The sequence below is a fragment of the Tsukamurella paurometabola genome, from assembly GCF_900631615.1.
Lineage (GTDB): Bacteria > Actinomycetota > Actinomycetes > Mycobacteriales > Mycobacteriaceae > Tsukamurella > Tsukamurella paurometabola_A.
This window is the reverse complement of the sequence record NZ_LR131273.1, coordinates 2,905,440-2,961,342: the sequence shown is the minus strand read 5'-3', so window position 1 is coordinate 2,961,342 and position 55,903 is coordinate 2,905,440. Positions and strand designations below refer to the sequence as shown.

The 55,903-nt window shown below is 71.5% G+C and carries 52 protein-coding genes (2 of these 52 only partly in view); 18 read left to right on the top strand and 34 right to left on the bottom strand.

The features are described from left to right. Positions 1–694: the 3' portion of a PQQ-dependent sugar dehydrogenase gene (locus ELY19_RS14795; RefSeq protein ID WP_126196899.1), read on the top strand. 431 nt of this gene lie to the left of the window's left edge; 694 of the gene's 1,125 nt are visible here — the last part of the coding sequence; its start codon lies beyond the left edge, outside the window; the stop codon is at positions 692–694. Here ELY19_RS14795 and gatB read toward each other — a convergent pair whose 3' ends face one another. The 5 genes from gatB to ELY19_RS14770 form a co-directional block, all read right to left on the bottom strand. Then, positions 695–2,206: an Asp-tRNA(Asn)/Glu-tRNA(Gln) amidotransferase subunit GatB gene (gene gatB, locus ELY19_RS14790; RefSeq protein ID WP_126196898.1), complete on the bottom strand. Its 1,512-nt coding sequence runs from the start codon at positions 2,204–2,206 to the stop codon at positions 695–697. A gap of 23 nt (positions 2,207–2,229) precedes the next feature. Next, on the bottom strand, positions 2,230–3,462 hold the full coding sequence (locus ELY19_RS14785) for a DUF4878 domain-containing protein (protein WP_126196897.1): 1,233 nt from the start codon (positions 3,460–3,462) through the stop codon (positions 2,230–2,232). A gap of 65 nt (positions 3,463–3,527) precedes the next feature. Further along, positions 3,528–4,559 carry an ATP-dependent 6-phosphofructokinase gene (locus ELY19_RS14780; protein WP_126198854.1) on the bottom strand — a complete coding sequence of 344 codons (1,032 nt, stop codon included), beginning with the start codon at positions 4,557–4,559 and terminating at the stop codon, positions 3,528–3,530. Between the two features lie 59 nt (positions 4,560–4,618). Then, on the bottom strand, positions 4,619–5,275 hold the full coding sequence (locus ELY19_RS14775) for a response regulator (RefSeq protein ID WP_126196896.1): 657 nt from the start codon (positions 5,273–5,275) through the stop codon (positions 4,619–4,621). A 9-nt stretch (positions 5,276–5,284) separates the two neighbouring features. Then, positions 5,285–6,559: a sensor histidine kinase gene (locus tag ELY19_RS14770; protein ID WP_126196895.1), complete on the bottom strand. Its 1,275-nt coding sequence runs from the start codon at positions 6,557–6,559 to the stop codon at positions 5,285–5,287. Between the two features lie 112 nt (positions 6,560–6,671). Between ELY19_RS14770 and ELY19_RS14765 the strand changes: the two genes are divergently transcribed. From ELY19_RS14765 to ELY19_RS14750, 4 genes are all read left to right on the top strand, one after another. After that, positions 6,672–7,235, top strand: a complete 564-nt coding sequence (locus tag ELY19_RS14765; protein ID WP_126196894.1) for a hypothetical protein — start codon at positions 6,672–6,674, stop codon at positions 7,233–7,235. Beyond that, a complete protein-coding gene (locus tag ELY19_RS14760; RefSeq protein ID WP_126196893.1) occupies positions 7,232–8,428 on the top strand; it encodes an alpha/beta-hydrolase family protein in 1,197 nt (398 codons plus the stop codon). The genes ELY19_RS14765 and ELY19_RS14760 overlap by 4 nt, the downstream gene beginning before the upstream one ends. Before the next feature lie 40 nt (positions 8,429–8,468). Then, entirely contained in the window at positions 8,469–8,942 is a 474-nt protein-coding gene (locus ELY19_RS14755; protein WP_227966844.1) for an RrF2 family transcriptional regulator, read from the top strand. 77 nt (positions 8,943–9,019) lie between these two features. Continuing rightward, positions 9,020–9,451: a carboxymuconolactone decarboxylase family protein gene (locus ELY19_RS14750; RefSeq protein WP_126196891.1), complete on the top strand. Its 432-nt coding sequence runs from the start codon at positions 9,020–9,022 to the stop codon at positions 9,449–9,451. Positions 9,452–9,477: 26 nt separating this feature from the next. Here ELY19_RS14750 and gatA read toward each other — a convergent pair whose 3' ends face one another. Genes gatA through ELY19_RS14735 form a run of 3 tightly spaced genes read right to left on the bottom strand, consistent with a single transcriptional unit; the run spans position 9,478 to position 12,189 of the window. Then, a complete protein-coding gene (gatA, locus tag ELY19_RS14745; protein ID WP_126196890.1) occupies positions 9,478–10,968 on the bottom strand; it encodes an Asp-tRNA(Asn)/Glu-tRNA(Gln) amidotransferase subunit GatA in 1,491 nt (496 codons plus the stop codon). 2 nt (positions 10,969–10,970) lie between these two features. Beyond that, entirely contained in the window at positions 10,971–11,267 is a 297-nt protein-coding gene (gatC, locus tag ELY19_RS14740; protein WP_126196889.1) for an Asp-tRNA(Asn)/Glu-tRNA(Gln) amidotransferase subunit GatC, read from the bottom strand. A 43-nt stretch (positions 11,268–11,310) separates the two neighbouring features. Further along, positions 11,311–12,189: an alcohol dehydrogenase catalytic domain-containing protein gene (locus tag ELY19_RS14735; protein ID WP_126196888.1), complete on the bottom strand. Its 879-nt coding sequence runs from the start codon at positions 12,187–12,189 to the stop codon at positions 11,311–11,313. Between the two features lie 118 nt (positions 12,190–12,307). Between ELY19_RS14735 and ELY19_RS14730 the strand changes: the two genes are divergently transcribed. Continuing rightward, on the top strand, positions 12,308–12,712 hold the full coding sequence (locus ELY19_RS14730; protein WP_126196887.1) for a winged helix-turn-helix transcriptional regulator: 405 nt from the start codon (positions 12,308–12,310) through the stop codon (positions 12,710–12,712). Positions 12,713–12,778: 66 nt separating this feature from the next. Further along, the gene (locus tag ELY19_RS14725) at positions 12,779–13,999 is read left to right on the top strand and encodes a PucR family transcriptional regulator (RefSeq protein ID WP_126196886.1); all 1,221 of its coding nucleotides are present in this window, start codon (positions 12,779–12,781) and stop codon (positions 13,997–13,999) included. Positions 14,000–14,016: 17 nt separating this feature from the next. Here the strand turns inward: ELY19_RS14725 and ELY19_RS14720 are convergent, their stop codons facing one another. The 12 genes from ELY19_RS14720 to ELY19_RS14665 form a co-directional block, all read right to left on the bottom strand. Beyond that, positions 14,017–15,480: an aldehyde dehydrogenase family protein gene (locus tag ELY19_RS14720; protein WP_126196885.1), complete on the bottom strand. Its 1,464-nt coding sequence runs from the start codon at positions 15,478–15,480 to the stop codon at positions 14,017–14,019. Beyond that, positions 15,477–16,628, bottom strand: coding sequence for a Zn-dependent alcohol dehydrogenase (locus ELY19_RS14715; RefSeq protein ID WP_126196884.1), 1,152 nt, complete (start codon positions 16,626–16,628; stop codon positions 15,477–15,479). The genes ELY19_RS14720 and ELY19_RS14715 overlap by 4 nt, the downstream gene beginning before the upstream one ends. Beyond that, the gene (locus tag ELY19_RS14710) at positions 16,625–19,078 is read right to left on the bottom strand and encodes an AMP-binding protein (protein WP_126196883.1); all 2,454 of its coding nucleotides are present in this window, start codon (positions 19,076–19,078) and stop codon (positions 16,625–16,627) included. The genes ELY19_RS14715 and ELY19_RS14710 overlap by 4 nt, the downstream gene beginning before the upstream one ends. Beyond that, on the bottom strand, positions 19,075–19,836 hold the full coding sequence (locus tag ELY19_RS14705) for a gamma-glutamyl-gamma-aminobutyrate hydrolase family protein (protein ID WP_126196882.1): 762 nt from the start codon (positions 19,834–19,836) through the stop codon (positions 19,075–19,077). Before ELY19_RS14705 ends, ELY19_RS14710 begins: the two co-directional genes overlap by 4 nt. After that, a complete protein-coding gene (locus tag ELY19_RS14700) occupies positions 19,833–21,197 on the bottom strand; it encodes a glutamine synthetase family protein (protein WP_126196881.1) in 1,365 nt (454 codons plus the stop codon). The genes ELY19_RS14705 and ELY19_RS14700 overlap by 4 nt, the downstream gene beginning before the upstream one ends. Continuing rightward, the gene (locus tag ELY19_RS14695; RefSeq protein WP_126196880.1) at positions 21,190–21,825 is read right to left on the bottom strand and encodes a hypothetical protein; all 636 of its coding nucleotides are present in this window, start codon (positions 21,823–21,825) and stop codon (positions 21,190–21,192) included. Before ELY19_RS14695 ends, ELY19_RS14700 begins: the two co-directional genes overlap by 8 nt. Positions 21,826–21,889: 64 nt before the next feature. Beyond that, on the bottom strand, positions 21,890–22,789 hold the full coding sequence (locus tag ELY19_RS14690) for an alpha/beta fold hydrolase (RefSeq protein ID WP_126196879.1): 900 nt from the start codon (positions 22,787–22,789) through the stop codon (positions 21,890–21,892). Beyond that, positions 22,782–24,290, bottom strand: a complete 1,509-nt coding sequence (locus ELY19_RS14685; protein WP_126196878.1) for a flavin-containing monooxygenase — start codon at positions 24,288–24,290, stop codon at positions 22,782–22,784. The genes ELY19_RS14690 and ELY19_RS14685 overlap by 8 nt, the downstream gene beginning before the upstream one ends. A gap of 129 nt (positions 24,291–24,419) precedes the next feature. Next, entirely contained in the window at positions 24,420–24,977 is a 558-nt protein-coding gene (locus tag ELY19_RS14680) for a dihydrofolate reductase family protein (RefSeq protein WP_126196877.1), read from the bottom strand. Then, the gene (locus ELY19_RS14675; protein ID WP_126196876.1) at positions 24,974–25,903 is read right to left on the bottom strand and encodes a helix-turn-helix domain-containing protein; all 930 of its coding nucleotides are present in this window, start codon (positions 25,901–25,903) and stop codon (positions 24,974–24,976) included. Before ELY19_RS14675 ends, ELY19_RS14680 begins: the two co-directional genes overlap by 4 nt. A 48-nt stretch (positions 25,904–25,951) precedes the next feature. Continuing rightward, positions 25,952–27,331 (bottom strand): flavin monoamine oxidase family protein, encoded by a 1,380-nt coding sequence (locus ELY19_RS14670; protein ID WP_126196875.1) that lies wholly within the window; start codon positions 27,329–27,331, stop codon positions 25,952–25,954. Between the two features lie 186 nt (positions 27,332–27,517). Beyond that, complete coding sequence (locus ELY19_RS14665; protein WP_126196874.1) at positions 27,518–28,174, bottom strand: TetR/AcrR family transcriptional regulator; 657 nt, start codon at positions 28,172–28,174, stop codon at positions 27,518–27,520. Positions 28,175–28,394: 220 nt separating this feature from the next. Between ELY19_RS14665 and ELY19_RS14660 the strand changes: the two genes are divergently transcribed. Genes ELY19_RS14660 through ELY19_RS14640 form a run of 5 tightly spaced genes read left to right on the top strand, consistent with a single transcriptional unit; the run spans position 28,395 to position 34,451 of the window. After that, the gene (locus ELY19_RS14660; protein ID WP_126196873.1) at positions 28,395–29,702 is read left to right on the top strand and encodes an NAD(P)/FAD-dependent oxidoreductase; all 1,308 of its coding nucleotides are present in this window, start codon (positions 28,395–28,397) and stop codon (positions 29,700–29,702) included. After that, positions 29,702–30,703 carry an NAD(P)H-dependent flavin oxidoreductase gene (locus ELY19_RS14655; RefSeq protein ID WP_126196872.1) on the top strand — a complete coding sequence of 334 codons (1,002 nt, stop codon included), beginning with the start codon at positions 29,702–29,704 and terminating at the stop codon, positions 30,701–30,703. Before ELY19_RS14660 ends, ELY19_RS14655 begins: the two co-directional genes overlap by 1 nt. 16 nt (positions 30,704–30,719) lie before the next feature. Next, positions 30,720–31,409, top strand: a complete 690-nt coding sequence (locus tag ELY19_RS14650; RefSeq protein WP_126196871.1) for a transporter — start codon at positions 30,720–30,722, stop codon at positions 31,407–31,409. Continuing rightward, complete coding sequence (locus ELY19_RS14645; protein WP_227966843.1) at positions 31,406–33,184, top strand: FAD-dependent oxidoreductase; 1,779 nt, start codon at positions 31,406–31,408, stop codon at positions 33,182–33,184. The genes ELY19_RS14650 and ELY19_RS14645 overlap by 4 nt, the downstream gene beginning before the upstream one ends. Before the next feature lie 34 nt (positions 33,185–33,218). Beyond that, complete coding sequence (locus ELY19_RS14640) at positions 33,219–34,451, top strand: acyl-CoA dehydrogenase family protein (RefSeq protein WP_126196870.1); 1,233 nt, start codon at positions 33,219–33,221, stop codon at positions 34,449–34,451. Positions 34,452–34,481: 30 nt separating this feature from the next. Here the strand turns inward: ELY19_RS14640 and ELY19_RS14635 are convergent, their stop codons facing one another. Next, positions 34,482–35,090 carry an antibiotic biosynthesis monooxygenase gene (locus ELY19_RS14635; RefSeq protein WP_126196869.1) on the bottom strand — a complete coding sequence of 203 codons (609 nt, stop codon included), beginning with the start codon at positions 35,088–35,090 and terminating at the stop codon, positions 34,482–34,484. Between the two features lie 144 nt (positions 35,091–35,234). On the opposite strand from ELY19_RS14635, the gene ELY19_RS14630 reads away from it, so the two are divergent. From ELY19_RS14630 to hutH, 3 genes are all read left to right on the top strand, one after another. Then, positions 35,235–35,888 (top strand): ACT domain-containing protein, encoded by a 654-nt coding sequence (locus ELY19_RS14630; RefSeq protein ID WP_126196868.1) that lies wholly within the window; start codon positions 35,235–35,237, stop codon positions 35,886–35,888. A gap of 114 nt (positions 35,889–36,002) precedes the next feature. Beyond that, positions 36,003–37,379 (top strand): amino acid permease, encoded by a 1,377-nt coding sequence (locus ELY19_RS14625; RefSeq protein ID WP_126196867.1) that lies wholly within the window; start codon positions 36,003–36,005, stop codon positions 37,377–37,379. Then, entirely contained in the window at positions 37,379–38,914 is a 1,536-nt protein-coding gene (gene hutH / locus ELY19_RS14620; protein ID WP_126196866.1) for a histidine ammonia-lyase, read from the top strand. Before ELY19_RS14625 ends, hutH begins: the two co-directional genes overlap by 1 nt. 235 nt (positions 38,915–39,149) lie before the next feature. Here hutH and hutG read toward each other — a convergent pair whose 3' ends face one another. From hutG to hutU, 3 genes are read right to left on the bottom strand one after another with little or no spacing between them, the layout of a single operon-like run. Continuing rightward, positions 39,150–40,082, bottom strand: a complete 933-nt coding sequence (hutG, locus tag ELY19_RS14615; protein ID WP_126196865.1) for a formimidoylglutamase — start codon at positions 40,080–40,082, stop codon at positions 39,150–39,152. Next, the gene (gene hutI / locus ELY19_RS14610; RefSeq protein WP_126196864.1) at positions 40,079–41,257 is read right to left on the bottom strand and encodes an imidazolonepropionase; all 1,179 of its coding nucleotides are present in this window, start codon (positions 41,255–41,257) and stop codon (positions 40,079–40,081) included. Before hutI ends, hutG begins: the two co-directional genes overlap by 4 nt. After that, positions 41,257–42,924: a urocanate hydratase gene (gene hutU, locus ELY19_RS14605; RefSeq protein WP_126196863.1), complete on the bottom strand. Its 1,668-nt coding sequence runs from the start codon at positions 42,922–42,924 to the stop codon at positions 41,257–41,259. The genes hutI and hutU overlap by 1 nt, the downstream gene beginning before the upstream one ends. Positions 42,925–43,079: 155 nt before the next feature. Here hutU and hutC point away from each other — a divergent pair, with 155 nt between their 5' ends. Further along, positions 43,080–43,829, top strand: coding sequence for a histidine utilization transcriptional repressor HutC (hutC, locus tag ELY19_RS14600; protein WP_126196862.1), 750 nt, complete (start codon positions 43,080–43,082; stop codon positions 43,827–43,829). A gap of 6 nt (positions 43,830–43,835) precedes the next feature. Here the strand turns inward: hutC and ELY19_RS14595 are convergent, their stop codons facing one another. The 4 genes from ELY19_RS14595 to ELY19_RS14575 form a co-directional block, all read right to left on the bottom strand. Continuing rightward, positions 43,836–44,612, bottom strand: coding sequence for an IclR family transcriptional regulator (locus ELY19_RS14595; protein ID WP_126196861.1), 777 nt, complete (start codon positions 44,610–44,612; stop codon positions 43,836–43,838). Between the two features lie 10 nt (positions 44,613–44,622). Further along, on the bottom strand, positions 44,623–46,716 hold the full coding sequence (ligA, locus tag ELY19_RS14590) for an NAD-dependent DNA ligase LigA (protein ID WP_126196860.1): 2,094 nt from the start codon (positions 46,714–46,716) through the stop codon (positions 44,623–44,625). A gap of 40 nt (positions 46,717–46,756) precedes the next feature. Continuing rightward, complete coding sequence (locus ELY19_RS23520; protein ID WP_164711607.1) at positions 46,757–47,242, bottom strand: hypothetical protein; 486 nt, start codon at positions 47,240–47,242, stop codon at positions 46,757–46,759. Between the two features lie 75 nt (positions 47,243–47,317). Continuing rightward, the gene (locus ELY19_RS14575; RefSeq protein ID WP_126198852.1) at positions 47,318–48,157 is read right to left on the bottom strand and encodes a TIGR03619 family F420-dependent LLM class oxidoreductase; all 840 of its coding nucleotides are present in this window, start codon (positions 48,155–48,157) and stop codon (positions 47,318–47,320) included. 305 nt (positions 48,158–48,462) lie between these two features. Here ELY19_RS14575 and ELY19_RS14570 point away from each other — a divergent pair, with 305 nt between their 5' ends. Both ELY19_RS14570 and ELY19_RS14565 read left to right on the top strand, forming a co-directional pair. Further along, positions 48,463–50,802 carry a hypothetical protein gene (locus tag ELY19_RS14570; RefSeq protein WP_126196857.1) on the top strand — a complete coding sequence of 780 codons (2,340 nt, stop codon included), beginning with the start codon at positions 48,463–48,465 and terminating at the stop codon, positions 50,800–50,802. A 51-nt stretch (positions 50,803–50,853) separates the two neighbouring features. Continuing rightward, a complete protein-coding gene (locus ELY19_RS14565; RefSeq protein WP_126196856.1) occupies positions 50,854–51,255 on the top strand; it encodes an MmcQ/YjbR family DNA-binding protein in 402 nt (133 codons plus the stop codon). Positions 51,256–51,262: 7 nt separating this feature from the next. Here the strand turns inward: ELY19_RS14565 and abmR are convergent, their stop codons facing one another. The 6 genes from abmR to ELY19_RS14535 form a co-directional block, all read right to left on the bottom strand. Further along, on the bottom strand, positions 51,263–51,784 hold the full coding sequence (gene abmR, locus ELY19_RS14560) for an ATP-binding transcription factor AbmR (RefSeq protein ID WP_126196855.1): 522 nt from the start codon (positions 51,782–51,784) through the stop codon (positions 51,263–51,265). 93 nt (positions 51,785–51,877) lie between these two features. Continuing rightward, on the bottom strand, positions 51,878–52,261 hold the full coding sequence (locus ELY19_RS14555) for a hypothetical protein (protein ID WP_126196854.1): 384 nt from the start codon (positions 52,259–52,261) through the stop codon (positions 51,878–51,880). Positions 52,262–52,287: 26 nt separating this feature from the next. Next, entirely contained in the window at positions 52,288–53,616 is a 1,329-nt protein-coding gene (locus ELY19_RS14550; protein ID WP_126196853.1) for an ammonium transporter, read from the bottom strand. Positions 53,617–53,633: 17 nt separating this feature from the next. Further along, positions 53,634–54,638: a uroporphyrinogen decarboxylase/cobalamine-independent methonine synthase family protein gene (locus ELY19_RS14545; RefSeq protein WP_126196852.1), complete on the bottom strand. Its 1,005-nt coding sequence runs from the start codon at positions 54,636–54,638 to the stop codon at positions 53,634–53,636. Next, on the bottom strand, positions 54,631–55,725 hold the full coding sequence (mnmA, locus tag ELY19_RS14540) for a tRNA 2-thiouridine(34) synthase MnmA (RefSeq protein WP_126196851.1): 1,095 nt from the start codon (positions 55,723–55,725) through the stop codon (positions 54,631–54,633). The genes ELY19_RS14545 and mnmA overlap by 8 nt, the downstream gene beginning before the upstream one ends. Beyond that, positions 55,725–55,903, bottom strand: the 3' end of a protein-coding gene (locus ELY19_RS14535; protein ID WP_126196850.1) for a cysteine desulfurase family protein. 1,027 nt of this gene lie beyond the right edge of the window; the window shows 179 of its 1,206 coding nt (coding positions 1,028–1,206); its start codon lies beyond the right edge, outside the window; the stop codon is at positions 55,725–55,727. The genes mnmA and ELY19_RS14535 overlap by 1 nt, the downstream gene beginning before the upstream one ends.

Here is a 55,903-nt window from a genome sequence, read left to right as displayed (position 1 = left end):
CTACGCCTACGTCAGCACGCCCACGGACAACCGAGTCGTGCGGGTGACACCGGGCGACTCCCCGAAGGTGATCCTCGCCGGAATTCCCAAGGGCGCGGCGGGCAACGCCGGCTCGCTGATGTTCTCCGGCCGTGACCTCATCGTCGCGACCGGCAATGCCGGCGATCCGAACGCGGCCCGCGATCCCGCGTCGCTCGCCGGCAAGGTGCTCGCACTCGAGTCTCCCGGCACCGTCTCACCCGCCCGGCCCAAGATCCTCGCCACCGACGGTGGCGTCCGGCAGTCGCTCTGCGGCGTCCCCGGCGGCGGGCCGATCTTCATCGCCGACCAGGGCATCACGCAGGACCGGCTGCGAGTGCTGACGCCGAACGCGCCCGCATCCGTGGTGTGGAGTTGGCCCGACCGTCCGGGCCTCGCCGGCTGCGCCGTAGTCAAGGGCGGCGTGTTCGTCAGCGAGACACGCGCCGGCAAGATCGAGATGCTCGCCCTCCCGGACGGACCGACCACAGCGAAGGGTGAGCCTGCTCCCGTTCTCGATCGCGCGAAGTACGGCGTTTTCGGTCGACTCGCGATCGGACCGAAGGCCCTGCCTCAGGGCGTGACGACCAACAAACCGACCCCCGTGGCGCCCACCGACGACCGCGTCGTCCTCATCCCGATCCCGAGCACCTCGCCGGAGGGCGGCGACGACTAGTCACTCGCAGGCGGCGAGGACCAGCTCGCGCACGCGGGCGGCGTCGGCCTGACCCCGCGTGGCCTTCATGACGTCGCCGACGATCTTGCCGGCGGCCTGGACCTTGCCGGCCTTGATCTTGTCCACGATGTCGGGGTTGGCGGCGAGCGCCTCGTCGACGGCCTTCTGCAGCGCACCGTCGTCACGGACCACCTCGAGGCCGCGGGCGGCGACGACCTCGTCCGGCTCGCCCTCACCGTCGAGCACGCCGACGATCACCTGCTGCGCCAGCTTGCTGGTGAGCTTCCCCTCGTCGACGAGGGCGATAACGCGGGCCACCTGCGCCGGCGAAATGGCGAGCGCCTCGAGCTCGACCTCGCGAGTGTTGGCCTGCTGCGGCAGGAAGCTGCCCCACCACGACCGGGCCGAGTCGGGGGTGGCCCCGGCGTCGACGGTCGCGATGATCTTGTCGATGGCTCCCAGGTTCACCAGGTCGCGCATGACCTCGTCCGACAGGCCCCAGTCGGCCTGGATCCGGGCGCGCCGCAGCCACGGCAGCTCGCCGATGGTGCCGCGCAGCTCCTCCACCAGCTCCGCCGGGGGCGCGACGGGCGCGAGGTCGGGGTCCGGGAAGTAGCGGTAATCCTCGGCGGTCTCCTTGCGGCGGCCGGCAGTCGTGGTGCCGTCGCCCTCCTGGAAGTGCCGCGTCTCCTGGATGACCTCGCCGCCGGCGTCGAGAACCGCGGCCTGCCGCCGCATCTCGTACCGCACAGCCACCTCGACCGAGCGGAGTGAGTTGACGTTCTTGGTCTCCGTCCGGGTGCCGAACTCGGCCTGACCGACGGGCTTGAGCGAGACGTTGGCGTCGCACCGCATGGAGCCCTGGTCCATCCGCACGTCGGAGACGTCCAGGGAGGCGAGCAGGTCGCGCAGCGCGGTGACGTAGGCGCGGGCGATCTCCGGCGCCCGCTCCCCCGCGCCCTCGATCGGGCGGGAGACGATCTCCACCAGCGGCACGCCGGCGCGGTTGAAGTCGAGCAGGGAGTGCGAGGCGCCGTGGATACGGCCGGTGGCGGAGCCCACGTGGGTGGACTTGCCGGTGTCCTCCTCCATGTGCGCGCGCTCGATGTCGACCCGCCAGGTGGAGCCGTCCTCGAGCGGGACGTCGATGTAGCCGTCATAGGCGATCGGCTCGTCGTACTGGCTGATCTGGTAGTTCTTCGGCTGATCCGGATAGAAGTAGTTCTTCCGGGCGAACACGGAACTGGAGCGGATGGAGCAGTTCAGTGCCAGGCCGATGCGGATGGCCGAGCGCACCGCCTCGTCGTTGACGACGGGCAGTGCGCCCGGCATACCGAGGCACGTGGGGCACACCTGGGTGTTCGGCTCGGCGCCGAACTCGGTGCGGCAGCCACAGAACATCTTGGTCGCCGTACCGAGCTCGACGTGGACCTCCATGCCCATGACGGGCTCGTAGCGGGCGACGACGTCCGCGTACTCGGGAAGATCGATGTCGGCAAGCTCGGCACTCATGCCCCCAGCCTAATGGGCGCCGGTCAGCGCACCGAGACGGCCACCGCGTCGGCGGTCACGGTGATCGTCCCGGTGACGTAGCCCGCGTCCGACCCGGTGACCGGCCGGCCGTCGCGCCCGGTCGCGGTGAACGTCCACGGGCGGTTGTCGCGGAAGGAGACCTGGCCGTCGCGGACGGTGTCACCGAGGTCGATGTCCTGGGCGTTCGGCGCGGTCCACGTGTAGGTGCCGTTCTCGCCGGAGAAATCGGACTGCGGGCAGCCCGACGGGAAGCGGTCCTTCGAGGCGGCGCACGCGGAGTACTTCGCGGCGATCTGCTCGCGCGCGGACGTCTTCGCGGCATCGCTCAACCCGAAGGCGATGGTGAGCGTGCTGCCGACGCTGTACCGCGACAGTCCGTCGACGGGGGCCTGCCCCTTGTCGTCGCGGACGCTGGACTTCTCCTGCTGCGGCACCAGGTTCTTGTTGGTGGAGCCGAGGTCGAGAGCGCCGGGGAACACGTACACGACGCCCGAGGCGGGAAGCGGCTTACCGAGGATCGTGACGTTCTTCTTGTCGGAGTCGTACGCCGAGTACGGCTTGAGCTGTACGGCGGCGGTCTGCAACTTCCACTCGTCTCCCACCTTCTCGAGAGTGAGGTTCTCGTCGTAGGACACGTCGCCGATCGTCACCGTCAGGTGCACCGATCCCATGAACCCGCCGGTCTCGCTGACGATCTTCACGTCCTTGATCGGCGCGATGTCGCGCTGCTTGCGCAGGACGTCGTCCGTGAGGAGCTCGGTCGAGGCGGGCGCTTCCTTGCCGTAGGTGAGGGCTTTCGCGGCGTCGCCGGCCTGCAGCGCGGCGAAATACGCCTTGACGGTCCCGCCGGGGGAACCGGTGTCACCACCTCTGCCCGTGCTCTTGACGATCGCGATCCCGGCGATGAGGACGATCACCAGCACGACGGCGCCGCCGCCGATGAGGGCGGGGAGCAGCCAGGCGGGTCGCAGCTTCTGCGGCGCGCCGGGCCCGGGCGGGAACATCGGCGCGCCCGAGCCCTGCGGTCCGGGCGCGAACCCCTGCGCCGCCGGGAACTGGGGGTACGACGGTGCGCCGCCCTGCTGCGGAGAGGACGGGGCCGCCGGCTGCGGGTACGGCGCACCGGAGCCGGCGGGCTCGGGCTGCCATGTGGGGCGCAGCTGCGTCCGTTCGTTCGGGTCGGACGGATCCTGGCCCGGAGTGAACCCCGGGTTCGAGGGAGGATTCGGATTCATGCCCGGAATCGTGTCCGGCGCTCCTTAAGGATCGCTTCAGGACGGCCAACGCGGTGTGCGGAGGCTCAGCCGAAGAACTCCGCGGCGTCGTCGTAGCGCTCCCGCGGGACCCGCTTGAGCTGCTGGACCGCCTCGGCGAGCGGAACCAGCCCGATCTGCGCGCCACGCAGCGAGACCATCTGCCCGACCTCCCCCGCGTGCGCGGCGTCGGCGGCGTTGACGCCGAACCGGGTGGCGAGCACCCGGTCGGCGGGCGTCGGCGTCCCACCGCGCTGGACGTGCCCGAGGACCGTCGTGCGGACCTCCTTGTTGATCCGCTTCTCGATCTCGACCCCCAACTGGTGGGCGACGCCGGTGAAGCGTTCGTGGCCGAACTCGTCGGTGCCCCCGACGCGCAGTTCCATCGTGCCCTCGACGGGTTTCGCGCCCTCCGCGACGACGACGATGAAGCTGGAGTGACCGCGCTGGAAGCGGCGCTTGATCATGGCGCACACCTCCTCGACGTCGAACGGGACCTCGGGGATGAGCACCATGTGGGCGCCGGACGCCAGCCCCGAGTTCAGCGCGATCCATCCCGCGTGGCGGCCCATCACCTCGACCAGCATCACCCGCTGATGCGACTCCGCCGTCGAATGCAGCCGGTCGATCGCGTCGGTCGCGATGGTGAGCGCGGTGTCGAAGCCGAACGTGACGTCGGTGCAGTCGATGTCGTTGTCGATGGTCTTCGGCACGCCGATGACCGGGACGCCCTCGTCGGCGAGCCAGGAGGCGGCGGTCAGGGTGCCCTCGCCGCCGATGGGGATGAGGACGTCGATGCCGTTGTCGTCGAGGGTCTGCTTGATCCGGTCCAGGCCTGCCCGCAGCACGTCGGGGTGGGTGCGGGCGGTGCCCAGCATCGTGCCGCCCTTGGTGAGGAGCCGGTCGTTGCGATCGTCGTTGGACAACTGCACGCGCCGGTCCTCGAGCAGGCCGCGCCAGCCGTCCTGGAACCCGACGACCGCCGATCCGTAGCGGGAATCGCTCGTGCGGACCACCGCCCGGATCACCGCGTTCAGGCCCGGGCAGTCACCACCGCCGGTGAGAACTCCGATGCGCAGACTCATGGCGTCGATCTTCCCGCCTCGTCCCCGACCTGTCATGACAACGCACGAGGAGTTCACCCCGGCGTCACGACCCCCGTCTCGTAGGCGTACACGACGGCCTGCGCCCGGTCGCGGAGGCCGAGCTTCTGCAGCACCTTGCTGACGTGCGTCTTCACGGTCTGGTCGGAGACGAACAGGGCCGCCGCGATCTCGGCGTTGGACCGTCCGGCGGCGACGGCCTCGAGCACCTCGCGCTCACGGGGCGTCAGCGTCGCGAGTTCGGGCGGCGCGGTCCGACGGTGCGCGCGTGCGGCGGTGACCTCCGCGATCATTCGCCGCGTGACCGAAGGGGCGAGCAGTGACTGCCCCTCGTGCACCACCCGCACGGCGCGGACGAGCTCCTCGGCGGGCGCGTCCTTCAGCATGAAGCCGGACGCGCCCACCCGCAGCGCCTCGTACACGTAGTCGTCGATGTCGAAGGTGGTGAGCATGAGCACCCGCACGCCGTCGTGGCGGCGCAGGATCTCGGCGGCCGCCTGCAGCCCGTTCATCTCGGGCATGCGGACGTCCATGAGCACCACGTCGGGCTGGAGACGGGCGACCTCGGCCACCGCGGCCTTCCCGTCCGGGGCGTCCCCGATCACGGAGATGTCCGGTTGCGCGCCGAGCAGGGCACCGAAACCCTGCCGGACCATGGCCTGATCGTCGGCGATGAAGACGGTGATGGACACCTCCCCAGCCTAGGCGGTGGCACCGTCGGGACGGGCCGGGAGCGCGGCGCGGACCGCGAATCCCCCGCCCGCCGTCGGTGTCGCCGACAGGGTGCCGCCGACGGTGCGCGCCCGCTCCGCCATGCCGGGGATGCCCTGCCCCAGGCCGGGTCCGCCGAGGTCGGCATCCGAGGTGCGCGGGCCGTTCTCGATGCTGAGATTGAGCGTGCCGGCATCCATGGTGAGGGCGACGGTGATCGGCGCGCCCTGCGCGTGCCGGGTGGCGTTCGCAATGGATTCCTGGACGATGCGGTAGGCGACGAGTGCCGTGCTCTCACCGATCACGGACGGATCCGGCAGCGGAAGGTACTCGACGACGACGCCGGCCGCGCGCGCGCCGTCGATCAGCTCGTCGACCCCGCCGAGGCCGGGTGCCGGCGCGAACTCGGCCGAGGCGTCGTCGAGGCGGAGCACGCCGAGCAGGCCGCGGACCTCGTTGAGCGCCTCCCGGGCGGAGACGGCGATCCCGTCGAACTCGGCGCGGGCCCGCTCGGAGACGTCCGGCACGCGGTACTGGGCGGTCTGCGCCTGCACCACGACGAGCGACATCCGGTGCGCGACGATGTCGTGCAGGTCTCGGGCGATGCGAGTGCGCTCCTCGAGGATGGCGCGGCGGCCGCGTTCGAGCTCGCTGACCTCGGTCTGTTCCTCGAGGCGGGTGCGGGACTGCAGCGCCAGGCGCAGCAGCAGGATGATCACGAGCGAGACCATGATCCCGGCGACCCAGCCTCCCCCGGTGCCGTCCTGGGCGTTGATCCAGAACAGCACCGACGTCGCGGCGGCGATCGCGATCGCGTCGAGCGGAGCGCACTTGAGGAAGGCGATCCAGCTGGTGATGAGCATCGCCATGATCAGCGAGACCTGCCAGTTCCACTGCCAGTCCTGTTTCGCGTCGAACCACAGCAGTGGGAAGACGGCCGCCGTGGCCGCGACGATCCCCCATGCGGCGCGCGGGTGCGCCCATGCGATCGCGATGGGCAGGACCGACAGGCCGCTGATGATCGGGAGCAGCGCCGCGGGCACCGCGAACTGCTCGTTGAGCGTGGGCCAGGCGACCGCCCACATGATGAGCGCGACCAGCAGGAACAGCCAATTGATCTTCCGGGACAGGAAGATCCCGAGCGGGGTGGCGTGCAGCGCACCGTCGGGGGCCTGGATGTGCAGCGCGCTCTGCCGGTCCAAGTAGCGGCCGGCGCGCACCGTGGCGCGTCCGAATCGCTCGATCCTCTTCGTGGTCGTCCTCATGGAAGGCAACGCTAGGGGCACCGCGCACTCGGCGTCCTCATACTTCCGGGTGATATCGAACCCCTCGCGCAGCCGATCCGGGTGCCGGTCCGTCGTTCTTAGCGTCGCTGACATGAATCGCCGCATGCTCACCGCCGCAGCCGTACTGGCCGTTCCCCTGTCGTTCGGAGTCGCTCTGCCCGTCGCCGCGGGCGACACCGCCGCGCGCGAGGACTCGACCACCGCCGCGGCCGTCCGTTCCATCACCGATCCCGCGGTCGACCCGGCCGCGCAGGTGCGCTCCGTGCCCCGGGCCGTGGGGTACGAGGCGGCGGTGGGGCCCGGGTACGCGCTGAACCCGCACGGGGAGTGTTCCTCGGTGGTCCGGCTCCCCGCGGACTTCGACGCGCCCTGCAAGGCCCATGACCTGGGCTACGACCTGTTGCGCCACGCCGACGCCGCAGGCCGCCCATTGGGCGATTGGGCCCGCCGCCGGCTCGACGACGCCTTCGCCGACCGTTTGGCGGCGGCGTGCGCCGCCCGACCGGTCGCGCAGCGCCGCGCCTGCTCCGAGGTCGCCGGGCTCGCCGTGCTGGCGGTGCGCGCGAACACGTGGCGCCAGCACGGCGGCCCGCCCCGCGCCGAGTCCGTCCCCGAGCTGTTCACCAGCTGGATCACCGCAGGGGGCCGGCTGTGATCGCGCGGCCCCACGCCCGCGGCGGTGTACTCACCGGCTACGCCGTCGGAGTGGCGTGCGCGCTGTTCCCGAACCAGTTGCCGCGCACCGTGCTCGTGCAGATCGTGGTGTGCCTGCTCCTCGGGTCGGTGGGGGCGCTCGTCGGATGGATCGCCGTGCGGCGCCGCGAGCCGTCGGACGGTGGTGGTCGCGCGGCGCTCTACCTCGGGGCGGCGGCGCTGGTGGGCTGGGTGCTGTGGCAGAACCACCTCCGGGCGGCCGCCGGCGCGGAGCCGGTGGGGCCGCCGGCTTTCGCGGCACTCGTCTGCGCGGTCGCGGCGGCACCTCTCGCTGTCGCCGTGGTATGGCCCGTGCGGGCGCGTGCGGCCGCCGCGGCCCTGGCCGGGGTCGCGGTGCTGGGCGGAGTCGCATGGCCCGCCACCGCGACCTCGGCGGAGTCGGCGTCGTACGCGGATCGCTTCGTGGGTATCGAGACCGCGACGCGAGGCGTGCGGGCGTACGCCTCGCTCGGTGACGGCGCCTCCCCCACCGCGCGAGCCGCGGTGGCGGTGGACCGGCTCATCGCGGCGGGCGGTCTCGCCCGGCGGGCCGTGGTGATCGCGGTGCCGACCGGTTCCGGTTGGGTGGACCCGCATTTCGTGCGCGGGGTCGAGGAGTCACTGCACGGGGACAGCGCCATCGTGGCGGTGCAGTACACCGAGATGCCGAGCTGGCAGTCGTTCGTCCTGCATCGCGACGCCGCCGCGGCGAGCACGGCCGCGCTGATCGACGAGTTGCACCGTCGCGCACCGTCGACCCCGGTCCGGGTGTACGGCCAGAGCCTGGGGACGGTGGGCGTGCTCGCGGCGCAACGACGGGCGAGCGAACTCCACACCTCGGTCGCCGCGACGCTGCAGGTGGGGACCCCGGCCGGCGTGGCGATCGCCGGTCCCGCGCAGCTCAACGCCTCCGATCCGGTGGGGATCTGGTCGCCGCGGTTGCTGTTCGCGCCGCCGTCGCGGCCCGCGTCCGGGTCGGGTCGCGCGACCCCGCGGCCGCCATGGCTGCCCGTGCTCTCGTTCGTCCAGGCCACCGTCGACCTGCTGGGTGCGACCGCGCCCCCGCCCGGTCTGGGCCACCGGTACGACGAACGACAGGGATCGGAGCTGGTCGCGGACCTGGTCACGACGAAGGGCTTGCCCACCCCAGTTTAACCGGATACATTGTGTCCAGGTTAAGGAGTGGGTCATGCGAATGAGCGAGGGAATCGAGTGGGCGGCGCACGTGTGCGTGCTGCTGCACTGGCTCGACGAGGGCGGGCTGACTCCCGTACCGGCTTCGCGGCTGGCCGAGTCCTACGACCTTCCCGCGGCGTACCTCGGTAAGCAGCTGCAGGCGCTGGCGCGCAGCGGGATCACCGAATCCCTCCCCGGGCGCCGGGGCGGGATACGACTCGCCCGGCCCGCGTCGGACGTCACGCTGATGGACGTCGTCGCCGCGATCGAGGGCGGCACGGCCGCGTTCGCCTGCACCGAGATCCGGCAGCGCGGGATGAACGAGAGCAGCCCGCGCAGCGAGTTCGCCCGTCCGTGCGGCATCGCTCAGGCGATGCGCGGCGCCGAACTGGCGTGGCGGCGCGAGCTGGCCGCGACGTCGATCGCCGACCTGTCGGACGCCACGCCACGACGAGTCGCCGACGCGGCGCGTCGCCACTTCGGCGGCGCCTGAGCCCATCACGCCACCCCGCCTGCGAGACCCCGACCAAAAACCTGGACATAAATTATCCATATAGGAGAGGAACCGTCATGAGCCGCACCCCCGGAGCCACGTCGTCGCCCGAGACCTACAAGGCCCTGATCGCGCTGGACACCCGCCTGGCGACATCGCTGGGCAAGGTGCTGTACGACATCGTCAAACTCCGCGCCTCGCAGATCAACGACTGCGCGTACTGCGTGGACATGCATGCGCGCGACCTCGAGCGGCTCGGCACGCCGACCCGCACGATCTACGGCGTCGCCGCGTGGGAGGAGAGCCCGTTCTTCGACGAGACGCAGCGCGTCGCACTGGCCTTCGTCGAGCGCCTCACCGCCGGAATCGACGCGGTCGATGACGCACTGTGGGACGAGGCCGGCCGACTCCTCGGTGAGGAGCGCCGCACCGACCTGCTCGTCGCCGTCGGCACGATCAACACCTGGAACATGCTGGGCATCACCACCCATCTCCACCCCGCCGAGTAGCCGGACGGGGCCGTGTCACCGCCGCGTCAGGCGACGGGACCGCGGGCGGCCTCGTAGGCGGCACCGACCTTGTAGAGCCGGTCGTCCGCCTGCGCGGGCGCCAGGATCTGCAGCCCGACGGGGAGCCCGTCGTCGGTCGAGAGCCCCGAGGGCACCGACATGCCGCAGTGCCCGGCGAGGTTCGTCGGCAGCGTGAACAGGTCGAACAGGTACATCGCGAGCGGATCGCCGACCTTCTCCCCCAGCTTGAACGCCGTGGTGGGAGTGGTCGGCGAGACGATGACGTCCACCTGCTCGTAGGCCTTCGCGAAGTCCGCTGCGAGGAGGGTCCGGACCTTCTGCGCACTGCCGTAGTAGGCGTCGTAGTAGCCGGAGCTCAACGCGTAGGTGCCGATCATGATGCGCCGCTTGACCTCCGGGCCGAAGCCCGCCTCGCGGGTGAGCGCCATGACCTCCTCCGCGGAATGACTGCCGTCGTCGCCCGACCGGAGGCCGTAGCGCATCGCGTCGAACCGGGCGAGGTTCGAGGACACCTCCGACGGGAGGATCAGGTAGTACGCCGCCAGCGAGTACTGCAACGTGGGGAGCGAGATCTCGACCGTCTCGGCGCCCAGGTCGCGCAGCTGCTGCACGGCCTTCTCGAACGACGCCTGGACGCCGGCCTCGGTGCCCTCGGCACCGAACTCCTTGACCAGCCCCACACGGACGCCCTGCAGATCGCCGCCGGCGCCCGCCCGCGCGGCCGCGACGACGCCGGGAACCGGCGCGTCGAGCGAGGTCGAGTCGCGCGGGTCGTGCCCGGCGATCACCTCGTGCAGGAGGGCGGTGTCGAGCACGGTGCGCGCACACGGCCCGCCCTGGTCCAGCGACGAGGCGCAGGCGACGAGGCCGTAGCGACTGACCGCGCCGTAGGTCGGGCGCACGCCGACGGTCGCCGTCAGCGACGCGGGCTGACGGATCGAGCCGCCGGTGTCCGTGCCGATGGCGAGCGGCGCCTCGTAGGAGGCGAGGGCCGCGGCACTGCCGCCGCCGGAGCCGCCCGGCGTGCGATCGGCCGCCCACGGGTTGCGGGTCACGCCGTACGCGGAGTTCTCCGTCGACGAGCCCATGGCGAACTCGTCCATGTTGGTCTTGCCGAGGATCGGGATCCCTGCGGCACGCAGCTTCGCGGTGACCGTCGCGTCGTACGGCGCCGTCCACCCCTCGAGGATCTTGGAGCCGCAGGTGGTCGGCGCATCGGTCGTCGTGAAGACGTCCTTGAGCGCCAGCGGCACCCCGGCGAGCGCGGACGCGGGCTGCTCGCCGCGGGCCCGGGCCTCGTCGACGGCGCGGGCGGCCGCGAGGGCCTCCTCACCGGAGACGTGCAGGAAGGCGCCCAACTCGCCGTCGACCTCGGCGATCCGGTCCAAGTGCGCCTGGGTGACCTCGACGGAGCTCAGGTCGCCCGCGGCGATATTCGCGGCGAGGTCGGCGGCGGTGGCGCCGGTGATCTCGGTGAACGCACGCAGATCCGTCATGGTCACTCCTCCCCCAGGATGCGCGGCACGGCGAAGCGGTCGCCCTCGCGGTTCGGGGCGCCCGAGAGCGCCTCCTCGGGCGTGAGGCTTCCGACGGGGTCGTCCGCCCGGTTCACGTTCACGTTGCCCTCGGGCAGGGTGAGCGGCGCGACGTCCGCGTCGCCGACCTCCGTCACCACCTTGACGTGCTCGAGGATCGAATCGAGCTGCGTGGCGAAGACGTCGAGCTCTTCGTCGGTGACGGCGAGGCGCGACAGGCGCGCCAGGTGGGCGACCTCGTCCCGGGAGATGGCAGACATGCCCCTGATCCTAGGCGGCGCGGATCGTCGCCCGCACACGGCGTCAGGCCACGACCACGACCACCTTGCCCCGGGCACCGCGCACCGCGGCCGCGGCCAGGGCCTCGTCGAAACGCGCCAGCGGCACGGTTGCGCGCACGTGCGGGACGAGGACGCCCTGCGCGGCGAGGTCGAACAGGGACACCAGCCGGGCCCCGTCGGCGCGCACCGACACGGCGACGGAACGGATCCGGTCCGTCCGGGGCTCGGTTCCGGGCAGCACCGCGATGTACGTGCCGCCGCCGCGGACCGTCGCGGCGACGGGCTCACCGATGGACGCGGTGTCCAGGGCGGCGTCGTAGCCACCGGCGAGATCGGCGAGCGGCGCCGCGCCGAGGGCCCGGAGGCCCTCGGCGTCCGAGCTGCGGGCGAGACCGGTGACCGACCATCCTGCGCGTACCGCGAGGGGCACCGCGAAGCCGCCTACCGCGCCCGCGGCGCCGGTGATCAGCAGGTCTCCCGCGGGCTCGCCGGCGAGGTCGAGGGCCTGGGCGGCCGTGAGCGACGCCAGCGGTAGCGCCGCCGCGTCGACGGTGCCGATCCCCTCCGGGATCGGCGCGACATCGGCCGCGGGCAGCGCCACGTACTGCGCGAAGGTGGCGATGGCCGGGTCCGCGACGATCGCCGCGACCCGGGTGCCGGGCGTGATCGCGGCACCGTCGCCCGCGGCCACGACCTCGCCCGCGAGGTCCCAGCCCAGCCCGAGAACGGCATCCGGGCCGACCCAGCCGGCGTCGCGCGGACCACCCGCGGCGGTGAAGGCGTCGACCGGGTTCACCGCGGCGGCGGCGATCCGGACGAGCACCTCACCCGGCCGGGGGTCGGGGACGGGGATCTCGACGATCGCGGGAACGCCGCCGGGACTCACGTGTACTGCCTGCATGGTGGTTCCTTCCGCCGGTCGCCCCGCGGTTCGGGGCGTTGCCCCCACACCATTGCAGCGTTACTCTCCAATAGAAAGTACGTACCTGGAGGTGCGTAAGGAACACTGGAGGACGGCCATGGCTACCCGGACCGCAGCGGAGCGGCGCGAGATCGAACGGCTCGAGTACGACGCCTTCCTCGCGCAATGCCCGAGCCGACAGCTGCTCGAGCAGCTGTCGTCGAAGTGGGTCACGCTCCTGCTGTGCGCGCTGCATGAACGGCCGCATCGGTACTCGGAGCTCTCCCGCGAGGTGGCGGGCGTGAGCCAGAAGATGCTCACCCAGACGCTGCGCACGCTCGAGCGCGACGGCCTCCTCTCCCGCACCGTCGAGGCCACGGTCCCCGTCACGGTCACCTACACGATCACCGAGTTGGGCGAGTCGCTGTACACGGTGGTGCAGCACCTCAAGCGGTGGGCCGAGAGCAACATGCCCGCGGTGCACCGCGCCCGCGCCGACTACGACGCCGCGACGGGAGCCTGACCGGGTCACGACATCGCCGGTCCGCATCGCACCGTCGGACCCGGCGGTCGGCGATACAGTGCGACGATGGACTCGTCTTGGCCGCGCCCCGACCGGCGTATCGCGACGCTGATCCGGGAGGTCGCGGAGCGGATGCTCGCCTCGACGGACGCCGCGGTCGAGGAGCTGACGGCGGCGGCGCACGAATCGGCCGACTACCGCACGGTGCTCGACGACCCGCAGCTCGTGGCCGCGGACCGTCGGATGAACAAGACGAACATGGTGCACTGGCTCTCGGGCAACCTGCAGGACCCGGGCGCGCGGGTGCCGCCGAGCACGGACCCCGACATCCTGCAATTCGCCCGTGACGTGGTGCGGCGCGGCCTGGACATGCACGACCTCGGCTCGTGGCGCGGCGCGCAGCACGGCGCGTGGTCGGCCTGGGTCGACGAGTGCTTCGCGGTGACGACCGACCTCGACGAGCTGCGGGAGCTGATGAAGGTCTCCGAGCGGTCGATGGCGACGTTCATCGATGATTCGATCGCGGCGCTCGACGAGTACGTCGAACAGGAACGCGCCGAGCTCTCCCGCGGAGCCAGCGCGGAGCGGCACGCAACGGTCCAACTGCTGCTCGAGGGCGCCCCGATCGCCCGCGACCGGGCGGAGGCCCGGCTCGGTTACGCCCTCACCGGGAGTCACCTCGCAGCGATCGTCTGGAGCGACACCTCCGATGAGGCGGCGCGTCTCGACGCGGCGGCCGAGGCGCTGATGCGGGTGTGCCCCGCCAACCGGCGGCTCACGCTCAACGCGAGCGCGTCCGCGCTGTGGGTGTGGGTTCCCGCCGAAACGGCACCCTCGGTCGAGGCGGCGGAAGTCGCGCTCGCCGATCGGGCCGGCATCCGTGTGGCCCTCGGGCGCCCGGGGCGGGACCTGGAGGGCTTCCGCCGGAGCCACCTCGACGCCCTTGCCGCGCAGCGCGTCCTGGCCCGCGTCGGATCCGCGCGCCGGGTCGTGCGGTACGAGGACGTCGCCCTGATCTCGGTCCTGACGGCGGACATGGCGCAGGCGGATCAGTTCGTGGCCGACACCCTCGGCGATCTCGCCGCCGCGGACGCCGTCCTCCGGGACACGGCACTGACGTACGTCCGGGAGCGGTTCAACGCGTCAGCAGCGGCGGAGAAGCTGTACACGCACCGCAACACCGTCGAACGACGGCTGGCCCGGGTCGATCAGCTGCTGCCCGCGCCGCTCGCCGACAACGCGGCGAGCGTGGTGGCCGCCCTCATGCTCGTGCAGCTGCGGGACTGAGGGCGGCCACCGCGGACTCACATCGGCAGGTCGGGCGAGTCGACGCCGACCACCCGGTCACCGCAGAAGACGCGCACGGATTCGGCGGGACCGTGACCGCCGATACCGGACGGTCCCCAGAAGCTCTGGGCCGAATCGTCCCCGAGATCGGCGACCTTCGCGCCGTTGACGCGCACCTCGCCGGACTTCACGCGGGCGCCGATGGCGATCGCACGGTCGGTGTCGGTGCCGAAGACGTAGGCGTCGAGGCCCGACGGGTGCGCGTTGGCGGCGCGCAGCGCCTCCTCGTCGGAGTCCACGCCGTGCAGGGAGATCACCGGACCGAACAGCTCGGCGGTGGTGCGATCGGGGTCCGAGCCGGTGGCGATCGTCGGCGACAGGAAGTACCCGCCGAGGCTCGGAGGCTCGCCGGGCTGGTCGATTTCGGCGCCCAGCGCGCGCAGGCCGTCGATCCGCTGCAGGAGCGTGCGGTAATGCGGCTCGTTGGAGATCGGGCCGATGTCGGTGCGCTCGTCGAGCGAGTGCCCGATCCGCAGCTTCGCGATCCGCGCGATCAACGCTTCCCGCAGCGGCTGTACGAGCCGGTGCGGCGCGAACACCTTGCCCGGTCCCTCGCACCACTGGCCGTTGAGGTTGGTCATGCCGGTGAGGATCCCGTCGGCGGCCACGTCCACGTCGGCGTCCTCGAGGACGAGCGCCGGGTTGTTGCCGCCCAGCTCGAGCTGGAGGACCGTGAAGTCCTCTGCGGCGGCGCGGGCGATGGCACGGCCCGCGCCGGGGCCGCCCGTGAACGACACCACCTGGACGCGCCGGTCCCTGGTGAGTGCCGCACCGACGTCGCCCGCGCCGTGCACGAGTTGGAGGGCCCCGTCGGGCAGCCCGGCGTCGATGAACGCCTCGACGATGATCTGGGCGCTCGCGGGAGCGTGCTCGGACGGCTTGAGGAGGACGGGGCAGCCGGCGGCGATCGCGCTGGCTGCCTTCGCCGCGGGGATGAAGCTGGGCCCGTTCCACGGCGTGAGGATCGCGGCGGGGCCCCACGGGATCCGGTGCAGCCGGACGTCGCGCCCGTCGGCGGCGAGCGGGGTGACGCGGGCGATGGTCCGCGCCTCGGCGGCGGCCCCGCGCAGGCGGTACGGCAGGAACGCCGCGACCTTGCGCGTGGCGCTGATCGCCGTGCCGCTGGTGAGTGCGTCGATGCGGGCGATCTCCTCGATCCGCTGCTCCACGTTCGCCGCCGCCCGCTCGAGCGCGTCGGCGCGCTCGAGCCGGAAGTCGTCGGCGGTGAAGTCGGTGCTCTCGTACACCCGCTCCGCGAGCTGCAGTGCCCGCTCGAGCTCGGCGGGGGCGGTGGTCACCATGCGGTGCACCGGCTCGCCCGTGTTGGGGTCGATGTTCCAGGTGTCGAGCGTTTCGCAGTCGACCCACTCGCCGGCGATGTAGCTGCGCGGCTGCGCCAGCGTGGTGTTCGTGGTGGTCATCGGATCGCCTCCGCGGTCTCGGGTCGGGCGTCGGCTCGGACGGGGGCGTCCGACGCGGCGGGCATGGCGACGACGATGCGCGTGACGTCACCGGACTTCATGGCCTCGAAGCCCTCGTTGATCCGCTCGAACGGGACGACCTCGGTCACCATCTCGTCGAGCAGCAGGCGGCCCTGCTGGTACAGCCGGGCGAACTGCGTGATGTCCTCGCGGGCCTGGCCGGAGCCCATGTACGAGCCGATCAGCTTCTTCTCGGTGAAGAAGAAGTCGTGTGCGGGGACGGCGAGCTCGGTGCCCAGCGGGGCGATGCCGACGAGGCACGCGGTGCCGGTGCCGCGCACGGCCGCGAGCGCGGTGGCGGCTGTCCGGGCCGAGCCGACCGCCTCGAAGGCGTAGTCCACGCCGTCGCCGAGGATGTCGCGGATCTCCGCCGGCACGTCGGACGTGCCGTTGACGGTGTGCGTGGCGCCGTAGGTGCGCGCCGCCGCGAGCCGCGCGTCGTCGAGGTCGATGCCGACGATCGCGGAGGCACCCGCCAGTCGCGCCCCTTGGATGATGGCGGAACCGACGCCGCCGCAGCCGATCACCGCGACCGTGGACCCGGCCCGCACCTGCGCCCCGCGGAAGACGGCGCCGACACCGGTGACGATGCAGCACGAGAGGAGGCAGCCGACCGTGGTCGAGACGTCGTCGGGCAGCTTCACGACGGCGTTGGCGCGCAGCAGGATGTGCTCGGAGAACGCGCCCACGTCGCCCAGCCGGGCCACCGGAGTCCCGTCCGGCAGCGTGTACGCGGGGCGCGGTCGCTGCCGGATCTCGTCGAGCCGCAGGCACTGGGTCGAGTGGCCGGCGTCGCAGTTCCTGCATTCACCACAGGACGGCGTCAGCGCGCCGGTCACGCGGTCACCCGGACGGAATCCGGTGACCGCGGAGCCGACGGCCTCGACGATGCCGGCCACCTCGTGGCCGACCACGACGGGCAGCTCGGTGGGGACGGTGCCGGTCATGTAGTGCAGGTCGCTGTGGCACAGCCCCACGTGGGTCACGGCGATGCGAACCTCGTGCGGCTGCGGATCGTCGACGACGATGTCGGTGAGCCGCATGGGCTCGCCGATGGCGGTGAGCACGGCGGCGCGGGTGGTGATCATCGGGTTCCTCCGGTGGTAGCGGCGGCGGGCGTGCTGCGGGCGTCCCAGAAGCCTTGGACGCCCGCGGTCAGGGCGCCGCTGTGCCACGCCTCGTCAGCCGCAGCGTCCTCGCGGGCGAAGGCGCGCTCGATCTCGTCGAGCGTCGGGCGCAGCAGGGCCACGTGCAGGGCGGTGGTGTTCGCGCCCTCCGGGGTCCACGCGTGGATCGTCTCGACGGCACGGTCCACGAGCGCACTCCGGTCCACGACCTCGTCGAGCAGCCCGATCCGCAGTGCCTCATCGGCGTCGATGCGCTCCGACCCGAGGATCATCCGCATCGCGTGCCCGCGGACGATGCGCGGCAACAGCAGGCTCGACGCGTTCGAGATGGTCAGCCCCCGAGCGTTCTCCGGCTGGAAGTAGGTGGTCTCGGGCACACCGATGCGTGCGTCGCAGCACAGCGTGATCTCCGAGGCGCCGCCGACGGCGATCCCGTTGACCGCGGCGACGACGGGCACGCGGGTCTCGATCACGGCGCGGGTCACGTCGTGGAAGCTCTCGAAGCTGTCCCGCATCCCGTCGAAATCGGTCGGCGGCGCGGCGAGGTCCTCGCCGGCGCTGAAGGCCCGCCCGGTGCCGGTGAGCACGATGCCGCGGACCCGGTCGCCGGTCCCGTACTCGCGGATGAGGGCGGCGAGACGGCGGCGCATGCCCACCGTCAGCGCATTGAGCTTGTCGGGGCGACGCAGCGAGATGACGGCGACCTCGCGCACCACCTCCACGAGCACCTGCTCGACGGGATCGTTGTTCTCCACGGGGTTCTCCTTGTTCGACGGTGCCGGTGCGTTCGACGGCGCCGGGGCGCGCAGGTCGAAGACCGTGCCGGGCACCTCGGCGGCACGGGCCTTGAGGGCGGGTTTCGCGACCCGCTGGGACGGGGTGCGCGGGAAGTCGGTGACGAACTCGACGAAGCGCGGCACCTTGAACCTCGCGAGCCGCTCGCCGACGCGCGCGACGATCGCCGCGGCCGTCGCGTGCTCGGCCGCGATCGCGGGCGCGAGCTGGACGAAGGCCTTGACCTCCTCGCCGAGCACGGGGTCGGGTTCGGCGACGACGGCGGAGGCGACGACGGCGTCGTCCTGCTCGAGGGCGGCCTCGACCTCGACGGCGGCCACGTTCTCGCCGCCGCGGCGCACCATGTCCTTGAGCCGCCCGGCGAGACGGATGCCGCCGTGCTCGTCGACGACGGCGAGGTCTCCGGTGTGCAGGCGGCCGCCGCGGAGCGTCTCGGCCGTGGCCTCGGGCCGGTTCCAGTACCCGAGCATCATCGGGACGCCGGCGACGGTGAGCTCGCCGGGCGTGCCGGCCGGTACCTCGGCGCCGTCGGCGTCGACGATCCGGATCTGCTTGGTGCCGATGGGGTGTCCGAGTGTGCCGCTGCCGACGGCGCCGGCATCGTCGAACGGGCTGAACAGGTCGATGCCGCTCTCCGTCATCCCGTAGACCTCCCGCCAGGGTGCGCCCCACCGGGCCTCCAGGTCGGCGTGCAGGGCCGTGGGGATCGCCGAGCAGAACACCGCGCGCAGGCGGTTGTCCCGGTCCTCGGGGCTCGGCGGCTGCTTGAACAGGAGCGTCGGCATGGAGCCGAGCACGTAGCAGAACGTCGCGCCGTGCCGGCGCACGTCGGCCATGAATCCGGACGCCGAGAAGCGGGGCAGGACGACGAGCGGCGCCGCGGTGGTGAGTGCCAGGACCGTGTTCCACTGCGGGTCCATGTAGGAGAAGGGCTGCGCAGTGAGCAGGACGTCGTCCGGCCCCAGTCCGACGGCCGCGGCGCAGGCCCAGCCGATCCGCGTCCAGTAGTCGTGGGTCAGCATGCACGCCTTAGGGAACCCGGTCGTGCCCGAGGTGTACTGCAGGTTGGCGAGCGTGTCGGATCCGACCGGGACCTCGGGGGGCGCGGCGGGGTACGCGGCGTCGGCCGAGTCGGCGATGTCGACCACGGCGACGCCCGCGAGGGCGGGATCGCCGGCGATGACCTCGCGCACCAGCGGGAGGTGATCGGCGTCGGTCACGATCACCCGCGCGCCGGAGTCCTGGAGCACGAACTGCAGGTCGGCGGCGCGGTAGGCGGAGTTGACGGGTACCGCCACCGCGCCCGCCTTGAGCGCGGCGATCCAGGTGAGCGGCCAGCCGGCGATGTTGGGCAGCATGATCGCGACGCGATCACCGGGCGCGATACCGTCGGTCGCGATCAGCCGGTGCGCGAGCCGCGACGACGCCTCGTCGAACCGCCGGTAGGTCCAGGACTCGGGGCCGAAGCGCAGCAACTCGGCGTCGGGGGTGCGGGCCGCACCGTCGGCCAGCAGGCCTGTGACGGTCCGTATGCGGGGCGCGTCGGCGATCGCGTCGGCCGCGACGGCACGCCGCATCACCGGTGCGTCACCGGACGAGGTGGTGTCGAGGGTCATCCCCAGGCCTCCTGTCGTTGTCGTGATTCGTCGACGATCCAGCTCATGGCCGGGTCGTCGCGCTCCATCCACTCGGGGTGCCACTGCACGCCGAGGATCGGCGCGCCGGGCACCTCCACCGCCTCGACCACGCCGTCGGCCGTCCGTCCGGTGACGACGAGGCCGGCGCCGCAGCGGTCCACGGCCTGGTGGTGCCACGAGTTGGTGGGCATGGACGGACCGAAGATGCGTGCGGCGGTCGATCCGGGCTCGAAGGTCACCACGTGCTCGGCGTCGCCGTCCGTGGGGGCGCCCTGCTGCGACAAGTGCGGGACCGGCCCCGGTGGCAGGTCCTCGATCAGCGTCCCGCCGAGGGCGACGTTGAGCACCTGCACTCCCCGGCACACGCCGAGCAGCGGGATGCCGCGGTCGAGCGCGGCACGGGTGAGCGCGAACTCGTACTCGTCGCGCTCGGGGTCGTGGGCGTTGGTGTCGGTGCGGGGGTCGATGCCGCGGACCACGGAGGCGTCGCCGCCCCACCGGTCCGGGTGCACGTCCTGACCGCCGGTGACGACCACGCCGGACAGCCACTCGCAGGCGTCGGCGGGGTCGGCGTCGTAGGGCAGGTGCACGGGTACGCCGCCCGCCTGCGCGATGCGGGTCGCGAACGCGGACATGAACGAGTCCATGCACGCCTTGCCGTACCGGGGGTCGGCGCCGGCGAGCAGGCTGAGCTGGAATCGGCGGCCGGTAATCCCGACCAACGGCTTGCGGCTCATGAGAACTCGAAGTAACGACGGGACTCCCACTCGGAGAGTTCGGCGTACGGGTCGCCGCCCGTGGTGTGGAACTGCATCCACTCCCACCGGCGCGACGCCGTCCAGAAATCGACGAACTCGTCGCCGAGGTACTCGCGGAGGAGGACGTCGGCGTCGAGCGCGGCGATCGCCTTCGTCATCGAGTCGGGGATCCGCTCGATGCCGCAGTCGTCGGGCAGGCACCAGGCCATGTCGTCGATCTGCGGGGGCGGGGGCACCTTCTTCTCGATCCCCGCCACGATGCCTGCGAGCACGACCGCCAGCGCGTAGTACGGGTTGACGTCGGAACCGGGCACGCGGTACTCGAGCCGGGAGTACTTCGGATGTCCCGCAATGGCGCGCAGCGCCGCGGTCTTGTTGCTGACGCCCCAGCTGATCGTGGTCGGTGGACCGGAGACGTCTACCAGGCGGCGGTACGAGGTGATCTGCGGCAGCGAGATCAGGGTGGCGCCCGCCATCGTCGCCATGAGGCCGCCGACCGCGTCGAGCATGAGCTCGGACGGGCCGTCCGGCGCGTAGAACTCGTTGACCCCGTCGCGCTGCAACGAGACGTTGAGGTGCGCGCCCTGCCCGAAGCCCGCGGTGGGCTTGGCCATGAAGGTGACCGACCGTCCCTTCTCGCAGGCGATCTCGCGCATCACCTGTTTGGTCCGCACCCACGCGTCGGCGACCGCGAGCGGCGCGCCCGGCGCGATGTTCAGTTCGGTCTGGCCGGGAGCGGCCTCATCGGTCCACGCCTCCCAGACGATGCCGAGCTCGTCGAGCCGGTCGGTGACGGCCTCCATGTAGTCGATCCAGTCCGACGAGCGGGCGAGGTTGTAGGTCGCGCCGGTCTCCCCGCCGAGCGGGGTCAGGTCGCGGTATCCACGGGCCCGGGCCTCCTGGATGGACTCCTCGAACAGGGTGGTCTCGATCTCGACGGCGACCGTCGCGGTGTAGCCGAGGGCGGCGAGGCGGTCGATCTGCCGGCGGGCGAGGTTGCGCGGGCAGATCGGATTCGGGCTGCCGTCCTTCAGCCAGAAGTCGCCGATCACGGAGTGGACGCCGGGCTTCCACTCCACCAGGGTGTCCATGTCGGGCAGCAGCGCGATGTCGTAGAGGTTCCCGCGCCAGTCCGGATACGGGTCGCCGAACACGACGTCGGTGCCCATGTCGATGGCGAAGAGGACGTCGGCGAACGCGAAGCCGGAGGCCTTGCCGGAGGCGAACTTCGCGGGCGTGACGTTCTTGCCCATGAAGCTGCCGTCGTGGTTGGTGGCCTCCACGCGATAGGCCTTGACCGGCCCGCCGGTGCGGGGAGCGGCCGAGAGGAGATCAGACATCGTAACGGGCCTTCCAGGAGGCGGCGGTCATCGCCGAGAGTTGGGCCATGCTGCCCTGGACGCCGAGACCGCGTTCCAGGGCGGTGAACAGGAAGTCGGCACCGGTGAACACGCCGGCGAGGGCGTCGGCCGTGCCGACCATGCGATAGGTCGAGGCGCCCACACCGAAGCGGGCCTCCTCGCGGCCCTCCGGTCCGGTCGCGACGGCGACGAGCACGTCGGGGACGCCGCGGATGTCGCGGGTCGCGTCCCAGAACCGCGCACCGGCCTCGCGCCAGTCGGGCAGCGGGACCTGCAGGACTCGCAGGACGGCGTCGGCGAGTTCCCCGTCGCCCTCGGTGTCCGTCGGGGCGAACCGGGAGTCGAGGTCGACGACGACCGTCGCATCGGTCGGCGTGACGACGCCGCCCGTGACGGTCAGGGCACCGTCGGCGAACGTGACGGTGGCGGCCTGCGGGGTGGAGTGGGAGCGGACGGCGACGGTGCCGGCACCGCGCCCGAGGACGTCGGGCGCGTGGTCGAGCCGGATCGCGTCGTTCAGGGTGCGGCCGATCAACCGGACGACGGGTGTGGCGTCGTCGTCGATGGCTACCCGGACCCGCGTTGCGGGCGCGAGGGTGGTTTCCATGGTGGTTCCTTGGTCGTGGGACTGAGGGGAAGAGGTGCGGGAGCCGTGACGAACCCGGAGGTCGTCACCGCGCCATCGCCCGCTCGAGGTGGGCAACCACGTGGTCGGCGATGCGCAGCGCGAGCGCGTCCGGCAGGTGATGCCCCATGCCGGGGACCACGATGTGCCGCGCCCCGGGGATCGCGGCCGCGGTGGCGGCGCCGCCCGACGGCGCCACGATGAGGTCGCGGTCGCCGTTGATGACGAGCGTGGGCGCGGTGATCCGGGAGATCTCCTCGGTGCGGTCGCCCGAGGCCTGGATCGCCTGGAGCTGGCGGGAGGTGCCGGCGACCGCGTCGCCGGCGGTGCGCTCGAACGTGGTGACGGCGTGCGCGGCCTCCTCCGCCTCGTCGATGGGGTACGCGGTGCCGGCGAGGTGTGCGGTCATCCGCAGGTGCGAGCGCACGGCGCCCACCCGGTCGCGCGGCGTCGGCGCGGAGATCAGGACCCAGGTCGACGGTGCCGGCTGCCCCACCTTCGGGTCACCGGTGGTCGAGTACAGCGAGGTGAGCGTCGTGACGAGGTGGGGATACCGCGCGGCGACGGTCTGGGCGATCATGCCGCCCATCGACCGTCCGACGAGATGGACGGGGCCGAGCCCGAGGTGCTCGATCAGCTGCGCCGCGTCCGCCGCCATGTCTGCGAGCGTGTAGGCGTCGCGGCGCGGCCGGCCGAGCAACTGGCGCAGTGTGTTCGGCGGCGGGGTCGTGGCGTAGGTCGACCGTCCGCAGTCGCGGTTGTCCATCCGGATCACCCGGAAGCCGGTCGCGACGAGCGCGGAGACGAATCGGTCGGACCAGGTGGTGAGGTCCTCGGCGAGGCCCGCGACGAGCAGGACCGGCGTGCCGTCCGCGGGGCCGTCGATGCGGAAACAGACGCGGGTTCCGCCGGGGAGGACGGTGAATCGGTCGAGGTCCTCAGGCATCGACCCGCTCCTTGGCGGACGCGCGTGTCTCGTCGCGGGTGGAGCCGAATTGCAGGGCGTCGTCGAGCAGGGGGCCGCGCAGGATCTTCGCGTCCTGCTGGTACGACATCGACATCTGGAACATGCCCGTGCCCTGCTTCGGGATGACGTCGCGGGCGCGCTGGGCGTAGCCCGAGTCGAGGTCCAGGATCGGCCGGCGCTCCATCGTGGGATCGGCGTCCACGCGCACGCTGTCGTAGCCGAAGGCGTCCATGTGCCTGATGAGTTCGCAGAGGTAGCGGGCGACGATGCCGATCTTCAGCGTCCAGGCGGACGTGGTGTAGCCGATCGCGATGGACAGGTTGGGCAACCCCGTGAGGAGGGTGCCGCGGTAGGCGACGGTGTCCGGGATGTGGACCGGCGCACCATCGACGTCGAAGTCGATGCCGCCGAGCAGGCGCATGTTCAGGCCGGTCGCCGTCACGATGAGGTCGGCGTCGAGGTGCTCGCCGGATTCGAGCGCGATCCCCGTCTCGGTGAACCGCTCGATCCGGTCGGTCACGACGGAGGCACCCCCGCCGCTCAGCGCCTCGAAGAAGTCCCCATCGGGCGACAGGCACAGGCGCTGATCCCACGGGTCGTAGGGCGGGTTGAAGTGGGTGTCCACCGCGTAGCCCTTCGGCAACAGGGACCGGTTCTGCTTGCGGACCAGAGCGCGCGCGATTCGCGGGAACGCGCGCATGAACTTCACCTGGCCGCGTTCGGCCCAGATGCTGGCGAACCGGGTGATGGCGTAGCCCCGCTTCTCGCCGAACCACTTGGTGAAGAGGAGCGCCGTGGAATCGACCTTCGGCCAGGCGACCACGTACGTGGGGGTGCGCTGAAGCATCGTGACGTGCGCGGCGGCGCCCGCATGGTTCAGCATCGACGGGATCATGGTCACGGCGGTGGCGCCGCTGCCGATCACGACGACCTTCTTTCCGGCGTAGTCGTAACCCTCGGGCCAGTGCTGCGGGTGCAGGATGTCGCCCTGGAAGTCCTCGCGGCCCTCGAAGTGCGGCGTGTAGCCCTCGTCGTACCGGTAGTAGCCCGTGCCGGCGAAGATCCAGCTGGTAGTGATGCGCCGGTCGCCGTCGGGCGTCCGGACGTCGAGCGTCCAGCGGGCGTCGTCCGACGACCACGAGGCGTGCTCGACGCTGTGCTCGAACCGGATGAACCGGCCCAGGTCGTACTCGTCGACGGTCTCCTGCAGGTAGTTCAGGATCTTCGGCGCCTCGGCGATGGCGTCGGGGTCCGTCCACGGCTTGAACTCGTAACCGTAGGTGTGCAGGCCGTTGTCGGAGCGGATCCCGGGATACTTGAACAGGTCCCAGGTGCCTCCGATGTTCGCGCGACCCTCGAGGATCACGATGCGCTTGTCCGGGAAGGCCTCGGTGATGTACTTCGCGGCGCCGATGCCGGCGATGCCGGCGCCGATGATGACGAGATCGAAATCGTCGGGGTGGCTTGTCGTTGCGTTCATCGTGGGGGCCTTCCGGTGACGTCGAAGCTGTGATACGTCGACGATGCCGGTCCGGCCCCCGTGTGAGCTACCGCACAGTGCTCCGTCTTCTGTGACGGAGCGGTGCACTGTGCACACCCGCTCCGATCATCATGTGCGGCTGCCGATCACGCGGTATCGACCGCAGAGGAAGGCCTTGTTGCGCGCCCACTCGACCAGCTCGAAGTCGAAGGCGCGCGGGAAGAGCGGACGTCCCGACCCGACGGTCGCGGGCGCGTAGCTGATCACCACCTCATCGAGCATTCCCGCCTCGGCGAACTGGGCGGCGAGGTCTCCTCCCCCGACCACCCACACGCCCTTGTCCCCCGCTGCCGCCTCGATCGTCGTGCGGAGCTCGGACGGCGCGCCCGCCACGAAGCGCACACCGGGGTGGATCGGCTCCAGCTCGCGGTGGGTGAACACGAACACCGGGTAATCGCCGTAGTACCACTGTTCGTCACCGGCCTCGACCCGATCGACCACCCACTGGTAGGTGGTGTAGCCCATCACGATCGCGCCGACCTCGGCCATGTACTCCTCGATGTTCATCGGGCCACCGTCGTCGATCGGCTGGCTGAGCAGCCAGTCCAGGCTGTCGTTCTCGTCGGCGAGGAAGCCGTCGAGGGTGGACGCGGTGTAGTACGAATAGGCGGTCCCAGAGGTTGTCACAGTGTTCCTCCCGTAATTCTTCGGTGCCAGATGATGGGGTCGGGGTCGAGCTCGGGGGTGTCGATGGCGATACCGGCGCCGGCGAGCATCCACCGCGCGAGCAGCCGCCGGTGGGTCGAGAACGTGAGTTCGTGCACCACGATCTGCGAGAGCAGGAAGGACTCGGGCGGGTCGCACAGTGCGTCGATCACGCGATCACCCCAGGCGCCGCGTCGTTCGATGTCACGGATGACGCCCAGCCACCGCGGCGAGATCCGTTCGTGGTGCGCGCGAAGAACATCGGGATCCACGTCGGCATCGCGCTGGGGTTCGGGGTCGCCCGCGATCGTCGCGAGCCAGGGCTCGGTGCTGTGCACGAGGTGCCACATCACCTGCGCGAGGGATTCGTCCGGCCCGTCCCAGTGCCGCGGGGTCGAACCCGGGAGCCGGATCCTCCGGTACTCCTCGTCCGACAGCGCGGAGACCGCTTCCAGCAGCGCTCCGATGTCGGCCGCATCGTGCTGCACCTGCAGCGCCAGTACGTCCCCCGTGGACTCCTCGTGCCCGTCCTCGACGTACAGCACCGTCGGCGAGTGGAAGTGCAGGCCGTTCGGAGCCGGCAGCCAGTGCCCGACGGTGGCCGGAAGCTGCGAGGGCGAGTGCCCGTAGGCGCGGGCGAACGCCCGGATGAATCCCTCGACGGAGTCGTACCCCGCGGTGAAGGCGGCGTCGGTCACGGTCGACCCGCGCTGCAGCTGCCAGGCGGCGCGTTCGAGAAGCACCCTTCGACGCAGCGCGACGGGCGATTCGCCCGCGCCGGCGCGCACCTGCCGGGCGAAGTGATGCTGTGAGGCGTGCGCGCCGGCGGCCATGGCGTCGAGGCTGTCGTGCGGATCGGCGAGGACGGCCTCGAGGAGTCGGCGCAGCGGGTCGGCGGGTTCGGGCATGGGACCAGTATCGACCGCCCGGCCCCGCTGCCGCTTGACCGTTCTTGCTCAGTTCGTCACGGCGCCCCCGAGCCCGGCGAGGACGGCCTTCGCCGCCCGTTCGCCGGACGCCGCCGCGTCCGCGAGCGAGGGCACGTCGAGGAGGAAGTCGCCCGCGAGATGGATCGGTCCGATCGGCTCCCGCAGCACCGGCAGCGACGCGCGCTTGTTCGGTGCCCAGAACGGCACCACGCGGTGGTGCTTGCGGACGATCGGCGTCCCGAGCCTGCCCTTGAGTTGCGGGTAGAGCGAGACGAGGTCGCGGCTGAACCGCTCGGCGATCTCCTCGTCGGGCAGGTCGAGCAGGGCGTCCGCCTTCGCGCCACCCGCGAAGCAGGCCAGCGCACCGCCGGGCTTGCGCGGGCCTCGTCCGCGCAGCGCGGCGGCGTGGTTGAACACCGCCTGGAATTGCAGCAGCGGCGTCGAGACGGCGAAGAAGTCGTCCCAGTCCTGGGGCTCGCCGTCCTCCTCGGTGAAGAACCCGACTACCACGTAGCGGCCGTAGTCGATGTCGTCGTACGCATCCCGGTACGACTGCGGGAGGCCGAGGAGGATCCGCGTAGCGATGTCGGCGGGCACTGTGACGACTGCACGCTCGGCACGAAGGTGCACCGGACCGTTCGCATCCTCGTACGCGACGACGACTCCGTCATCGTCCCACTCGACCGTGCTCACCGTGGCGCCCAGCCGGATCCTGTCGCCCAGATCCTCGGCGAGGATGTCCGTCAGCGTCTGGTTACCGCCGACGGGGAGCGAGAAGTTCGGCACCTTCTCCGGATCCGCGATGGCGATCCCCACGGAGAACACGAACTGTGTGGCGGCCGTCTCCTCCGGTTCGCAGCCCATCCACTGCGCCGCCCACGCCCGGACGACGGCGCGGGCCGTGGCCGAGCGCACGCCGCGCACGATGGCGTCGCCGGACTTGCGGTCCAAGGACGCCCGCACGCGGCGGCCGATGGCGCCCTCGGGGTTCATCCCCAGAGCGACCGCGCCCGAGACGACGCGCGCGCCGACGACCGCCATGCCGACCCTGTCCAGAAAGCTCATCCCCTTGGAGAACATGAGCTGCACCGGGTTCGACGTGTCGATCACCTCGCCGTTGAGCCCGAGCGCCACACCCTTGCCCGCGAGGCTGCCACGGGCGACGTCGTGCCGGTCCAGCGCGTCGATGAGCGGGCCCGTGCCCTCGGTGAACTGGGTGCCGACGTTGATCCAGTAGTCGCCCTGTCGGACGGTCTCGACGCGCCCGCCCGCGCGGTCGGCGGCCTCGAGGACGACGACGTCATCGACGTGGGCGGACAGGGTGGTCGCGGCCATGAGGCCGGACATGCCCGCTCCGATCACGACGACGCGGGCGGACTCCTCGCGGGCGGGCTTCGGTGCGGTCATGACTTCCTCATTTCATCGGTGGTTCCGGCATCGCCGTCTGACGTACACACGACCATCATAGTCGTACGACTAAGTCGCTTGACCAGTAACGGTGGACGAACGCCACCGCCGGCCGCACTCGCCATGCGCGGGCGCAGCCCCAGTGAGGTCCGGTATCACCCGGCGAAACGGCAGGTCAGCCGGGAATCAGCCGAGGTCGACCCAGGACAGGAGCGTGCTCGCGGTCGCCGGAGCGCAACCGCCCCCTGTATCCAGATTCGCGTCCATCCACGCGTCGAGCGCACGGATGGTGAGGTCGATCTGAGCAGGTGCCGCATCACGGTCCGCGAACACCAGCCAATTCATGGCGAAGCCGTCCGAGAGCACGGTGACCATGTACGCCAGCTCATCGATCGCCCCGTCGGCCGGGGACTGTCCGGCGGCTGCGGCGTCCGCCTCGAGGATGGCGCGCAGCGCGGAGTTCGCCTCGGTGTACACCATGACCGCCTGCTCGCTCGCCTGGCGTCGCGCCCAGCTGATCAGCTCGATGATCGCGCGGCCGAAGTCCTCGTTCGCGACGTACCACTCCATCACCCCGCGCATCAGAGATCGCGCGGTCTCCTTCACGTCACCATGACAGTCATTGCGCGCCAGCACATCCCGATACTGTCCAGCGACGTACTGGAAGACCTCTGCGAACAACTCCTCCTTGGACGCGAAGCAGTAGTGCAACGTCGCGAGCGGCGCGTGCGCGGCGTCCGCGATCCGGCGGGTAGTGGCACCGTCGACTCCGTGGATCGCGATCACGCGCACTGCGGCGTCGACGAGTTCCGAGCGCCGCTCCGCGGCGGGGATGCGGGCCATTCGGGCCTCCAAGACGGTGGTAACAGGGCGCTCCGGCCGGAGTCACCGGCGACACTACACCGATTCGGGGCGAATCGGTCGTCCGTCTTGATCGACACGACTTCTCCGATCGCCGCCCTTGACTGTGACCGGCGACACTGCCATTCTCGTTTCGCGGTCATTTGACCAAGACGATCGACTAGTCAGTCGGAGCTCCGACTCAGCGCGAGGAGAAACTGCGATGAAGGTCCTGTACGACACCGGCTGGGCCGCGCCCCCGCCCTCCGCCGAACCGCAGCTGGCCGGTGACGTCCGCTGCGACGTCGTCGTGATCGGCGGTGGTGGGGGCGGCATGGCCGCCGCGATCCGCCTGGCGGAGAAGGGCGCCGATGTGGTGCTCCTCGAAGCCCGTACCCTGGGCGCGGGCGCCAGCGGCCGCAACGCCGGCTACATCACCAACTCGATCGCCGCCGATCCCGAGATGCTCGGCCTCCTCGTCAAGCCGGACCGCCTGCGTGCGCTGTACCGGTACGCGGAGAACGCCGTGCATTTCGCCGAGGAGGCCATCGAGAAGCACGCCATCGACTGCGGGCACGTCAAGACCGGCATCGTGATGGCCGCCGTGACCCACGGGCAGCTGCGTCGTGCTCGTCGGATCGCGAAGGTACTGCAGAAGAACGGGGCGGCGGCCGAGTTCGTCGACGGCCGCGAAGCGGGGCTTCCCGAAGGGTTCCTCGGCGGGGTGCGCGAACGGGTGGGCGGCACCCTCAACCCCGGCGAGTTCGTTCTCGGGCTCCGGGAGGCGACCATCGCCGCCGGGGTGCGCGTGTACGAGTACACGCCCGCCCGGGACGTCACGGACGCCGGGGACGGCGTCACCGTCGAGACGCCCGGCGGAACCGTCCACGCACGGCGTGCACTCCTGATGACCAATGCCGACAACGGTGCGTTCTCGATCGCCCCGAAGAACCTCGCGACCCCCACGTACACGTGCCTGCTCGAGACCGAGCCGATCGCACCGGAACGTCTCGACGCGATCGGCTGGACCAGCCGTGCGCCCATGGTCTCGCTGCACATGATCCTCGAGAACCACCGGGTGACGCCGCGCGGCACGATCGTCTTCGGCACCCGCCGGGTCGAGGCCGGGCACAACCCCCTACCTGAGCGCGCCCCATCGCCGGCTGTCGCCGAGGATCTCGTCCGCGGCTTCCGCGAGCGGTTCCCCGGTCTGCGCGACGTCGGATTCCAACGCGTGTGGGGCGGGTGGATCTCCATGAGCGGAACGTGGATGCCCGCGGCCGGCGAGGCCTCGGACAACGTCCTGTACGCCCAGGCCTGCAACGGTCACGGCTTCGCCCAGGCCCAGTACGTCGGCCACCTCCTGGCCGATCATGTCGACGGCGCGCCCCGCCACGCGGACCTCGAGGCGATCTGGCACGGCCGTAAACGCTTCTGGCCCAGCGTGGTCAGCGGTCCCGCGCTGTACGCCGGGTGGCTCGCCGACCGCGCCCTCGATCGAGTCTCCGCACTCACAGATCGGACCCGCTGATGTTCACCACCCGCTTCACCGAGACCTTCGGCATCGAGCATCCCCTCGTCTGCGGCGGTATGACCGCCGTCGGAACGGCCGACCTCATCGGCGCCGTCGCCGATGCCGGCGCACTCGGATTCCTGACCGCGCTCACCCAGCCCACTCCGCAGGCCCTGGCCCGGGAGATCGCACGGTGCCGTGAGATCACGGACAAGCCGTTCGGCGTCAACCTCACCATCCTCCCGACGATCAATCCGGTTCCCTACGACGAGTACCGCGACGTCATCATCGACAACGGCATCACCGTGGTGGAGACGGCGGGCGGCAATCCCGCCCCGCACCTACCGTCGTTCCATGCGGCTGGTGTCAAGGTGATCCACAAGGCCGTGAGCGTGCGGCACGCCCGCAAGGCCGCCGAGCTCGGCGTGGACGCCGTCAGCATCGACGGATTCGAGTGCGCCGGCCATCCCGGCGACGACGACGTCCCGGGCCTCGTGCTCATTCCGGCGGCCGCCAAGGCGATCGACATCCCGCTCATCGCGAGCGGCGGCATCGCCACCGGCGCCGGACTGGTCGCCGCGCTCGCTCTGGGCGCGGACGCGGTCAACATGGGCACGCGGTTCATGGCGACCGACGAGGCGCCGATCCATCCGAACGTCAAGCAGCGGATCGTGCGGAACAGCGAGCTGGATACGCGGATCGTGTTCCGCGAGTTCCGCAATACCGCGCGGGTGGCCAAGAACTCGGTGTCCGATGCCATCGCCGAGATCAGCAGTCGCGCCGACGCGACGTTCGACGACGTCGCGCACCTCGCGAACGGGGCGAGGGCCCGCGCGAACGTGTACGGCAACGGCGATGTCGAGGGCGGCATGTGGTGGGCGAGCCAGGCCCAGGGGCTCATCGACGAGGTCGCGGACTGCGCCACCGTGATCCGGACCATCGTCGCCGAGGCGCAATCCATCGTCACCCACAGGTTGCCCGGCCTCGTAACAACCCGGACCGCCCTAACCACCCGATAACCCAAGGAGAACCACCATGATCGAGATCCTGTTCATGATCGCCGTCGTCTGGGCGATCGCCGTCGGCTACACGTACGGCATCAAGTTCCTCCGGAGACACCACAACTACCTGCTCGGTCTCGAATGGATCGTCGTCGCGACGTCGTGCACCAACTTCATGGTGTTCGCCGCGATCAAGGCCGGCCACGACAGCCCGATGTACACCGCCGCGGCGTTCCTGGACGCGTTCTCGCGGTCCTTCGGCATCACGCTCATCCTGGTGCTCGGCCTGCTCCAGGTGACGCACCGCTACAAGCCGTCGCTCGCCGTGGAGATCGGGGCGTTCGCTCTCGCCGCAGTCGGCGGTTTCGTCTTCCTCGGCTACCAGGAGTCCTCGTTCAAACTCGCCGCCGAAACCTTCCTGCTCGCCGCCAACCTGCTCACGAGCTGCTTCCTCGCCTACTTCAGCCTGCGCCTGTGGCAGATCGGCGAGCAGAAGCACGCGATCTGGGCCGGCGTCGCGACAGTTTTCGCCTCCTTCATCGCGATCACGTACGACTTCTTCCCGATCCCCGAGGATGACATGCTGGACCGCCCGCTCTTCTACACCCTCGCCCTCGCGGCCTGGGGCCTGCAGATGTTCACCTACTACCGCGCCTACACCGCCTTCGACGCCTACAACAAGCGGATGGACGCGCAGGTGACCACCGCGCGGACGGCTGCGTGACCGGCAGCCACATCCTCGTCTCGGCGGCCGAATTCGACGACTTCGGCGGCTGGACGCTGGATTCGCAGTTCGAACCGGTCATGGGGGGTTCTTACCTGCTCGCACACGGCCTGGGCACCCCGGTCACCGACGCCACCACGACGGTCGAGGTCACGGAGCGCGGCACCTACCGGGTGTGGGTCCGAGCCAAGGATTGGGTCCCCGAACACCATCCCGGGCGGTTCACCGTCGCTGTCGACGGCACGGTGCTCCCGGTGGAATTCGGCGCGGACGGACGCGATTGGCACTGGCAGGACGCGGGCACCGTCGAGCTCGAGTCCGGATCAGTGCAGATCACCCTGACCGACCTGACGGGTTTCGACGGCCGATGCGACGCGATCTACCTCACCACCGGTGACGACGTCCCGCCCGAAGGCGCGGGCCCGGAGTCGCGTGCGTGGCGCCGTCGCCTGCGCGGCCTGCCCGAGTCGCCAGTCGACGGCGGATCCTTCGACGTCGTCGTCGCCGGAGGCGGGGTCACGGGATCTGCGGCCGCGCTCGCGGCGGCCAGGCTCGGTCTCACGGTCGCCCTCGTTCAGAACCGGCCGGTGCTGGGTGGGAACGCGAGCGTCGAGATCGGCATCACGCCGCGCGGCGTCACAGGTCCGCTGGTCAAGGAACTGGCGGCGCGGTCGGATGACGGTGACCTGCACGCGCTCAGGCTCCTGGAAGGGCAGCCGACGGTGACCGTGTTCCTGGAGCATCAGGTGTACGACGCGGGGCTCGACGGTGACCGGATCACCTCGATCGATGCTCGTGCCGCACGGACCGGCCGTGAGACTCGGCTGACCGGGTCGATCTTCATCGACTGCACCGGCACGGCGATCCTCGGCCTGCTCACCGGGGCATCGACGATGTTCGGACAGGAGAGCCGAGCGGAGTACGGCGAACCGCTCGCCCCCGAGGAGCGCGTCGAGACGCACCACGGGAACACCGTCTTCTTCCGGACCCACGAGAGCGACCACCCCGCGCCCTTCCCCGACGTTCCCTGGGCCGTGGAGGTGGCGAAGAACTACGCCAACCTCGGTGGCCAGCTTCAGCGGCCCGGAGCCGACAACGGACCGGGCCCCGTCGCCGGTGCCGCCCGCAACCCCGATCCCTCGATCCGGCGCCGGATGCTGTTCCCCGCCAGCCACTTCTGGGAGTACGGTCAGGACCTCGATCCGTACACTGAAGCCGAGCGGATCCGCGACCACCTCCTGCGCGCGATCTACGGCACCTTCTCCAACGTCAAGAACTTCGAACCCGAGACCCACGCCAACCTCGCCCTCGACTGGGTGGCGCACGTCCCGGCACAGGGCGAGTTCCGCAGGTACCGAGGAGATCTCGTGCTCACCGAGAACGACATCCGCGAGCATCGATCGTTCCCCGACGCGGTTGCCATGAACTCGGGCGCTTTCTGCCTGCACTACCCGGGTCACGAGAAGTACGACTTCCGGCTCAAGGACTGGAAGTGGGACGAACGCGATCACGAGCCGTTCGCGGTGCCGTTCCGCTGCCTGTACTCCGCCGACATCGCGAATCTGATGATGGCGGGCAAGCACATCAGTGTCACGCACGTCGCCGGATCGGTCACCAAGTTCATGGGCAACGGCGCACAGCACGCGATCGCGACGGCTGCGGCAGCGAAGGTCTGCCTGGTTCACGACACAACGCCACGAGGAATCTACGAGAACCACCTCGACGAACTCCAGCGGACCATCGCGGCGATCACCCACCCCGATCAACGCACCTGAACCCCATTCATCACTATCGAATCGAAAGAGCCCCATGTCATCCACCACGACGCCCGTCCGTCACGCCGATCGGCTCTACCACGACCTGTTGTCACCACCGGAGATCCAGGACGTGCGCCGCCGAGTCCGCGAGATCGCCTCCACGATCATCGCCCCCGCGGCCGACCGAATCGCCAACGGCGACGAACGCATCGATGGATTCCCCCGCGACGTCTTCGACGCACTCGCAGCATCGGGGCTCTTCGCCGTCCCGTTCTCCGCCGAGGTCGGCGGCGAAGGACTGCAGTACCCGGCAACCGCCACCGCGGTGGCGATCGAGGAACTCGCCTACTACTCGAGCAGCATCGCCGCGGTCTTCGACGTGCATTGCATCCTCGCCGGGAACGCATTGACCCACGGCACCCCCGAACAGCGCGACCGATGGTTGCGGCCGCTCGCCGCGGGATCGGTGGTGGGCGCGTTCGCGACCACTGAACCCAATGCCTCCTCCGACCTGAGCCCCGAGGCCGTCTCGACCGTCGCCGAACGCTCCGGCGACGGCTGGGTACTCACCGGGCACAAGCAGTGGATCTCCAATTCTCCCGTCGCCGGGTTCATCGTGACCCTCGCGCGCACGGGTGAGCGACTGTCGATGTTCATCGTGGACACCTCGCTCGACGGCGTCAGCGTCGGCGAGCCGGACCGCAAGATGGGCAACCGCGGCCAACTCACCGCAGACGTCCACTTCGACCGTGTCCATCTACCCGACTCCACCCTCCTCGGCGGCCTGGAAGGTGCCGGCCTCCGCCAGGCCCTCGCCACCCTGACCATGGGGCGCATCGGCATCGCCGCCGTGGGAGTCGGCCTGGCCCAGGCGGCCTTCGACCGTGCCGTCGAGCACCTGTCCACCCGCGAAGCGTTCGGGCGGAAGATCGCCGCGAACCAGCACTGGCAGTTCCTCATGGCCGACCGCGCGACCGAGCTCGAGAACGCCCGCAACCTCTACCTCAAGGCCGCACTGCGGCGCGACGCCGGGGAGACCTTCCCCGAGCCCGAGGCGTCCATGGCGAAGATCTACGGCAGTCGCCTCGCCGTCGATCTCGCCCGCGACGCCGTCCAGGCCTTCGGCGGCCTCGGATTCGCCCGCGAACTGAGCGCCGACGGCACCGCGGGCCCCGTCGAAGCCCTCTACCGTGACAGCAAGATCGGCGAGATCTACGAGGGCACTAACGAAGTTCTGCACTGGGTGGTGGCCCGCACCATCTTCGGCAAGACCATCACCGGATAAGCCTCGCCCCGATAGTGGACGCGCAGGCCGTCAGCGGCGCTCCAGCCACGGCTTGATCCGCGCGGTCACCCACGGCAGCACCAGGAAGACCATGAGCGGGGTGTTGATCAGCGTCGCGATCAGGGTGCGGCCCACCAGTCCCCAGCCGTGCGCGGGCAGGAACGTCAGGTGCGGCAGCACCAGGAAATTGATCAGCAGCGACAGCGGGAAGAAACCGAGCCAGATGGCCACGGCCTGCTTCCACCGCGGCGGAACCTTCGCCACGGGGGCCGCGACGGGGCCGGCGCCGTCGGGCTGCGGGGAGAACCAGCCCTCGATCCCGGACAGCCGGTGCGTGGCGGTCTCGACGGCGAGGCCCTCGCACCGCTCCAGCCAGTGCTTGCGCACGCGCGAGCGCTGCCAGTCGTCGAGCTCCTCGTCGGAGGCGAAGCGGTAGATCACGAAGTACAGGTCGGGGTCGTCCGCGGACCGGACCCACCCGCCGCCCAGGAAGCCGCGGTAGGTACGGGCCAGTGCGATCCCCGCGTCGGTCCAGGCCAGGAATTCGTGTTCGCGGCCGGGGGCGATGCGCCGGGCGACGGAGGTCAGCGAGGCCTTGTGGGCCGCTCCTGCCTCCGACCGGGTCTCGGTGTGGGGCATGCGTACCAGTGTCGGGGCCGACGGCCCGGGACACCAACCGGGGCGGTGTGATCTTGCCGACGTCCCGCCCGGGACGCCGGGGACCGCCCGCCCGACACCGGGCGGAATCAGCGCGACGCGGAGCCGGGTGCCACAATCGGGGGCGTGTCCTACCTCCTGCGCGTCCGCCTCACCGACCGTCCCGGCAGCCTGGGTTCCCTCGCCGTGGCCCTCGGCTCGGTGGGCGCCGACATCCTCTCGCTCGACGTCGTGGAGCGCGGCGACGGCTTCGCCGTGGACGACATCGTCGTGGACCTCGGGCCGCAATCCCTGCCGGACACGCTGATCACGGCGGCGGAGTCGCTCGACGGGATCACGGTCGACTCGATCCGCCCCTACGCCGACGTGCTGGACACGCACCGTGAGCTCGAGCTCATCGACCACGTAGCAGGCGCCGGACACGACCAACTGCAGATGTTGGCCGACCAGGTGCCGCGCGTGCTGCGGGTCGGATGGTGCGCCGTGCTGAGCAACGGCCCGGACACTCCGTGGCCCGTCTTCGGCTCGTCGGGCCTGCCGGAGACGCCGCCCGAACACCTCGACTTCCTCCCGCTCAGCGGCCCCGTCGCCCTCGACGCCGAGGCGGACTGGGTGCCGGAGGCTTGGCAGCAGCTCGACACCAAGCTGGCCGCGGCGCCGCTGGGCGCGATCGGCAAGGTCGTGCTCGTCGGCCGCCCCGGCGGCCCGGACTTCCGTCCCTCCGAGGTCGCGCGGTTGGGCTACCTCGCGGGCATCGTGGCGACGGTGCTGGTCCGCTAAGTCCCGCGGTGCCGGATTCGGCCGGCACAGGTCTTGCGCATTTGTATAGACAGCGCTATACATACTGCAGTGTGACCCGCCGCACACCTCCGCTCGTCCGTGAAGGAGTCCTCCGTGAGCGATCTCGGCTCCACTCTGGTCCGCGGCCTGTCCGCACGCCACATCCGGTTCATCGCGCTCGGGTCCGCGATCGGCACGGGGCTGTTCTACGGCTCGGCATCGGCCATCCAGTCCGCCGGTCCCGCAGTCCTCGTCGCGTACGTGATCGGCGGTGCCGCGATCTACATCGTCCTGCGCGCACTGGGCGAACTGTCCGTGCGTAATCCCGTCGCCGGTTCTTTCGGCGAGTTCGCCTCGGCGAACCTGGGGCCGCTCGCGGGTTTCATGACGGGGTGGACCTACATCTTCGAGATGATCGTGGTCGCGCTCGCCGACGTGACCGCGTTCGGCGTGTACATGGGATTCTGGTTCCCCGACGTGCCGCGGTGGATCTGGGTGCTGTCGATCATCTTCTTCATCGCCGCCGTGAACCTGGTGGGCGTCAAGACCTTCGGAGAGCTCGAGTTCTGGTTCACCCTCGTCAAGATCGCGGCGATCATCGCGATGATCGCCGGCGGCATCGCCGTCCTGTTCTTCGGCTTCGGGCTGCACGACACCTCCCAGGGAGTGTCCAACCTCTGGTCGAACGGGGGCTTCTTCGCCACCGGCGTGGGCGGCTTCCTGGGCTGCTTCGCCATCGTCGTCTTCGCTTTCGGCGGCAGCGAGATCATCGGCATCACCGCCGGGGAGGCACAGGATCCCGAGAGGACCATCCCGCGCGCGGTGAACACGGTCCCGATCCGCATCCTGTTGTTCTACGTCCTCACCCTCACCGTGATCATGGCCATCATCCCGTGGAACGAGATCAGTACCGAGCGCAGCCCGTTCGTGCAGATCTTCGAGGCGCTCGGCGTCGGCCCCGCGGCGGCGGTCCTCAATGTCGTGGTGATCACCGCCGCACTCTCCGCGATCAACAGCGACGTGTTCGGCGCCGGCCGCATGCTCTACGGCATGGCACAGCGCGGGCAGGCCCCGCAGGCGCTCACCAGGGTCTCGCGCAACGGCGTCCCGTACCTCACCGTGGTCATCATGGCCGCCGCGCTGGTGGTCGGCGTCGTGCTGAACTGGCTGATCCCCGAGAACGTGTTCGCGGTGATCGCGTCGATCGCCACCTTCGCCACGATCTTCGTGTGGCTGATGATCCTGGCCGCCCAGTACCGCGCACGCCGCGCCATGTCGCCCGCGCAGCAGGCCGACCTGGCGTTCCCGGTGCCGCTGTGGCCCTACGGCCAGCTGATCACGATGGCCTTCCTGGTCTTCGTCATCGTCCTGCTCGCGTTCCACGCCGACACGCGCGTGGCCCTCTACGTCGGGGCCGTCTGGCTGGTCCTCCTGGCCGTCGCGTTCCGATTCCTCCCCCGCACCCCGAAGATCGAACTGGAGAAGATCTGATGACCACCGTGACCGTCGGTATCGGCCCCGTCAGCCCCGAGGACGTCCTGCGGGTGGCCCGCGAGGGCGCCGCCGTGGAACTGTCGCAGGAGTCGCTCGACGCGATGGCCGCCACCCGAGCGCACATCCGCGCACTCGCGGACAGCCCCGACCCGGTGTACGGGGTGTCCACCGGCTTCGGCGCGCTCGCCACCCGGCACATCCCGACGGAACTGCGCAAGCAGTTGCAGCGCAGCCTGATCCGCTCGCACGCCGCGGGTTCCGGGCCCGAGATGGAGCGGGAGGTGATCCGCGGCCTCATGCTGCTGCGCCTGTCCACGCTCGCCACCGGACGGACCGGCGTGCGCCCCGAGGTCGCACGCGCGTACGCCGCGTTGCTGACCGCAGGCATCACCCCGGTGGTGCACGAGTACGGCAGCCTCGGCTGCTCCGGCGACCTCGCTCCGCTGGCGCACTGCGCCCTCGCGGTGATCGGCGAGGGCACGGTGCGCACGGCCGACGGCGCACTCGTCCCGGCCGCGGAGGCGCTGGCCGCCGCGGGCATCACGCCCGTCGACCTGGAGGAGAAGGAGGGCCTCGCCCTCATCAACGGCACCGACGGCATGCTCGGCATGCTCGTGATGGCCTGCCACGACCTGCGCGGCCTGCTCACGCTCGCCGATATCACCGCGGCGATGAGCGTCGAGGGCCTCATGGGCACGAACCGCGTCTTCGCCGCCGACCTGCAGGCGCTGCGCCCGCAGCCCGGCCAGGCCGTCGCGGCCGCGAACATGACCCGCCTGCTGGACGGTTCGCCGATCGTCGCGAGCCACCGCGAGGACACCACCGTGGTGCAGGACGCGTACTCGCTGCGCTGCGCCCCGATCGTCACGGGCGCCGCCCGCGACACCGTTGCGCACGCCGAGACCGTGGCCGGCTACGAGCTGGCGAGCGCCGTGGACAACCCCGTGATCACGACCGACGGCCGCGTCGAGTCGAACGGCAACTTCCACGGCGCACCCGTCGCCTACGTCCTCGACTTCCTCGCCATCGTGACCGCCGACGTGGCGTCCATGAGTGAACGGCGTACGGATCGGTTCCTGGACAAGGCCCGCAACCACGGCCTGAACCCGTTCCTCGCCGACGACCCCGGCGTCGACTCGGGCCACATGATCGCGCAGTACACGCAGGCCGCGATCGTCTCCGAACTCAAGCGGCTCGCGGCGCCGTCGTCGGTCGACTCCATCCCCTCGTCCGCGATGCAGGAGGATCACGTCTCGATGGGCTGGTCCGCCGCGCGCAAGCTGCGGCGCGCGATCGACGGCCTGACCCGCGTGCTGGCGATCGAGGCGCTGACGGCCGCCCGCGCGATCGACCTGCGCGCGCCGCTGCAGCCCGCAGCCGCCACCGGCGCCGTCCGCGACCTCATCCGCAGCCGCGTCGAAGGCCCCGGCACCGACCGCTACCTGGCGCCCGAGATCGAGGCCGTCGTCGAGCTGGCCGCCTCCGGCGCGCTGGTGGAAGCGGCGGAGAAGGTCGCGGGCGAGCTCAGCTGAGCGAGCCAGGAAACCCTGGGCAGCCGGACCGCTGCCCGGGGTTTCCCGCCCCACCTGGGGCATCGTCTCCCCGGTGGGGCAGTCTCCCCGGTGGGGCATGGTCTCCCCGGTTGTAGCCGGTGTCCCCTCCGCCGCAGCGGAGGGGACACCGCATCACGCCGGGGACGCCGGCTCCCTGTAGGGAGCCGGCGTTCGGTCGCGGAGCAGGTCGCAGGCGGCGCGGGGCCGGCGCGACTCAGGGGCGGGTGACGATCCGGTGGATGAGGCGGGCGGCGGTACGGGCGGTGCGGCCGTCGACGTCCAGGGACGGATTCAGCTCGGCCACATCGAGCAGCCGGAGCTTTCCGCTCGCGGCGACGACGTCGCACACCCGCGAGATCACCTCCAGCGGCACGCCCAGGCCCGCGGGCGCGGAGACGCCCGGCGCGACCGCCGCGGGCAGCACATCGAGGTCGATCGTCAGGTACACCGCGTCGACGCCGCCGACGAAGTCCAGGACGAATCGCTCCACCGCGGACATCGACAGCACACCGCACTCGTCGTCGAGCAGGTACCGCACGCCGAGCCGGTCGGCCTCGTCGAACAGTGCGCGCGTGTTGCCCGGCTGCGCGATCCCCACCACCGCGTAGTCGAACCCGCGCCCGAGCGCCGCCTCGCGCTCCGCCATCTGCCGGAACGGGGTCCCCGAGCTGGGCCGCGGCGCGACGCGCAGGTCGAAGTGCGCGTCCAGGTTCAGGACGCCGAGGCGCGCACCGTCGGCGACGATGCGCGAGTCCGCGATGCCCCGGTAGCTGCCGAAGGCGACCTCGTGGCCGCCGCCGAGGACGACGGGGAGACCGCCGTCGTCGAGCACCGACGTCACCGCCGCGCCGAGCCGTTCCTGGCCCGCCTCCAGGTCGTCGTCACCGGTCACGACCACGTCCCCGAGGTCGGTGACGCCGGGGTCCGCCGTGAGCGCGAGGGTTCCGAGGGCGGCGCGGAGCGCGCCCGGTCCCGCGGCGGCACCGGGGCGGCCGAGATTGCGCACCACGCCCGCGTCGCTCGCGAAGCCGATCAGCGCGGTCGCGCCCGGCACCGGCCCCGAGGCCATCGCCGAGTACCAGCGGAGGTGCTCCGGGCCGGGCCCGTCGTCGCGGCCCGTCCAGGCCGACGGTGACCGGTCCGTCATCGCTCGACTCCGGCCGAGAACACCTGCGAGACCAGCGGCACGCCCGGCCGGTAGGCCAGGTGCAGGTGCGACGGCGCGTCGAGCACCATCAGGTCCGCCCGCATCCCCGGGCGCAACGCGCCGACATCGGTGCGGCGCAGGGCCGCAGCGCCTCCGGCGGTGGCTGCCCATACGGCCTCGTCGGGGCTCATGTGCATCTCCCGCACCGCGAGCGCGATGCAGAACGGGAGGCTGGTGGTGTAGCTGGTGCCCGGGTTGCAATCCGCCGCCAGGGCGACGGTCACGCCCGCGTCGAGCAGCGCCCGCGCGTCGGGGTACTTGTTCCGGGTGCTGAAGTCCGCGCCCGGCAGCAGCGTGGCGACCGTCGACGAACCCGCGAGCGCCTCGACATCGGCATCGGTGGTGTACGTGACGTGATCGACCGACGCGGCGCCCAGCTCGACCGCGAGCCGCACGCCGGCCCCGTAGGAGAGCTGGTTGCCGTGCACCCGCGGCACGAGGCCCGCGCTCATCCCCGCGGCGAGTACCGCGCGGGACTGCTCCTCGGTGAAAGCGCCCTCCTCGCAGAAGACGTCGATCCACCTCGCTCGCGGCGCGCACGCCGGGATCATCTCCTCGATGACCATCGCCACGTAGTCGTCCTGCCGCCCCGCGTATTCCGGCGGTGCCACATGGGCGGCGAGCAGGGTCACCTCGTCGGAGACGCCGGCCGCGACGTCCAGGCTGCGGGACTCGTCGAGCACCGTCTGGCCGTAGCCGGTCTTGATCTCCAGCGTGGTCGTGCCCTGCGCGCGGGCCTCGGCGGCCAGCCGGGCGGCGTTCGCGGAGAGGGCCTCGTCCGTGGCGGCGCGGGTCGCGGCGATCGTCGTGCGGATGCCGCCCGCGCCGTAGGCGGCGCCGGTCATCCGGGCCGCGAACTCCTCCGCCCGGTCGCCACCGAAGACGGTGTGCGAGTGGCTGTCCACGAATCCGGGGAGCACCGCACGCCCGTCGACGTCGATGCGCGTGCCGGCGGCACCGTCGGGCACGCGGTCGGACGGACCGGTCCACTGCACGACCCCGTCGCCGATGACGACCGCGGCGTCCCGGATCAGCCCGAGTCGTCCCTCCCCGACGTCGGGATCGTTGGTGACGAGGGAGCCGATACCGTCGATGAGGGTCCAGTCGGCCGACATCAGCTCTCCCGCATGGGGATGCGGACACCGCGGTCGCGGGCGACCTCGTTCGCGTACTCGTAGCCCGCGTCGGCGTGCCGGATGACGCCCATGGCCGGATCGTTGGTGAGCACGCGCTCCAACTTCTGCGCGGCGAGATCGGAGCCGTCGGCGATGCACACCTGGCCGGCGTGGATCGAGCGGCCCATGCCGACACCGCCGCCGTGGTGGATCGACACCCACGACGCGCCCGACGAAGTGTTGACCAGCGCGTTGAGCAGCGGCCAGTCGGCGACCGCATCGGTGCCGTCGGCCATCGCCTCGGTCTCGCGGTACGGCGAGGCGACGGATCCCGAGTCGAGATGGTCGCGCCCGATCGCCAGGGGACCGATCTCGCCGCTCGCGACCATCTCGTTGAACCTCAGGCCCGCACGGTGTCGATCCCCGTAGCCGAGCCAGCAGATGCGGGCCGGCAGGCCCTCGAAGTGGACCTTCTCCCCCGCCATGGTGATCCATCGCCGCAGGTGCTCGTTCTCGGGGAAGAGCTCGAGGATCGCCCTGTCGGTCTTCGCGATGTCCTCGGGATCGCCCGAGAGCGCGGCCCAGCGGAACGGGCCGAGACCCTCCTCGAACAGCGGGCGGATGTACGCGGGCACGAAGCCGGGGAACTCGAAGGCGCGGTCGTAGCCGCCCTTGCGGGCCTCGTCGCGGATCGAGTTGCCGTAGTCGAAGACCTCGGCGCCGGCGTCCTGGAAGCCCACCATGGCCTTCACGTGCGCGGCCATCGACTTCTGCGCCTCCTCGGTGAAGTACGCCGGGTCCTTCTCCGCCATCGCCCGCCAGTCCTCGACATCGATGCCGACGGGCAGGTAGGACAGCGGGTCGTGCGCTGAGGTCTGGTCGGTGACGATGTCGATCGGGGCCCGGCGGTCCAGCAGCGCGGGGAAGACCTCGGCGGCGTTGCCCACCAGTCCGATCGACAGCGGCTCCCGGGCGTCGCGCTTGGCGATCGCGAGCTCGAGGGCGTCGTCGAGCGTGGCCGCCCGGGTGTCCAGGTACCCGTGGGCGATGCGGCGGTCGATGCGCGCCTCGTCGACGTCGACGCAGATCGCGACTCCGTCGTTCATGGTCACCGCGAGGGGCTGCGCGCCGCCCATGCCGCCCACCCCGGCGGTCAGGGTGATCGTGCCGGCGAGCGTGCCGCCGAATCGCTTGCGTGCCACCGCGCCGAAGGTCTCGTAGGTGCCCTGGAGGATGCCCTGGCTGCCGATGTAGATCCAGGAGCCGGCCGTCATCTGGCCGTACATCATGAGGCCCTCGGCCTCGAGATTGCGGAAGTGCTCCCAGTTCGCCCAGTCGCCCACCAGGTTCGAGTTGGCGAGCAGGACCCGCGGCGCCCACTCGTGGGTGCGGAGGACGCCGACGGGCTTGCCGGACTGCACGAGCAGGGTCTCGTCGTTCTCCAGCGTCCGGAGGGTGCTCACGATGGCGTCGAAGGCCGCCCAGCTGCGGGCGGCGCGGCCGGTGCCGCCGTAGACCACGAGATCATCCGGCCGCTCCGCGACCTCGGGATCGAGGTTGTTCATGAGCATGCGCAGCGCGCCCTCCTGCTGCCAGCCGCGGCAGGAGATGTCGAGTCCGTGCGGGGCGCGCACGGGACGGGCGCCGGCGGAGAAGTCGTGCGTCATTCGAGCGGTCCTCTCGGGGAGCGGAAGTGCTGTCGTGATCCATGACACACCCGGTCCACCCGCCGTAGCCAGGGACGCCGTCGCCACATCTCGTATCCGAGACACCGTCTGCGGCTGCCCCCGGCGGGTACTCTGCACAGGAAGGAGGTGCGCCGGTGACGATCGCGGACACGGAGGTCGCGTCGCTCTACCGTGCGCGGCCGCTTCCCGGCCCCGCCTACCGCCGCCTGAAGGAACTCGTCGTCGAGCAGATCGCCAGCGGACGCTGGACCGAGGGGCAGCAACTCCCCGCGGAGACCCAGCTGGCGTCCTCGCTCGGCCTGTCCCGCATGACGGTCAACCGCGCGCTACGCGAACTCACCGCGGAGGGGCTCGTGGTCCGCACGGCGGGCGTCGGCTCCTTCGTCGCGAAGCCGAAAGCCAGCTCCGCGCTCTTCGAGGTGCACTCCATCGCCGACGAGGTGGCCGCGCGCGGGCACCGGCACCGCGCCGAGGTGCACACGCTGACAGCGGATTCCGCCGACGCGCGAGCGTCGGCGGACCTGGACGTCCCGGAGGGCGCCGCCGTTTTCCATTCGGTACTGGTGCACTACGAGGACGACCGGGCGATCCAGCTCGAGGACCGTCTCGTGGTGGCGGCGGAGGCCCCCGACTATCTGGCCCAGGACTTCACCCGGCGCACACCGCACGACTACCTCATGGAGATCGCTCCGCTCATGCGCGGCGAGCACGTCGTCGAGGCCGTCACGCCGACCGCGGAGCAGCGCCACCTGCTGCAACTCGCCGAGCACGAGGCCGGTCTGATGATCCGCCGGCGCACCTGGTCCCGCGACCGCGTCGTCTCGGTCGCACGGCTCCTGCACCCCGGCACGCGGTACCGGCTCGAGGGCGTCTTCGACGCGTAGCCGCGGCTACTCCGGTGGGCGACCCGAGATCCGCGACGTCAGGCGCGCGGCCCCGTCGCGCAGGATCTGCCCGACGGTGCCGGGTTCGGGCAGGGCCACGTGACGGCGCCAGGTGGTCGACAGCGCCGCCATCGGATGCCCGCTGTGATCGAAGACCGCGGCACCCACCGAGCGCAACCCGACCGTCACGTCCTCGACCTCGTCGGCCCAGCCCCGCTCCCGGGTCTCCGCGAGGAGGCGGCGCAGCTCCGCGAGCGACCGCGGGCCCCGACCGGTGCGACTCACCAGCGCCGAGGACCGGGTGTACAGGGCGGCCACCTGCGCGTCGGGCAGGGCGGCGAGGATCGCGCGGCCGTTGGCGGTCAGGTGCGCCGGCAGCCGCACGCCCACGTCGGTGATGAGCGAGACCTCGGCCGCCGGCCCCGACGACGGGCGTTCCTTGAGCAGGTACAGGGTCTCGTTGCCGTGCAGGACGCCGAGGTGCACGGCCTGTCCCAGCTGGATCGCCAACCGGTGCAGGATCGGCTGTGCGAGGCGCTCCAGCGGCGCGTGCCGCAGGTACGCCGAGCCGATCTCGAAGGCGGTGACCCCCAATCCGTAGCCGTGCTGCTCGGGCAGGTGCACCACGAAGCCGCGGTCCTGCAGGACGGCCAGGATGTGGTAGACCGACGATCGCGGCAGGTCGAGCTCGCGTGCCAGCGCGGCCGCCGACACCGGCCCCGGCTTCCCCGCCAGGAGGAGCAGGATGTCGAGGGCCCGGCCGACCGCGGGCGATGCGCTCATGCCCCGGCGCTCATTCCGCCGCAGGCTCCTCCGCCTCCGGCGGTCGCACGGCGTCCGGCCCCTCCGTCAGCAGCCTGGTGAAGCCGTCCTCGTCGAGGATCGGCACGCCCAGTTGCTCCGCCTTGTCGGCCTTCGAGCCGGGCGCGTCGCCGATCACGACGAACGCCGTCTTCTTGGAGACACTGCCCGCGGCCTTACCGCCGCGCACCAGGATGGCCTCCTTGGCCTCGTCGCGCGAGTAGTTCTGCAGCGACCCCGTCACGACGACGGACAGGCCCTCGAGGGTGCGCTGCACCGACTCGTCCCGCTCGTCCTCCAGGCGCACGCCCGCGGCGCGCCACTTCTCGACGATCTCGCGGTGCCAGTCGACGGTGAACCAGTCGATGACGGCCTCGGCGATGGTGCGACCGACCCCGTCGACCTCGGCCAGCCGGTCCACGCCGGCCTCGGCGATCGCGTCCAGGCTGCCGAACTCCTGCGCGAGTGCCCGCGCGGCCGACGGGCCGACGTGCCGGATGGACAGCCCGACGAGCACACGCCACAGCGGCTTGTTCTTGGCCACCTCGAGATTGGTGAGCAGGCGCTGGGCGTTCGCCGACAGGGTGCCGCCGTCGTTGGTGAACAGCGGGACCTGCAGCAGGTCCTCCTCCGTGAGGGAGAAGACGTCGCCCTCGTTGTGCAGCACGGGCGATGCGGTGAGCGCCGAGGCGGCCTCGTAGCCCAGCCCCTCGATGTCGAAGCAGGTGCGCCCGGCCAGGTAGAAGAGCCGCTCGCGGAGCTGAGCGGGGCAGGTCTCGGTGTTGGGGCACCGGATGTCGGCGTCCCCCTCCTTCGACGGGGCGAGCGTCGCGCCGCACTCCGGGCAGGTGACGGGCATGACGAAGGGCCGTTCGGTGCCGTCCCGGAGATCGACGACGGGGCCGAGCACCTCGGGGATCACGTCGCCTGCCTTGCGAATGGTCACGGTGTCCCCGATGAGCACGCCCTTGCGCTCGACCTCGGAGGCGTTGTGCAGCGTGGCGAACTCGACCGTCGAACCGGCGACGGTGACCGGTGCCATGTAGGCGTACGGGGTGACCCGGCCGGTGCGGCCCACGTTGACCCGGATGTCGAGCAGCTTCGTGGTGACCTCCTCCGGCGGGTACTTGTACGCGATGGCCCACCGCGGCGCGCGCGAGGTGGCGCCCAGTCGGCGTTGGAGGGCGATCTCGTCGACCTTCACCACCAGGCCGTCGATCTCGTGCTCCGGGTCGTGCCGGTGCTCGCCCCAGTAGAAGACGCGGTCCACCACCGCGTCGGCACCGGAGACCCGCTTCGTGTGCGCCGAGACCGGCAGGCCCCACGCCGCGAGGGCGCGGTAGGCGTCGTGCAGCGACGACGGGGACCACTCCCCCTGGATCCGGCCCAGTCCGTGGCAGATCATCCCGAGCTTGCGCCGCGAAGTGACCTGCGGGTTCTTCTGGCGCAACGATCCGGCGGCCGAGTTCCGGGGGTTCGCGAAGGGGGCCTTGCCCTCCGCGACGAGGCCGGCGTTGAGCTCCTCGAAGTCCGCGAGCCGGAAGAAGACCTCGCCGCGCACCTCGAGCACCTGGGGAACCGGGAACTCGTCCGACGGCGTGAGGACGTGCGGGACGTCGCGCAGGGTGCGCGCGTTGAGCGTGACGTCCTCGCCGGTGCGGCCGTCGCCCCGGGTGGCGCCGCGCACGAGGGAGCCGTTCTCGTACACCAGGTTGAGCGCGACACCGTCGATCTTGAGCTCGGTGAGGAGGACGACCTCGCCGCCGACGTCCTTCTGCACGCGTGCGATCCAGTCACGGAGCTCGCCCTCGTCGAAGACGTTGTCCAGCGACATCATCCGTTCGAGGTGGTCCACCGCGGTGAACTCCGTGGAGAATCCACCACCCACCAGCTTGGTGGGCGAATCGGCCACCGCGAGCTCCGGGAAGGCCGTCTCCATCTCCTGCAGCCGGCGCAGCAGCGCGTCGAACTCCCCGTCGGAGAGCACGGGGGCGTCCTGCACGTAGTAGCGGAACTGGTGCCCGCGCACCTCCTCCGCGAGTTCCTGCCACGCCCGGCGGTCGTCCTCGGTCAGCTCCTTCGACATGCCGCTCAGATTAGTCGCAGGCACCGACGAGCGATCGCGGCTACGGTCGCGCCGTGACTCCCGGGCAGGGGGTGGTCGCGCCGTCGGGTCCGTGGCCGTTGCCGTCGGTGCACCGACCGCCGGCCGGGTCCGGCGCGGGGCTCGGACGCGCGGGCTTCGAGCTCGCCGAGGGCGCCGCGGTGGGCGGCGGCGGGCACAGCCGATCCGCGCCGTCCGGACCGTGGCCGTCGGCGTCGTAGCAGCCCGGGGACGTGGTCGGCACCTGCGTGGGAATGGCGGTGCGCGTGGTCGCGGTGGTCCGCGGCGCGCCGGCCGTGGCACCCGGCCGCCCCTCGGCGGAGGCGACCGGCGCGGTCGACGACGCGGACACCGCCGACGACGGCGCAGGCATCGACGTCGCAGCCGCCGAGGACGAACTCGCGGCGTCCGCCCCCGCACCCCCGCAGCCCGCGACGAAGAGCAACGCGGCGGCCGCCGTCAGCGCGCCCGCCGTCCGGACGGCGCGATCCCTCTCGCTGGTGGCCATGGCCGGACGATTCCACGCGGCGCACCGTCCGGGGCGCGACCCTAGGGGATCTTCACGAATCCTTCACACGACTCGTCACCCGCCGACCGCGGCGGCGAGGCGCCGCAGGTGGTCCGCGGCAGCGGCCTCGTCGGTGTCGATCGCCGGGTACAGAACGTCGGTGATCCCCGCGTCACCCCAGCGGGCGAGCCGCTCCCGGTCGGGGCGTCCGTCGAGCGCGACGATGCGCGGCGCACCGTCGCGCCCGTGCTCGCGCCAGATCTCGGCGAGCCGGCGGGCGGCGTCGGCGATCCCGCGGTCCTGCGGCGTGGTGATCCAGCCGTCGGCGTTCTTCGCGATCCAGGTGAAGTTCTTGTCGGTGGCGCCGGCACCGACCAGGACCGGGACGTCCCCCGGCGGCTTCGGCCACGCCCAGCTCGGCCCGAAGGAGACGAACTCGCCCTCGTACTCGGCCTCCTCGTCGCGCCACAGCGCGCGCATCGCCTCGAGATACTCGCGGAGCATGGTCCGCCGACGGCCCGCGGGGACGCCGTGATCGGCCAGTTCGTCGAGGTTCCAGCCGAAGCCGACACCGAGCGCGACGCGCCCACCCGCGAGGTGATCGACGGTGGCGATCGTCTTGGCGAGGGTGATCGGATCGGCCTGGACCGGCAGCGCCACGGCCGTGGCGAGCTCGATCCGTTCGGTGACCGCCGCGGCGGCGGCGAGCGCGGCCCACGGATCCAGCGTCCGGAGGTAGCGGTCGTCGGGCAGTTCAGCCGTGCCGGTACCCGGGTGCGCCGCGTCCCGGCGGGTGGGGATGTGGCCGTGCTCGGGCACGAAGTAGGAGGCGAACCCGGCCGCCTCGATCAGCGGCGCGAGCCGGTGCGGCGGCAGTCCGCGATCGGAGGTGAACTGGACGATCCCGGTACGCACGCCGTCTTCCCGCATCCACGAATTAGAACATGTTTCACACGTCCGCCGCACCCGTGTCGCCCTGGACGCACAGAAGTCCGATCGATTCGCGTTCACCACCTGAATGCTCACTACTGCGCCAATCGGGCGAAACCGTGACGCCGGTCACTTTTCTTGAGTTAACGTCGCCCTCGTGACGGCACATGTTGTCGCCATCCTCACCTGGGTAGTTCGAGAACAAGGAAGCCCGCATGTCGATCGAGAATCAGTCCGCACCACGCCCGAACCGAGCCGCACGACGCGCCGCAGGCGGCGCTAATCATCGGATGAATCGCCGACGCGCCGGGTGGCGCACCGGACTCGTCGCCGTCGCCGCGACCGCCGCACTCGCCGGCACCGTCGGCGCGCCGGCGGCCGCCGCGGCCACCGGCACCACGGAGGCCACCCGAGCCGCGAGCCAGCAGGGCGACATCCTCATCGGCGGCGTCAATCTCCGCGATTACGGCATCGACGTCACGAAACTGGCGGGCGAGAATCCCGATCTGAGCGGCATCGACGTCCAGAAGCTGCTCACCCTCCTCGACAACTCCGCCGTCGCCACGATCGTCGCGTCGTGCCGCACGGGCGGCCTGGCGGGCGGGGGCTCGGCCGGCAGCGGCGCGGGCACCGACTGCGGCGGATCCACCGGGACCGGCGCGGCCCTCGTACTGCCCGGCCGCGTCGACCTCGCCTCGGTCGCGGACCAGGTCACGATCAACCTCGGCCCGGACAAGTGGATCGTCGTCGCCACCATTCGCCTCGGGGAGCAGACTCCGTTCGGCCTCCTCAGCGCGCTGGCCGTGAAGCCGACGGGCCCCATGGCGTTCGGCCTCGGCCTGTTCGGGGTCACGGACGTCGACCCGACCGCGATCGGCAAGTACAAGACGCTGGCCGATGTGGCCGCCGCGGCGGCCCTGCCGTACAAGCCGGTCGAGGAGCGCTACTGCGAGAGCGGCGCCAAGCTGATCTGCTGGGCGGGCTGGAAGTACCGGACGGTCGACGCCAACCTCGCCACCCGCACCGAGGCGCTGAAGATCGCCGGCCAGCTCTCCGGCCGCACGTACGACTACACGAAGCCGACGATCCTGGGGTTCTCCCCCGGGCCGTCCGGCTCGTCGACGATCCGCGGCACCGGGTACTCGTTCGCGCTCTCCCGCAACGGCGGCACCTCCCTGGCCGAGACGAGGAACACGTTGGCCCTCGCCCTCGCCGGGGCGGACGGTGCCGGTGCGACCGCGCGGGCCTCCGCGGGCCTCGGTCTCGCGCTGGCGTTGAACATGAACACCAGCTCCCTGGGCCTCGACTGGTTCGGCTCCCCGCTGAACTTCGACAAGGTCAAGGCCTCGAAGGTCCTCGAGCTCCTGGACCGTTTCGGCATGCTGCCGGCGGGCCTGGACATCGCGACCATCACCAGCGCGATGGACCTCGCGCAGAACATCAAGCTCCCGGATCTCCAGGAGGTCAGTTGCCTCGGCGGCTCGACGTCCGCCTCCGCGTCCGGGCTCGGGGAATGCTCCAACACCCTGGGCCTGTTCGACTACTACAAGGACCTGCGCGCCCCGACCGTCGGCCAGAGCCGTCAGACCTCCTGGGGCCTCACCGATCCCACCTCGCTGTTCCTCGGCAACGGCAACCTGCTCAGCCGCGGGCTCACGCCCGGTGCACTGCAGGTGCTCACCGCGCTCGCCGGTGGCGATCTCAGCAAGGTGCCGCCGCAGGAGCTCGCCGCCCTGCTGCAGAACCCCGTCGCCAAGGAGGTGATGGATGCGCTGTTCTCCGCGGACAAGCGGCTCAAGCTCACCAACGACTTCGTCCGCCTCACCAAGGAGGTGACGACCACGGAGACCGGGAGCGCCACGCGGTACCTACTCACCAGCGACTACGGTCTCCGCTCCCCGATCACCGTGGACTGGCTCGGCTATCGGCTCACGCTCTTCCCGGCGGCGGAGGTCAACGGCACGATGCGGCCGAACTACCTGGGCCTGCCGACCATCACGAAGATCGACGGCGCCGCGCCGAGCCTGCTGCCGAGCGTGGGCCTCATCGAGCTGGCCAATCCGTTCGGCCTCGGCACCCTGCCGATCCGGCCCTTCGCCCCGCTCGCGGCGCTCGACAGCTGGGGCAAGAGCATCACGCTCCCGCAGGACGTCCAGCGGCTCGGCACCCTGGCCCCGCTCGCGCAGCAGGCGCTCGGCGGCAAGGACAAGCCGGCCGCTCCGGAGAGCGCGACGACCGCACCTGCCGCGGCCGGCGAACCGACGACGTCCGCGGTCCCGTCGGAGGGGTTCGTGACCTCGCGGGCCGCCGCCCCGGCGCTCGCGTCCGCGGCACCGTCGTCGTCCGCAGCGCCGTCCTCGTCCTCGTCGCCGTCCTCGTCCTCGTCGTCGGCGTCGGTGTCGACCCCGGAACCGGTGGCGGACGCGACCGACACCTCCGCGGCACCGTCGACCGGATCGGCGACGCCGCAGGAGCGACCGGAGTCCACGAGCACGTCGGGGTCGGGGGCGACGTCCGAGCCGGCGGCCTCCGCATCCGACAAGCCCGCCGCCGAGGGCACCGGCACCGCCGGCGAGGCGGGGACGGAGAGCGCCGCCGACGACACCACGGTCACCGCCGACGCGGCCTAAGCGACCCGAACCCCGCGATGGGGCGTGCCGCCGAGCGCTACGCTCGGCGGCATGCCCCATCCGATCATGTTCTCCGACGACGATCCGGTGCTGGCACGCGTCCGCGACATCGCCCTCGCCTTCCCGGAGGCGACCGAGAAGATCGCCCACGGCCGCCCGACGTTCCGCTGCGGCAAGATGTTCGCGATGTACGGCGGCGGCACGAAGAAGACGGCCACCCGGCCGCACGAGCAGCGCGACACCAGCGTGCTGTTCATCGCGGACCCGGCCGAGCGGGTGGCGCTGGAGCAGGACGAGCGCTTCTACCTTCCCGCGTACATGGCGTCGGCGGGCTGGCTCGGGCTCGACCTGACCATCGGCACCGTCGACTGGGACGAGGTGCGCGAGCTCGTGGACGCGAGCTACCGGCAGATCGCACCGAAGCGCGCGATCGCGGCCCTGGACCAGGACTGACGTTCCCTCAGAGCCGCGGCCCCTGCTCCCGCAGGTCGTCGACGTCCTTCATGGCCCGTCGCAGCTGCGCGAGCCAGTCCTCGGTGTGCTCGCCGACCAGCCGCACGCACCAGGCCAGCGCGTCGGCGCGCGAGCGCGCCACTCCGGCGTCGACCAGCGTGTCGAGCACCAGCCGCTCGGGCTGCCGCAGCCTGGTCATCACCGGCACCGCCTGGTGGGTGTAGAGGATGGTCTCCGACCCCGTCGAGACACCCCACGAGACCCGGCGCTGATACCGCTCCTGCGCCTCGTCCGCGATCCGCATCCGCTGCTCCCGCGTCTCCTCGCGGAACCGGGCCGCCCGGCCCTCGCGCTGAGCGGTCGACTCCCCGTCGCCGGACGGCAGCGCACCGACGACGACGATCTCCTCGCGGTCGACGGTCACCGTCGGCGGACCGTCGAACCAGCCGTCGGGCAGCCTGCCCGCGAACCATTCGCCGGCGTCCTTGGCGTCCGGCACCGCCGCGCGCGGTCCTCGTCCTGCCATCATGGGAGACCTCCTTCATCGGTCCTAATTACATGATTACATGATTACTCAGGACGTCGGAGGCTGTCGAGGGATATCGCCGAGAGCGGACGCGCCCTACCGGCGGGTGAGTGTGATCGAGGGCAGGCGCAGCTCGTCGCCCTGCAGGGTCGCGGTCTCGCTGGAACCGCCGCGGTCGCGCAGCACGACGGTGCCGCCGTCGACCGTGTACGTGCCGCCGTACGCGTTGGGCCGGCCCTGCAGGTCCTCCTCCCAGGTACCGTCCGCCGCGAGGCGGACGACCCAGTCGCCGTTCGCGTACGTGCCGGGGACGTGGGCGGGAATCGCGGCGGCCGACTGCGCGGGCGCCGACACCGACGCGGACACCGGGGCGGCGGTCGCCGGCGACGCGTCCGAGCCCGAATCCGACGAGCAGCCGGCGAGGGCACCCGCGGCGATGAGGGCGACGGCGAGCGAGGAGGAACGACGGAATCCGGTCATAGCGGCACGATACCTTTGCGGCCGCATCACCGCCCGGGTTCGAGCCGCCCGCCGCGCACGACGTGGAAGTCGTAGGCGGACTCGGCGTGCAGGCCGTCGTCGAGACCGTCGGCCTCGTGCTGCGGGTCGGCCCGCAGCCCGATCGTCGCCTTGAGCAGGAGGCCGATCGCGAGCGTCACCGCCATCGCGTAGCCCAGGACCGCGATCACCGCCACGGCCTGCCGCCACAGCTGGTCGACGCCGCCGCCGTACAGCAGGCCGTCGCGCCCGGCCGGCGCCGCGGCGCTACCGACGAGCCCGATCATCAGCATGCCCACGACGCCGCTGACCAGGTGCACGCCCACCACGTCGAGCGAGTCGTCGTACCGCCAGCGGTACTTGAGCTCGATCGCGTACGAACTGATCGCGCCCGCTGCGGCGCCGACCGCGAGCGCGCCGATCGGCGTGACCGCCGAGCACGACGGGGTGATCGCGACCAGCCCCGCGACGACGCCGGACGCGGCGCCGAACGACGTGGGCTTGCCGTGCCGCACCTTCTCGACGATCAGCCAGGAGACCATCGACACGGCGCCGGCGCCGAGCGTGTTCACGACGATGAGCGCGGCGGACCCGTTCGCCGCCAGGGTGGATCCGGCGTTGAAGCCGAACCAGCCGAACCACAGCAGGCCCGCGCCGAGCATGACGAAGGGCAGGTTGTGGGGCCGCATGGGATCGCGCGGCCATCCGGCGCGGCGGCCGAGCAACAGCGCCATGACCAGCGCCGAGGCGCCCGAGTTGATCTCGACCGCCGTGCCACCGGCGAAGTCGATCGCCTTGAGGTGCTGGACGATCCAGCCGCCGTGTTCGGCCGTGAGGCCGGGTAGTGAGAACACCCAGTGCGCGACCGGGAAGTACACGAGGGTCGCCCACAGGCCGGCGAAGACGAGCCAGGAGACGAACCGCATGCGGTCCGCCACCGCGCCCGCGATCAGGGCGACGGTGACCATGGCGAAGCCCGCCTGGAAGGCGACGAAGAGCAGCGCGGGCACGTGGCCGACGAGCGGCACCGCGCCCGCGTCGGCCCCGTCGGCGCCGAACGCCCCGAGCAGGCCGCGCAGGCCGGCGAACGCGGTCGGGTCGCCCACCACGCCGCCGCGATCGGGCCCGAAGGCCAGGGAGTAGCCGAACGCCACCCACAGCAGCCACACCACGGGGATGGCGGTGAGGCACATCATCATCATGTTGAGCACGCTCTTGCTGCGGACCATGCCGCCGTAGAACAGGGCGAGCCCCGGGGTCATCAACAGCACGAGCGCGAACGCGGCGAGCAGCCAGGCGGTGTCTGCACCATCGACTGCCCCGGTGGTCGGGAACATCGCCGAAGTGTAGCGGGCTAGGCCACCGATTCCTCCGCCAAGACCGACCGAATCTCCTTGCAGGCGTCGAGAATCGGTCGAATCCCGGGCGAACCGGGCGAACCGCACACGGGGGTGACGGTCGCTCGGGCCAGATCGCGGCGCGGCAGGCCGACCTCGTCGTAGAGCCGGAGCGCGGGGGCGGAGAGGTCCTGCGGCGAGCGGCGGCGCGGCGTGGGGACCGCGGGCGCGAGGCCCAGTCCCACGACGGTCCGTGACTCGGCGAGCTCGCCGAAGCCCTCGTAGTCGGCCGCGGTCAGCCGGGTCGCATCGAGCAGGGCACCGTCGACCGGGACGCGGCGCACGACGTCCCAGTCGATCTCGCCGCACAGATGCAGCAGCACGGGCTCATCGACCGCCGCCACGACGGACGCGAGAAGCTCGGCCGCCTCGGGCGCGGGGACGGCGCGCACGGGGTCGAGCTTGGTGAGAGCGGGCACGGTGCCGTGCACGACCGACCACATCGACGGCTCGTCGAGTTGCAGCACGACGTCCGATCCGAGCCGTCGTCGCAGATCGGCGACGTGTCGGACGAGTCCCTCCGCGAGCGAGGCGGCGACGTCGCGCATCGCGCCGCGGTCGCGGGCCACCCGGTGGCCGTTCGGCAGCTCCAGGCCGGCGGCGAGGGTGAGCGGGCCCGCGACCTGCGTCTTGACCAGGCCGAGGCCGCGCCGCCGGGCGACCTCGTAGGCCTCCTCCAGCGCGTCGATGTCCCGCTCAAGGTGGTCGCCCGCGAGCCGCGCGACGCGACCGCCGGGCACGCCGATGCGGTAGCCCGTGGTGGAGACGTCGAACCCGATGTCGACGAGCAGGGCGGCGGAGCGGCCGATCATGTCCGCGCCGATCCCCCGGTTCGGGAGCTCGGGCAGGAACGGCACCTCGAGCTCGCCCACGACGGTGGCGGCCGCCTCGCGCGGGTCCGTGCCGGGGACCGAGCCGATCGCCGTCACCCCGCCGACGAGCGGCGCGAGCGGGTCAGACATGGAGCGCGGACTCCGTGGAACGGATCGTGCCCGAGCCGAGCACCAGGTCGCCGCGCTCGGCGTCCGGCGAGTAGAGCACCGCGGCCTGCCCGGGTGCCACGCCGCGCAGGGGCGTCGCGAGGTCCATGACCAGCCGGTCACCGTCGGCGTGCGCGGTGACGGGCGCGAGCCCTCCGTGCGCGCGGACCTGCACCATCGCCTCCACGGGGCCCGACGGCGGCATGCCGGAGGTCCAGACGGCACCGTCGGCGACGATGCGCGCGACGTCGAGGCGCTCCCCGCGCCCTACCGTGACCTCGCCCGAGCCGGCGTCGATCGCCGTGACGTAGCGCGGCTCGCCGTCCCGCGCCGGGCCCGGCAGACCGAGCCCCTTCCGCTGGCCGATCGTGAACTCGTGGACGCCGGCGTGCTCGCCGAGCCGCTCGCCCGTCTCGGCGTCGACGACCGCACCGGGGCGCACGCCGATCCGGGCGCCGAGGAAGGCCTGCGTGTCACCGGACGGGATGAAGCAGATGTCGTGGCTGTCGGGCTTGTCCGCGACGGCGAGGCCGCGGCGGGCGGCCTCCTCGCGGATCTGCGGCTTCGGAGTGTCCCCGACGGGGAACAGCGCGCGGGCGAGCTGCTCGGCGGTGAGCACGGCGAGCACGTAGGACTGGTCCTTGTCGGCGTCGACCGCGCGCCGCAGCTCACCGCCCTCGAGGCGCGCGTAGTGGCCGGTCGCGACCGCGTCGAAGCCCAGCGCGTACGCCCGCTCGGCGAGCGCCGAGAACTTGATCTTCTCGTTGCAGCGCAGGCACGGGTTCGGCGTCTCGCCCGCGGCGTAGGCGGCGACGAAGTCGTCGATCACGTCCTCGCGGAAGCGCTCCGCGAAGTCCCAGACGTAGAAGGGGATGCCCAGGACGTCGGCGGCGCGGCGGGCGTCGCCGGCGTCCTCCTTGGAGCAGCAGCCGCGCGAGCCCGTGCGCAGGGTGCCGGGCGCCTCGGAGAGCGCGAGATGCACGCCGACCACCTCGTGGCCCGCCTCCACGGCCCGCGCCGCCGCGACGGCCGAGTCGACCCCTCCGCTCATCGCCGCCAGCACGCGCATCAGCGGACCCCCGTGGTGCTGAGCCCGGCGGCGCGGGCCCGGTCGACGACCTGACCGAGCGCGTCGAGCACCGCGTCGACGTCGGCCTCCGTGGTCTCGGGGCCGAAGGAGAAGCGCAACGAACCGCGGGCGACGCCCGGGTCGGTCCCCATGGCCTCGAGGACGTGGCTGACCCGCG

Excerpts from the sequence above, each read along its gene's own strand:
- ELY19_RS14765 (WP_126196894.1), top strand. The coding sequence starts at position 6,672 with ATGAATCGCCGCATGCTCACCGCCGCAGCCGTACTGGCCGTTCCCCTG.
- ELY19_RS14650 (WP_126196871.1), top strand. The coding sequence starts at position 30,720 with ATGATCGAGATCCTGTTCATGATCGCCGTCGTCTGGGCGATCGCCGTC.
- ELY19_RS14750 (WP_126196891.1), top strand. The coding sequence starts at position 9,020 with ATGAGCCGCACCCCCGGAGCCACGTCGTCGCCCGAGACCTACAAGGCC.
- hutI (WP_126196864.1), bottom strand. The coding sequence starts at position 41,257 with ATGTCGGCCGACTGGACCCTCATCGACGGTATCGGCTCCCTCGTCACC.
- ELY19_RS14785 (WP_126196897.1), bottom strand. The coding sequence starts at position 3,462 with ATGAATCCGAATCCTCCCTCGAACCCGGGGTTCACTCCGGGCCAGGAT.
- hutU (WP_126196863.1), bottom strand. The coding sequence starts at position 42,924 with ATGACGCACGACTTCTCCGCCGGCGCCCGTCCCGTGCGCGCCCCGCAC.
- ELY19_RS14555 (WP_126196854.1), bottom strand. The coding sequence starts at position 52,261 with ATGACCGGATTCCGTCGTTCCTCCTCGCTCGCCGTCGCCCTCATCGCC.
- ELY19_RS14695 (WP_126196880.1), bottom strand. The coding sequence starts at position 21,825 with ATGGAAACCACCCTCGCGCCCGCAACGCGGGTCCGGGTAGCCATCGAC.
- ELY19_RS14720 (WP_126196885.1), bottom strand. The coding sequence starts at position 15,480 with ATGACCACCACGAACACCACGCTGGCGCAGCCGCGCAGCTACATCGCC.
- abmR (WP_126196855.1), bottom strand. The coding sequence starts at position 51,784 with ATGATGGCAGGACGAGGACCGCGCGCGGCGGTGCCGGACGCCAAGGAC.
- ELY19_RS14640 (WP_126196870.1), top strand. The coding sequence starts at position 33,219 with ATGTCATCCACCACGACGCCCGTCCGTCACGCCGATCGGCTCTACCAC.
- ELY19_RS14570 (WP_126196857.1), top strand. The coding sequence starts at position 48,463 with ATGAATCGCCGACGCGCCGGGTGGCGCACCGGACTCGTCGCCGTCGCC.
- ELY19_RS14595 (WP_126196861.1), bottom strand. The coding sequence starts at position 44,612 with ATGAGCGCATCGCCCGCGGTCGGCCGGGCCCTCGACATCCTGCTCCTC.
- ELY19_RS14690 (WP_126196879.1), bottom strand. The coding sequence starts at position 22,789 with ATGCCTGAGGACCTCGACCGATTCACCGTCCTCCCCGGCGGAACCCGC.
- ELY19_RS14770 (WP_126196895.1), bottom strand. The coding sequence starts at position 6,559 with ATGAGGACGACCACGAAGAGGATCGAGCGATTCGGACGCGCCACGGTG.
- ELY19_RS14730 (WP_126196887.1), top strand. The coding sequence starts at position 12,308 with ATGGCTACCCGGACCGCAGCGGAGCGGCGCGAGATCGAACGGCTCGAG.
- ELY19_RS14715 (WP_126196884.1), bottom strand. The coding sequence starts at position 16,628 with ATGATCACCACCCGCGCCGCCGTGCTCACCGCCATCGGCGAGCCCATG.
- ELY19_RS14755 (WP_227966844.1), top strand. The coding sequence starts at position 8,469 with ATGAGCGAGGGAATCGAGTGGGCGGCGCACGTGTGCGTGCTGCTGCAC.
- ELY19_RS14545 (WP_126196852.1), bottom strand. The coding sequence starts at position 54,638 with ATGTCTGACCCGCTCGCGCCGCTCGTCGGCGGGGTGACGGCGATCGGC.
- ELY19_RS14685 (WP_126196878.1), bottom strand. The coding sequence starts at position 24,290 with ATGAACGCAACGACAAGCCACCCCGACGATTTCGATCTCGTCATCATC.
- ELY19_RS14670 (WP_126196875.1), bottom strand. The coding sequence starts at position 27,331 with ATGACCGCACCGAAGCCCGCCCGCGAGGAGTCCGCCCGCGTCGTCGTG.
- gatA (WP_126196890.1), bottom strand. The coding sequence starts at position 10,968 with ATGACGGATCTGCGTGCGTTCACCGAGATCACCGGCGCCACCGCCGCC.
- ELY19_RS23520 (WP_164711607.1), bottom strand. The coding sequence starts at position 47,242 with ATGGCCACCAGCGAGAGGGATCGCGCCGTCCGGACGGCGGGCGCGCTG.
- ligA (WP_126196860.1), bottom strand. The coding sequence starts at position 46,716 with ATGTCGAAGGAGCTGACCGAGGACGACCGCCGGGCGTGGCAGGAACTC.
- ELY19_RS14675 (WP_126196876.1), bottom strand. The coding sequence starts at position 25,903 with ATGCCCGAACCCGCCGACCCGCTGCGCCGACTCCTCGAGGCCGTCCTC.
- mnmA (WP_126196851.1), bottom strand. The coding sequence starts at position 55,725 with ATGCGCGTGCTGGCGGCGATGAGCGGAGGGGTCGACTCGGCCGTCGCG.
- ELY19_RS14700 (WP_126196881.1), bottom strand. The coding sequence starts at position 21,197 with ATGTCTGATCTCCTCTCGGCCGCTCCCCGCACCGGCGGGCCGGTCAAG.
- ELY19_RS14710 (WP_126196883.1), bottom strand. The coding sequence starts at position 19,078 with ATGACCCTCGACACCACCTCGTCCGGTGACGCACCGGTGATGCGGCGT.
- ELY19_RS14665 (WP_126196874.1), bottom strand. The coding sequence starts at position 28,174 with ATGGCCCGCATCCCCGCCGCGGAGCGGCGCTCGGAACTCGTCGACGCC.
- ELY19_RS14550 (WP_126196853.1), bottom strand. The coding sequence starts at position 53,616 with ATGTTCCCGACCACCGGGGCAGTCGATGGTGCAGACACCGCCTGGCTG.
- ELY19_RS14705 (WP_126196882.1), bottom strand. The coding sequence starts at position 19,836 with ATGAGCCGCAAGCCGTTGGTCGGGATTACCGGCCGCCGATTCCAGCTC.
- hutH (WP_126196866.1), top strand. The coding sequence starts at position 37,379 with ATGACCACCGTGACCGTCGGTATCGGCCCCGTCAGCCCCGAGGACGTC.
- ELY19_RS14725 (WP_126196886.1), top strand. The coding sequence starts at position 12,779 with ATGGACTCGTCTTGGCCGCGCCCCGACCGGCGTATCGCGACGCTGATC.
- gatB (WP_126196898.1), bottom strand. The coding sequence starts at position 2,206 with ATGAGTGCCGAGCTTGCCGACATCGATCTTCCCGAGTACGCGGACGTC.
- gatC (WP_126196889.1), bottom strand. The coding sequence starts at position 11,267 with ATGTCTGCCATCTCCCGGGACGAGGTCGCCCACCTGGCGCGCCTGTCG.
- ELY19_RS14635 (WP_126196869.1), bottom strand. The coding sequence starts at position 35,090 with ATGCCCCACACCGAGACCCGGTCGGAGGCAGGAGCGGCCCACAAGGCC.
- ELY19_RS14565 (WP_126196856.1), top strand. The coding sequence starts at position 50,854 with ATGCCCCATCCGATCATGTTCTCCGACGACGATCCGGTGCTGGCACGC.
- ELY19_RS14660 (WP_126196873.1), top strand. The coding sequence starts at position 28,395 with ATGAAGGTCCTGTACGACACCGGCTGGGCCGCGCCCCCGCCCTCCGCC.
- hutG (WP_126196865.1), bottom strand. The coding sequence starts at position 40,082 with ATGACGGACCGGTCACCGTCGGCCTGGACGGGCCGCGACGACGGGCCC.
- ELY19_RS14735 (WP_126196888.1), bottom strand. The coding sequence starts at position 12,189 with ATGCAGGCAGTACACGTGAGTCCCGGCGGCGTTCCCGCGATCGTCGAG.
- ELY19_RS14655 (WP_126196872.1), top strand. The coding sequence starts at position 29,702 with ATGTTCACCACCCGCTTCACCGAGACCTTCGGCATCGAGCATCCCCTC.